The 57,671-nt window shown below is 34.5% G+C and carries 51 protein-coding genes (1 of these 51 running past the window's edge); 16 read left to right on the top strand and 35 right to left on the bottom strand.

Annotation, left to right across the window (positions count from 1 at the left end):
* On the bottom strand, positions 1 to 1,094 hold the 5' portion of the coding sequence (locus tag OMO38_RS05275) for an AAA family ATPase (RefSeq protein ID WP_264749172.1). It extends 1,234 nt beyond the left edge of the window; only the first 1,094 of its 2,328 coding nucleotides appear in the window; its start codon is at positions 1,092 to 1,094; its stop codon lies beyond the left edge, outside the window.
* A gap of 550 nt (positions 1,095 to 1,644) precedes the next feature.
* Here OMO38_RS05275 and OMO38_RS05270 point away from each other — a divergent pair.
* A complete protein-coding gene (locus OMO38_RS05270) occupies positions 1,645 to 2,325 on the top strand; it encodes a hypothetical protein (protein WP_264749171.1) in 681 nt (226 codons plus the stop codon).
* Between the two features lie 39 nt (positions 2,326 to 2,364).
* Positions 2,365 to 2,544, top strand: a complete 180-nt coding sequence (locus OMO38_RS05265; RefSeq protein ID WP_264749170.1) for a hypothetical protein — start codon at positions 2,365 to 2,367, stop codon at positions 2,542 to 2,544.
* A gap of 30 nt (positions 2,545 to 2,574) precedes the next feature.
* Here OMO38_RS05265 and OMO38_RS05260 read toward each other — a convergent pair whose 3' ends face one another.
* From OMO38_RS05260 to OMO38_RS05210, 11 genes are all read right to left on the bottom strand, one after another.
* Positions 2,575 to 3,363: a Cthe_2314 family HEPN domain-containing protein gene (locus tag OMO38_RS05260; RefSeq protein ID WP_264749169.1), complete on the bottom strand. Its 789-nt coding sequence runs from the start codon at positions 3,361 to 3,363 to the stop codon at positions 2,575 to 2,577.
* Between the two features lie 351 nt (positions 3,364 to 3,714).
* Positions 3,715 to 5,625 (bottom strand): ATP-binding protein, encoded by a 1,911-nt coding sequence (locus OMO38_RS05255; protein WP_264749168.1) that lies wholly within the window; start codon positions 5,623 to 5,625, stop codon positions 3,715 to 3,717.
* Between the two features lie 627 nt (positions 5,626 to 6,252).
* A complete protein-coding gene (locus OMO38_RS05250; protein WP_264749167.1) occupies positions 6,253 to 6,834 on the bottom strand; it encodes a hypothetical protein in 582 nt (193 codons plus the stop codon).
* A 99-nt stretch (positions 6,835 to 6,933) separates the two neighbouring features.
* Entirely contained in the window at positions 6,934 to 7,272 is a 339-nt protein-coding gene (locus tag OMO38_RS05245) for a hypothetical protein (protein ID WP_264749166.1), read from the bottom strand.
* Between the two features lie 341 nt (positions 7,273 to 7,613).
* Positions 7,614 to 9,509, bottom strand: a complete 1,896-nt coding sequence (locus OMO38_RS05240) for a DUF4365 domain-containing protein (protein WP_264749165.1) — start codon at positions 9,507 to 9,509, stop codon at positions 7,614 to 7,616.
* 312 nt (positions 9,510 to 9,821) lie between these two features.
* Positions 9,822 to 10,502: a hypothetical protein gene (locus OMO38_RS05235; RefSeq protein ID WP_264749164.1), complete on the bottom strand. Its 681-nt coding sequence runs from the start codon at positions 10,500 to 10,502 to the stop codon at positions 9,822 to 9,824.
* A gap of 2 nt (positions 10,503 to 10,504) precedes the next feature.
* A complete protein-coding gene (locus OMO38_RS05230) occupies positions 10,505 to 10,894 on the bottom strand; it encodes a hypothetical protein (RefSeq protein WP_264749163.1) in 390 nt (129 codons plus the stop codon).
* 182 nt (positions 10,895 to 11,076) lie between these two features.
* Positions 11,077 to 12,264, bottom strand: a complete 1,188-nt coding sequence (locus OMO38_RS05225; RefSeq protein ID WP_264749162.1) for a hypothetical protein — start codon at positions 12,262 to 12,264, stop codon at positions 11,077 to 11,079.
* Between the two features lie 86 nt (positions 12,265 to 12,350).
* Positions 12,351 to 13,502 (bottom strand): hypothetical protein, encoded by a 1,152-nt coding sequence (locus tag OMO38_RS05220; protein ID WP_264749161.1) that lies wholly within the window; start codon positions 13,500 to 13,502, stop codon positions 12,351 to 12,353.
* Entirely contained in the window at positions 13,495 to 13,698 is a 204-nt protein-coding gene (locus OMO38_RS05215) for a hypothetical protein (protein WP_264749160.1), read from the bottom strand. Before OMO38_RS05215 ends, OMO38_RS05220 begins: the two co-directional genes overlap by 8 nt.
* Before the next feature lie 396 nt (positions 13,699 to 14,094).
* A complete protein-coding gene (locus OMO38_RS05210; RefSeq protein WP_191180916.1) occupies positions 14,095 to 14,328 on the bottom strand; it encodes a helix-turn-helix domain-containing protein in 234 nt (77 codons plus the stop codon).
* A gap of 377 nt (positions 14,329 to 14,705) precedes the next feature.
* On the opposite strand from OMO38_RS05210, the gene OMO38_RS05205 reads away from it, so the two are divergent.
* Both OMO38_RS05205 and OMO38_RS05200 read left to right on the top strand, forming a co-directional pair.
* Positions 14,706 to 15,521: an RNA polymerase sigma factor gene (locus OMO38_RS05205; RefSeq protein ID WP_264749159.1), complete on the top strand. Its 816-nt coding sequence runs from the start codon at positions 14,706 to 14,708 to the stop codon at positions 15,519 to 15,521.
* A gap of 1 nt (position 15,522) precedes the next feature.
* Complete coding sequence (locus OMO38_RS05200; RefSeq protein WP_264749158.1) at positions 15,523 to 16,617, top strand: hypothetical protein; 1,095 nt, start codon at positions 15,523 to 15,525, stop codon at positions 16,615 to 16,617.
* Positions 16,618 to 16,683: 66 nt separating this feature from the next.
* Here OMO38_RS05200 and OMO38_RS05195 read toward each other — a convergent pair whose 3' ends face one another.
* The 12 genes from OMO38_RS05195 to dnaK all read right to left on the bottom strand — a co-directional run bounded on the left by OMO38_RS05195 (position 16,684) and on the right by dnaK (position 28,146).
* The gene (locus OMO38_RS05195) at positions 16,684 to 16,836 is read right to left on the bottom strand and encodes a hypothetical protein (protein WP_264749157.1); all 153 of its coding nucleotides are present in this window, start codon (positions 16,834 to 16,836) and stop codon (positions 16,684 to 16,686) included.
* A gap of 124 nt (positions 16,837 to 16,960) precedes the next feature.
* The gene (locus OMO38_RS05190; protein ID WP_264749156.1) at positions 16,961 to 18,064 is read right to left on the bottom strand and encodes a Fic family protein; all 1,104 of its coding nucleotides are present in this window, start codon (positions 18,062 to 18,064) and stop codon (positions 16,961 to 16,963) included.
* A 145-nt stretch (positions 18,065 to 18,209) separates the two neighbouring features.
* Positions 18,210 to 18,842 (bottom strand): hypothetical protein, encoded by a 633-nt coding sequence (locus OMO38_RS05185; protein WP_264749155.1) that lies wholly within the window; start codon positions 18,840 to 18,842, stop codon positions 18,210 to 18,212.
* Between the two features lie 23 nt (positions 18,843 to 18,865).
* Entirely contained in the window at positions 18,866 to 20,014 is a 1,149-nt protein-coding gene (locus tag OMO38_RS05180; RefSeq protein ID WP_406567278.1) for a relaxase/mobilization nuclease domain-containing protein, read from the bottom strand.
* Complete coding sequence (locus OMO38_RS05175) at positions 20,007 to 20,456, bottom strand: plasmid mobilization protein (protein ID WP_264749154.1); 450 nt, start codon at positions 20,454 to 20,456, stop codon at positions 20,007 to 20,009. The genes OMO38_RS05180 and OMO38_RS05175 overlap by 8 nt, the downstream gene beginning before the upstream one ends.
* Before the next feature lie 147 nt (positions 20,457 to 20,603).
* Positions 20,604 to 21,482: a toprim domain-containing protein gene (locus OMO38_RS05170; RefSeq protein WP_264749153.1), complete on the bottom strand. Its 879-nt coding sequence runs from the start codon at positions 21,480 to 21,482 to the stop codon at positions 20,604 to 20,606.
* Positions 21,483 to 21,703: 221 nt separating this feature from the next.
* The gene (locus OMO38_RS05165) at positions 21,704 to 22,933 is read right to left on the bottom strand and encodes a primase-helicase family protein (protein WP_264749152.1); all 1,230 of its coding nucleotides are present in this window, start codon (positions 22,931 to 22,933) and stop codon (positions 21,704 to 21,706) included.
* The gene (locus OMO38_RS05160) at positions 22,930 to 23,307 is read right to left on the bottom strand and encodes a helix-turn-helix domain-containing protein (RefSeq protein WP_264749151.1); all 378 of its coding nucleotides are present in this window, start codon (positions 23,305 to 23,307) and stop codon (positions 22,930 to 22,932) included. The genes OMO38_RS05165 and OMO38_RS05160 overlap by 4 nt, the downstream gene beginning before the upstream one ends.
* Positions 23,308 to 23,419: 112 nt before the next feature.
* The gene (locus OMO38_RS05155; protein ID WP_264749150.1) at positions 23,420 to 24,205 is read right to left on the bottom strand and encodes a DUF2214 family protein; all 786 of its coding nucleotides are present in this window, start codon (positions 24,203 to 24,205) and stop codon (positions 23,420 to 23,422) included.
* Positions 24,206 to 24,212: 7 nt separating this feature from the next.
* A complete protein-coding gene (locus tag OMO38_RS05150; protein WP_264749149.1) occupies positions 24,213 to 25,454 on the bottom strand; it encodes a site-specific integrase in 1,242 nt (413 codons plus the stop codon).
* Positions 25,451 to 25,891: a helix-turn-helix transcriptional regulator gene (locus OMO38_RS05145; protein ID WP_264749148.1), complete on the bottom strand. Its 441-nt coding sequence runs from the start codon at positions 25,889 to 25,891 to the stop codon at positions 25,451 to 25,453. Before OMO38_RS05145 ends, OMO38_RS05150 begins: the two co-directional genes overlap by 4 nt.
* Positions 25,892 to 26,250: 359 nt before the next feature.
* Entirely contained in the window at positions 26,251 to 28,146 is a 1,896-nt protein-coding gene (gene dnaK / locus OMO38_RS05140) for a molecular chaperone DnaK (RefSeq protein WP_264749147.1), read from the bottom strand.
* Positions 28,147 to 28,703: 557 nt separating this feature from the next.
* Here dnaK and ppk1 point away from each other — a divergent pair.
* The 5 genes from ppk1 (at position 28,704) to OMO38_RS05115 (ending at position 36,133) form a co-directional block, all read left to right on the top strand.
* Positions 28,704 to 30,776, top strand: coding sequence for a polyphosphate kinase 1 (gene ppk1 / locus OMO38_RS05135; RefSeq protein WP_264749146.1), 2,073 nt, complete (start codon positions 28,704 to 28,706; stop codon positions 30,774 to 30,776).
* Positions 30,777 to 30,900: 124 nt separating this feature from the next.
* Positions 30,901 to 31,785: a Ppx/GppA phosphatase family protein gene (locus OMO38_RS05130; RefSeq protein WP_264749145.1), complete on the top strand. Its 885-nt coding sequence runs from the start codon at positions 30,901 to 30,903 to the stop codon at positions 31,783 to 31,785.
* 59 nt (positions 31,786 to 31,844) lie between these two features.
* A complete protein-coding gene (locus OMO38_RS05125; protein WP_264749144.1) occupies positions 31,845 to 32,303 on the top strand; it encodes a hypothetical protein in 459 nt (152 codons plus the stop codon).
* 77 nt (positions 32,304 to 32,380) lie between these two features.
* Positions 32,381 to 32,860: a hypothetical protein gene (locus OMO38_RS05120; protein ID WP_264749143.1), complete on the top strand. Its 480-nt coding sequence runs from the start codon at positions 32,381 to 32,383 to the stop codon at positions 32,858 to 32,860.
* A 219-nt stretch (positions 32,861 to 33,079) separates the two neighbouring features.
* Entirely contained in the window at positions 33,080 to 36,133 is a 3,054-nt protein-coding gene (locus OMO38_RS05115; protein WP_264749142.1) for a choice-of-anchor I family protein, read from the top strand.
* Between the two features lie 116 nt (positions 36,134 to 36,249).
* On the opposite strand, the gene OMO38_RS05110 is transcribed toward OMO38_RS05115, so the two are convergent.
* The gene (locus tag OMO38_RS05110; RefSeq protein ID WP_264749141.1) at positions 36,250 to 37,557 is read right to left on the bottom strand and encodes a hypothetical protein; all 1,308 of its coding nucleotides are present in this window, start codon (positions 37,555 to 37,557) and stop codon (positions 36,250 to 36,252) included.
* Between the two features lie 170 nt (positions 37,558 to 37,727).
* Here OMO38_RS05110 and OMO38_RS05105 point away from each other — a divergent pair, with 170 nt between their 5' ends.
* On the top strand, positions 37,728 to 38,261 hold the full coding sequence (locus OMO38_RS05105) for an alpha/beta fold hydrolase (protein ID WP_264749140.1): 534 nt from the start codon (positions 37,728 to 37,730) through the stop codon (positions 38,259 to 38,261).
* A gap of 208 nt (positions 38,262 to 38,469) precedes the next feature.
* Here OMO38_RS05105 and OMO38_RS05100 read toward each other — a convergent pair whose 3' ends face one another.
* Together OMO38_RS05100 and OMO38_RS05095 are read right to left on the bottom strand one after the other, a co-directional pair.
* Positions 38,470 to 38,718, bottom strand: a complete 249-nt coding sequence (locus OMO38_RS05100) for a NifU family protein (RefSeq protein ID WP_052188000.1) — start codon at positions 38,716 to 38,718, stop codon at positions 38,470 to 38,472.
* 41 nt (positions 38,719 to 38,759) lie between these two features.
* Positions 38,760 to 39,863 carry an Mrp/NBP35 family ATP-binding protein gene (locus tag OMO38_RS05095; protein WP_047445419.1) on the bottom strand — a complete coding sequence of 368 codons (1,104 nt, stop codon included), beginning with the start codon at positions 39,861 to 39,863 and terminating at the stop codon, positions 38,760 to 38,762.
* 126 nt (positions 39,864 to 39,989) lie between these two features.
* On the opposite strand from OMO38_RS05095, the gene OMO38_RS05090 reads away from it, so the two are divergent.
* A complete protein-coding gene (locus OMO38_RS05090; protein WP_264749139.1) occupies positions 39,990 to 42,791 on the top strand; it encodes a GH92 family glycosyl hydrolase in 2,802 nt (933 codons plus the stop codon).
* Between the two features lie 186 nt (positions 42,792 to 42,977).
* On the opposite strand, the gene OMO38_RS05085 is transcribed toward OMO38_RS05090, so the two are convergent.
* Together OMO38_RS05085 and OMO38_RS05080 are read right to left on the bottom strand one after the other, a co-directional pair.
* Positions 42,978 to 43,691 carry a phytanoyl-CoA dioxygenase family protein gene (locus tag OMO38_RS05085; protein WP_264749138.1) on the bottom strand — a complete coding sequence of 238 codons (714 nt, stop codon included), beginning with the start codon at positions 43,689 to 43,691 and terminating at the stop codon, positions 42,978 to 42,980.
* Between the two features lie 328 nt (positions 43,692 to 44,019).
* Positions 44,020 to 45,270 (bottom strand): dicarboxylate/amino acid:cation symporter, encoded by a 1,251-nt coding sequence (locus OMO38_RS05080; RefSeq protein ID WP_264749137.1) that lies wholly within the window; start codon positions 45,268 to 45,270, stop codon positions 44,020 to 44,022.
* A 201-nt stretch (positions 45,271 to 45,471) separates the two neighbouring features.
* On the opposite strand from OMO38_RS05080, the gene OMO38_RS05075 reads away from it, so the two are divergent.
* From OMO38_RS05075 to OMO38_RS05060, 4 genes are all read left to right on the top strand, one after another.
* Positions 45,472 to 45,963: a BON domain-containing protein gene (locus OMO38_RS05075; protein ID WP_264749136.1), complete on the top strand. Its 492-nt coding sequence runs from the start codon at positions 45,472 to 45,474 to the stop codon at positions 45,961 to 45,963.
* Between the two features lie 6 nt (positions 45,964 to 45,969).
* Positions 45,970 to 46,389, top strand: coding sequence for an SH3 domain-containing protein (locus OMO38_RS05070; protein ID WP_264749135.1), 420 nt, complete (start codon positions 45,970 to 45,972; stop codon positions 46,387 to 46,389).
* 96 nt (positions 46,390 to 46,485) lie between these two features.
* Complete coding sequence (locus OMO38_RS05065) at positions 46,486 to 49,257, top strand: outer membrane beta-barrel family protein (protein ID WP_264749134.1); 2,772 nt, start codon at positions 46,486 to 46,488, stop codon at positions 49,255 to 49,257.
* 116 nt (positions 49,258 to 49,373) lie between these two features.
* Complete coding sequence (locus OMO38_RS05060; RefSeq protein WP_264749133.1) at positions 49,374 to 51,233, top strand: CocE/NonD family hydrolase; 1,860 nt, start codon at positions 49,374 to 49,376, stop codon at positions 51,231 to 51,233.
* Positions 51,234 to 51,439: 206 nt separating this feature from the next.
* On the opposite strand, the gene OMO38_RS05055 is transcribed toward OMO38_RS05060, so the two are convergent.
* Positions 51,440 to 52,048 carry an alpha-ketoglutarate-dependent dioxygenase AlkB family protein gene (locus OMO38_RS05055; RefSeq protein WP_264749132.1) on the bottom strand — a complete coding sequence of 203 codons (609 nt, stop codon included), beginning with the start codon at positions 52,046 to 52,048 and terminating at the stop codon, positions 51,440 to 51,442.
* A 111-nt stretch (positions 52,049 to 52,159) separates the two neighbouring features.
* Positions 52,160 to 53,008 carry a bifunctional helix-turn-helix domain-containing protein/methylated-DNA--[protein]-cysteine S-methyltransferase gene (locus OMO38_RS05050; protein ID WP_264749131.1) on the bottom strand — a complete coding sequence of 283 codons (849 nt, stop codon included), beginning with the start codon at positions 53,006 to 53,008 and terminating at the stop codon, positions 52,160 to 52,162.
* Between the two features lie 261 nt (positions 53,009 to 53,269).
* Here OMO38_RS05050 and OMO38_RS05045 point away from each other — a divergent pair, with 261 nt between their 5' ends.
* The gene (locus tag OMO38_RS05045) at positions 53,270 to 53,929 is read left to right on the top strand and encodes an HAD family hydrolase (RefSeq protein ID WP_264749130.1); all 660 of its coding nucleotides are present in this window, start codon (positions 53,270 to 53,272) and stop codon (positions 53,927 to 53,929) included.
* 145 nt (positions 53,930 to 54,074) lie between these two features.
* On the opposite strand, the gene OMO38_RS05040 is transcribed toward OMO38_RS05045, so the two are convergent.
* The 4 genes from OMO38_RS05040 to OMO38_RS05025 form a co-directional block, all read right to left on the bottom strand.
* Positions 54,075 to 55,466, bottom strand: a complete 1,392-nt coding sequence (locus OMO38_RS05040) for a type III PLP-dependent enzyme domain-containing protein (RefSeq protein ID WP_047442472.1) — start codon at positions 55,464 to 55,466, stop codon at positions 54,075 to 54,077.
* A 119-nt stretch (positions 55,467 to 55,585) separates the two neighbouring features.
* The gene (locus tag OMO38_RS05035; protein ID WP_264749129.1) at positions 55,586 to 56,212 is read right to left on the bottom strand and encodes a thiamine diphosphokinase; all 627 of its coding nucleotides are present in this window, start codon (positions 56,210 to 56,212) and stop codon (positions 55,586 to 55,588) included.
* Positions 56,213 to 56,851, bottom strand: coding sequence for a tetratricopeptide repeat protein (locus OMO38_RS05030; RefSeq protein WP_264749128.1), 639 nt, complete (start codon positions 56,849 to 56,851; stop codon positions 56,213 to 56,215).
* A 1-nt stretch (position 56,852) separates the two neighbouring features.
* Complete coding sequence (locus OMO38_RS05025) at positions 56,853 to 57,422, bottom strand: cob(I)yrinic acid a,c-diamide adenosyltransferase (RefSeq protein ID WP_264749127.1); 570 nt, start codon at positions 57,420 to 57,422, stop codon at positions 56,853 to 56,855.
* Between the last annotated feature and the right edge of the window lie 249 nt (positions 57,423 to 57,671).

The following is a 57,671-nucleotide window of genomic DNA, read 5'->3' as shown; positions in this document are numbered from 1 at the left end:
GGAGAATTACTTGCTGTACTGTAAACTCTAGAATTTTGTTCTTTAACTGTGGATAAATAATTGATTGTTGAAATTCTTTGTACTAAACTTTTCCAAGTATTTTTAAAACAATTTTCTATAACATTATGTTTAATGGTCTCGTTTTCTTCAGTAGTCTCCCATTTGAATTTGCTTCGTAATATATCTAGTGATTTTGAGTAGAGAACTTCAGCAATTTCTGGAGCTGGAGCAAAATCATCTGTTTCAAAATCGATTTCTCTAACATCAGATTTATCACTTATAATTTCATCCGGCAAGGAGTTAGCAAATGTATTCCACTCATTAATTTCAATCTCGCCTTTGATTGATTTTATGAGAATGGACGGAACAAAATTCATATGACCATTGTAAGCGACCTCATCCATTTTCTCCAACCACCTATATTTGTTTTTATTTTCAAGATAAAATTGGTAAAACTCTTCTACTTCATTTAATTTCGCTTTCAGTTTACCAAAATTAATCTGCCATTCTACATAGCCCATTAAAGGATTATAAAATGAGGGGAAAGGGTAATCTTCTTGTGCAAAAATCTGCTCTTGCAAAGTGTAAGACTCCCTGCTTTTTGCTTTACTGGCTGACTCTCTGCTTCTTTTCTCAAATATTTCAATATCTTCATTATTTTCTTCTGTGGTAACATCACGGTAAAAAAATGAGAACAAGACTGCACTGTCTTGACTGTCTATCACTTTAATTCCTCTAAGTTTTGCTTTATAATTGTCGCGAGCATCAGGAATATGAAATGTTAGGGATATATATAAGTTAGATAATCCGAGAAATGCAAATGGAATAGAAGTTTCAACCGATTTATTTTCTTTATCGTGTAGTACATTATCAAAATCTCCCAGTAGGTGCTCTTGCAGACTTAAGTCTAAATCAAATACATTTTGATTTTCTTTAATGCTATTTTTCAACATCTGTAAAGATTTTATTACAGAACTTTTTCCCGAATTGTTTGCACCAGTGAATAAATTAATAGCAGATAATTCTTCCTTAAATCCCGTAATGTTGTCGAAAATTCTAAAATTTTTCAGTCCGAGAATGTCAATTAGTTTCATAGTTTTATTTTTTTGTTAATTATTAAGAATAGCTAAAAAACTTAAGCTATTACTAATGAGTTTAAATTTTGAAGCAAAATTACAAGCAAAGTGCGCAATAATTTTACGCACTTATGGTAAATTTGAATTTTTACAAAAATATTTTTAGAATCAACTTTGATGATAAAAAATATCTGTTAGTAAATACAGCTTCTTTTCAGAATAATATAGATATTGCTATCAATAATAAATATTTCAAAGAATATTTTCAATTAACCAACTTCAATTAGGTGAGTTATTAAGATTATATTATAAAATTGTGCTGGCGATCATATTGTCAATTAATTTCCAGAAGTGGTGGCAGAATACGAGTATTGATGAAAAACCAAATATGAGGTTGACTTCAGCTACAAACTCTCTTTCCAATAAAAAATGCTGCCCAGTACCGGAAATAATTTTTAAGAAAATAAAAAGATTTTTTTGAGCTGAAACAGGATTTCTAATTTTGAAAACAGAAAACGAAACGATTTTGAAATAATAGAATTAGAAAACTAAAAAACAATAAAACAAAATGGATCAAAAGGATTTATGGGCAATTGAACTGCTTTCGTTGTATGAAAAAAGGAATACAGTGGCGATAAAGAAAAAGTTGTTTGAGAATACAGATTTACTAATTTACCTCCACGAAATATTAGCTGAAAAAAATGTACAACTTCAGGAGAAAGATGTGTATTCTGAACAATTGATCATAAAATTTCATCTACAAAATCTTAGTGTTTTAAAGCTGTCTGAAGGCCATCCGATAGAATCAAGATTTTTTAACAATAAAGCTTCTCATATAAAATTTTTAGATATCTCATCTATAATCACCATAATGAGGTCTCAGTATGAGTCGTTGCTGATGTATCAGCACCTATATGTCAATACACAATTAGAGGACGAACAAAAATTAAGGTTTCAGTCTTGGATAATGTCTTCTATGATGTTAAGAAGGACGGTTTTTGCCGAGTCAAAAACCTATAATCAAGAACAAACTGATAACGAAGTGGCAGAAATTAATATGTTAAGAGAAAGTATTAAAAACAATGAGAATTTCAAATTCTTGTCGGAAAAACAGCAGAAGAGTCTTTTGGAAACTGGGAGCGGAAAGCTGTTCAAAACTTGGGATACCCTTTTTAAAGAATCTAAGTTTGCCAAAGGTGGAGTCTTTTCAAAAATTTATTACACTGCATCAATTTACGCTCATTCTTAAGGAATTCTCGCTCTCCAATTAAAAGAGACAAAGCATCTTATGGATAATCAATATATGCAGGAAAATCTTTACCTGATGCTTTTTTATTCTTATCTAATGACCAATATAATGATAAAAAACATTGTTAACAAATTTCCTGAGGTTGCGCAAAGATTTGAAAGTATTGATGAAAAAACCAGATACGAAGTTGATTTCAATTATGAACTTTCATTTAAATAAAAAATGTTGCCATCGGGCAACATTTTTTCTCTACTGCGGGCATTGATAACCTTTATCCTTATTTACAGACTCAAGAAAGTTTAGTGTTCTAATTAAACCTTCTATACTTAAGTCTGCCATTTTTTTAAACTCTTCAGGATAACTTAGAATCTTCTCCGACAGCTCTCTGGTTTTAGCTTCATCAGCCACTTGACCTAACTGCTTCCATTTATTTTCTGTACTATGTGAAATGGTATGTACGGTTTTAATTCTATTGGCGTTGTAATCTTTGAATATAGTTGATGCAAAATCAGATAGCCAATCGAAATCATCATTTCCATCGTAGGCTCCACGTAAATCTCTTATCACATTTGAAAAATAAATATTCCCAGTAAAATCATCGGGAAAAAAAGAAGCAATTAAATCTCCAATCCTGTCCCAATAATTATAAACTTTTTCATAGCAAACATTAAGATACATAGCATATCGCTTACCTGGAAAATTAGTGAAGACAGGATAATAAGTCTGACCACCATCAGTCTTCTGTGCATCTTTTAGGGGATCATTAATATATTCACGGTATAAAAATAGATGTGCCGTAAAATAGACTAGTTCATCTGATATAAACATCAAATCATCGATTAGCTGATGATAATTAATTCTGGCGGTTTCAAAAGCACAGTTTCTGTGCCTAGTTATACTATTGCTCCAAGAAAGCAATGGTTTGCCATTAGGTAAATTTAAACTACCGTCTTTTCCTGAGATTGATACCAAATTATTTTCTTTATAAATTTCAATAATTCTATCATTGAAAACTTTTAAAAGTTCAATTTCTTCCATAAAATATTAGTTTTTATTGTTCACTAAAATAATACTTTTTCAAGGAAAAATTGAAAAAACGCAACCTTTTTTTAAACATTAGGAATAGAATATGGGAGGATTGTTTTAAAATGGTGTTGCTCTATATATGCAAAAATGCGTTTTCGACCACAGGAAGAAATTGCATTTTTGCCACCCGATTTTCATCAGACAACTTTTATGGGCTGTGAGTTAAAGTTTTGAAGATTAGCTACCCGAATGTGGATGTTTGAACAGCTTTAATGTCGGCAAAAATTAAAAAATAATAGAAGTATTTATTTAGTTAACAAAATAATCAGCGATTTTGAACAGGGTCTGTTAGGCATCGGTATTCTAGAATAACTCACCTTGTTCCTTTTCACGCAAGTACTCTTTTATTCTACTGTCTTCCAAGTATGGAGCGTTTTTCACTTTGTCAAATAGGTTCAGAAGTCTGCTTTTTGCTCTTTTCATCACTGTGTCATATGACAATGGTTGAATAATTACTTGACCATCCATTTTAGTAGTTTTCTCGGCTTCAAATGGAACTAATTCTGAACCTAGGACAAAACAAATAACTTTTGATTTTTTCAGAAGCAATCCCCTGTCAAGTAACTCTTTTACGTATTTCCAAGACTGATTAACTTCTTCATTTCCCAATGGTACTCCGGGCTTTTTCAATTCCACTATTGTCATTCTGTCAACACCAACTTCACCACCATCCTCATCATAAAATGGAAAACTATAGAGACCAACTGAACTATCTCTTAAAATTGCGAAATCTGGTCTAATTCTGGTTCCTTTAAAATCTTTTCCGAAAAGGTCTTGAATTACTTTTGTCATTCCAACATTCGAAGTGTACTCAATCGTTTCATATTCGGGACCAAATATCCAAAGCCCACGCTGAAATAATGGTTGTAGATCGTGTACTTCGTCTGTTAAACTATTAATCACACGACTTTGTAATTTCTCTACTAATCTCATTCTATACTCTACTTCGTCAAGAACAACTTTAGCAAGATTAATATTCCATTTTTTCAGCACATTATTTAAATTCTCTAGTTCTTCCGGAGTAGAACTAGCCAATATTCCTATCAAATTATATTTAGAATCAGTCTGTTCTAAATTAGCTAGTAATTTTCCCACCTTTTCTAAATCATTCTGAGAAATAGATGGGCATTCTTCTTGAACGGTAGTAATAAATATTTCCCATCTTTCCCTTCCTACTAAGCCGATATTTTTCAAAATTGGTTTGGTAACATTCTCGATTTCTTTGAATGTTTCTGCTCTATTTTCTTTATATAAGTCAAGAATATAATCCTTAATCTTTTCTTGAACTATGGGAAAGACCTTTTTATAGTTACTATCATTTTGAAAAAAAGCTGTCCAATCGGGAGTAACTGCTTTTTCGAGGCAATCAGCTTTTACAATAAAAATATATCTTTTAGCGACAATCCTTCTACCATCAAGCAAATGCTCATTTCCGCTACCTTTCCAAGTGCATTCGCCTACTAAGCGGTTTTTCACATGCCAAGCTATACCGTGTTGTTGCGTTGATTTGTCGGTATCTTTTACATCAATTACTGTTATGGGTATATTACCAAGACCATCTATTTCAACTGCTATTTCATCAATATTTTCTTCAGGGACATCAAGGAAAGAAATTTTCTCGCCATTTATAATAACTTCAAAATGAGGATCAGTCATAAAACGCATTCCAATTTCAATTTTGATTTGTTCAAAACTAATTTGCGGTTTGATCGCATTATTTACAAAAATTTGAGTTCCATGACCTTCTTTAATTACTTCACCTATTTTTTGAAATGCTAAAATATTAGTGTTGTCAGAAAACACTTTGTAATGAACTTCTTTATTTTCTTTCCACGTTTTTACTTGGAAAAATTCACCAAATGCAAAGCCTGAAAGGCGACCTTTACCATTTCTTCCAAAAGTTGGTCTTTTACCTATTGATGACTTATGGTCAGTCGGAACTTCAGCATAACTTCCTTGTTCCTTATTTCTATCATAGGCCAATGTCCTAAATCGTTTGTTAAACTGCGATTCAGTCATACCGTGTCCGTTATCATAAATAGAAAAATTGTCACCATCTTGAACGGGCCACGTGATTTCAACCCGTGTAGAAGCAGCATCCCACGCATTTGCAATTAGTTCGATAATTGCAATTTTTGGGTCAGAAATTATACCCTTACCCACAAAAGATTCCAAAAATCTGTCTTCAAAAAGTGCTGTTTGTTTATTACTCATACTGTCTTTTTATGCTTTTGCCTAGCTTGCTAATTTACACATTGTATTAATCTGATTTACATAACTTTCGTAAATCTATTTATATTCATATTTCATTATATAGTGAATTAATTACAAGCTATTTTCGTCCTATGTTTTCTTATTATTCATAAATAATAGAATTCAAAGATAATTATTCTAAACATCAACGAATTGAGTGATACCGTAAATTGCAAAAAAAAATTAAATTTTTTATCTCCCCATTTGTATTTTCTGCAATATTCAAAATGCTTCCTTTTAAAGAATGATAATTTAGCTATTACTTTATTTTTAAGGAAAAATAAAAATAAAGTAAATGGAAAAATAATAACTCAGTGTTTTTACCTAATATTAAATAGTTATGTCGCAACTTTCAAGAAACAAAAAATACCTACTCTCGTCGGTATTTTCTATTTATTTTTTTAATCACGTATTTCTTATTTCGAATAGGTTCGTCGTTTGGGGACTTTCCGATGATTGGGCAATCGAAGCAAAAATCCTCAATTTTGTACAAAAGTTCAATTAAAGAACTGCTGTTGAACTTTGCAGCTTAGCCTTACTATCAGTTAACTAATTTATAACGTCCATATCATATCGTGCAAAGACATTTTAAAATTTCACGATTCGACTTATCATGTTCGCTTCAATATTTTTTGTCACTAAACAATATACTGAAATCGCTCCCCAAATTCCTCCCCCAGAATTTTTATAGCATTCAATTAATGATCTTAAGCCTGATTCTGATAAAACCTTGAATTTCGTCTCAAGGGAATACTTCTTCGCTGAAATACTTTCAACAACTTCCAAAAGATTTAAATTATTCTTATAGAAAACCTCATCTGACTTAAGCTGATCAAATTTCGCTGCAAATTGTTTCGATATATCACTTCCCACATCAATATTAATTTCGATTGGCCAAAATTCAGGACTAAGATTAAAAACAAGACCAATTACTTTTTCATTTGCTTGCCTGATGTGTGATGCACCAATTGCTTCCCATGATTCTTCTATCGATAACTTGTAATTAATTTCATATTCTTCTTCAACAAACTCTGGGTTAGGTGCTTTAAAATCAATTTTAATCAATGGGTATATAAAAATTCCAAAACCCTGGGAATGATTTTCTGCTCTAATATCTTTATCTTCCAAGCTATCAAAGGTCGCTTTAGTTACGAAATGAATAAACTCCATAGTTTTGGTTTTCTAATCGTTTTTGAGATTCCTAAAAATTGAGTTTATACTCGCAATTTTAAAAAATGAAAGTATAATTAATTTTAGAATCTCATTAATTTATTTTAATTCATCCATCCCCACAGCAAAACCCTCAACAAAATAGATACGAACACCTTCTATAAGGTATACAAAACATTTTGCAGGCTTTCCATCGAATAGTGAATCTTTTATTTCTACAGGACTACCTAATGCGGATAATAAAAAAGATTCATCTAATATTTTTTCTTTAATGAATGTCTGTATATTCGCTTTAACTCCCCAATGATGACCATACTTGTGTGTTCCGAAATAGTAATTATAACTGCTATTATCTTCATCTATACTTTTTACAAATTCTTTGATTTTTTCTGAGGAGTAAGGTTTTTTATTAACAGCTAAGATGAAAAGCGCCTCCATTGTAAAAGATTTAAAAACTATATGTATTCGTCCAAATCTGTGGAAGCTGTCCATGTTCTCGCCTTCGGCTCAAAATGAAATCCTACTTTTTCAATTGTATTATCTGTAGGTAATATATTTGAACACTTTAATCCATTTGGTAAATAACAAGTAAACCAAGGAGTACTTGTTTTAGTTTGTCCAAAACAGCTAATAGCAAAAAATGTATATGTAATTATTGAAAATGTTTTTATCATAATAACGAATTTTTACCTGATGAAAAATCACTATGTGAATTTATCAATATTTTCAGACTTTGAAACAGCCTTAGCTTTTCCTGGGATAATAGTCAAAGCAATCAATTATATTAAATCTATTTTTAAATAATTAACTTCATCTCCAAATATTCTTACTGCAAATTCTTTCTTGGGTTCAGGTAAATCCAAACTGTCAATTATATTTAGTAAAGGTTCTATCAAATTGGAATTATTAATATAAAATTCCTCGTTTAAATAATTGATTAGATCCTGCCCATTATAATAATAAGCAACTTTAATGACTTGATAAACAATATTAGAATCCTCATCGGTGGAGAAGCCAGAAACTATTGCATTCACCCAAGCAATAATATCGCCTGTATTAAGAATAGAGTTCATACAAAAAGAAATAAAGGTCTCAAGCTTTTTTGTTGGATCTTTTGATGCTAACACCCCGTTTTTTCTCCAAGCATTTTCGTACAACATATCATAATCTAATGCTTCTTGAATTTTATCTATTTCTAATGATTTTTGCGCTGCAAAAGAATTTCTTTTTTGCTCAGTTGGATAACCACTTAACAGCAGTGATTTTAAACAGAAATATTTTAAAAACCATTCATTTTTTTCTATTTCCGTTTGACTTTGCTCAGTTAAGAAATCATCTATAGACTCAACAGCTTTTTCAAATTTCCCATCATACATAAGGGCATCACCTAAATGAGCTTTCACATATTTATTATCTGAATTTAATTCTATCGATTTTGAATAACATTTTATCGCAAGAGAATATTTTTGTAGTGAAAAGAAAATGCCTCCTAACTCGAAATAATAATAGTTTTGCAGTAAATAAGAAGGATTGAATCTTTTAGCTTTTAAATAGTAGAATAAAGCTTCAGAGTGTTTGCCTTGTGATTTATAATGATTTCCTAAATTATACGCTGCTGCGGATAAAGATAAATCCTCCCCTCTCAGCATTGAATATTGAAACTGTTTATGAAGAAAGTCCTCAAAAACTTTTCTTCGTACTGCATCTCCATTAGTTGCAGACATCTGTACTACCAATGAAATAATTTGAATCATATTATCCGAGTTCTCATCAAACATATTATCTAATTTATTAAGAACTTCTTGATAGAAATTTCCAGAAAGTAGATAAGGAAGAAAATGAATCAGGTAATCATTGTTGTCTTTAATTGTTTGCAATAAATTATTTTCAAAAAAAATTTCGTTGCCCAAATTCTCATTTTCACACGTATAAAGAAGTATGGAAATACTACTCAATATAACTTCATTAAAAAAATTGAAACTTTCATTAGTAAGACTTTTAGATTCATATGAAGAGGAAGAAAAATTCTTATCTGTTAATGTGTAATAAATTATGTCCTCTTTCACTTTTATCTGAAGTAAAGATTGATCTTCTTTTCTTACGAGTTTAAAGTATTTGGGGTTTTTATAAATTATTTTATTTATATACTCAATAGTTACTGCTGGTATTTTGTAATTACCATTATGTCTTAAGACTACAGTATTAATTGGAAAAGTAATATTGCTATTGGATACAGTTCTATATCTCTGCAAATAGCTTATGATTTTTTGCTCAAAATCGTTTTCCAAAACTTGACTATCATCGAAACCTACCTTTATTTTATTTAGAGTTTTTTTCTGGTTGGTATAATCAATTGCCCATCTGAAATATAATTTATCTTGAAATTTAGAATATCGAACAATCATTACAGGTATGGAGTAACTATGATATTGATAAACTTTTTCAGGCTTGAACAGCATATTTTCGATGATCTTGAGACTTTGGCTTTCTGTTGCTTTTAACTGAACCCAAAATATCAACCCGGATGCGTTACCAAGTTCATCAAAAATTTCTACTTCACAATCGACTCCATAATCTTTATCTTTATCTCTATAAACCCAATGCTTTGGAAGCGAATTATAAAATGCTAATCGCGACTCATCTTCTATTATATGATTTTTAGTTCTCTGAGGCATTTTTACAAAATTTAATTTTGATTTAATTTTTACAACCCACCAAAAGATTGTCACTGCAAATATCTATCAAAAGTGATTTTTAAATATTTCGAATGTAATTAATTTAGCGTTTGTAACTACTTTTTTTCTTTTTCAAACTTACAAATTAAAATAAAGGAACATTTAACAAACTACCGACTATAAAGATGTGAGCTGATACATTTCGCCTAACAATGCAAATTCATAAAATTCTTTTAATTTAAATTAATCTATATCGCTTTCTAGCTGAGTTGCCGTTTGTCTCGTAGAATATAACTGTCGAAAATCATCATTTTAAATTCTGTGGTGTTGTAAAAGTATTCCAAATTGTAAGCAATTTTCAGTATACCTGCTTATTCTACTGTCTGAACAATAAAGCATATGCACAGAATTTGGATAAGACATAGTCTGATTTGTAGGATAAACATTGAAAGGTGTCGGTTGCATTTCACCGGTATAAAAAGCTAATTCTCGCCTGAAACCTAGTAATTCTCTTATGATACTTTTTTTTATGGAAGTATTTTTACATTCGACGGCTAGTATTACGTCTGTATGTTGAGGATATCCTATTAGATTTGGTCGAAGTAAAGCAATGTCAAGTTCGTGATAATCTCCGTTTGTTTTTCTAATTGGAGCACCACGCATTTGAAAGCTAATAGTTGCAAAGTATGTATCCATAAACAATTCACCTAAAAGCACTCCACCATTCCTTACTTCAAAATATGGGTAAGCACGATTAATTTGTCCGCCCTTTTGACGAAGTGTTAATACACTACCGCCGATAAGAGTGATTTGAAGCCCTTCTTGAGATACTAAATTTTCAATTATAGTTGCGAGAACATGAGCTTCATAAAGTTTGCCTTGTAAACTTCTTGTAGGCAAAAGATTTACTGTCCGTGCAGGTGAAATACCTGCATTCGCTTGAAGAATTTTTGTAATCTGTCCTTTTATTCTAGCTACGTCTGCTACTGTCATAGTTAATTTTCTTTGCGAATTTCTTGTAAAATTTCTCGGAAGGTGGAAATAATTTTTTCGTAGTTTGGTAATTCACTCAAGCTATAATAGACTTGTTCCCCAGAATTTAAAAGTTCAACATTAATTGTTTTAATTTTTTCTTTACCATTTGTGAATTCATTCAAACGATTTATCAATCCTTGAAAATTTTTATTTGATAAATTCTCTAAAATTTCAATGCTTTCAGTTAGATAAAAATCTAAAAGATGACGGGATTGCCCTTCAAATTTTTCTTCTTCATATTCTTCTTCAAGTCTCGTATTAACTTGTGTCACGACGTCGCTAAAACCATTATTGTTTAGCTCCTTAATTAGAAAGGCTCGAATGTCGTTTGCTTGTTCGGGTGTTATCATCGTTTAAATTTTTAGATTTTCATTTTATATCTAAAAGTTATGTCTTTGTTGAACTTGCCGCTAATTTACTTGCGCTAGGAGACGACTTGGATCTATAAGCTAAGAGGAGAGTTTCAGAAGTAAAAACCTTGGTTAGTTAAGCCACTAGCAATGGTAGTTTAGCGTATGTTTGCGGTTGTGCTCTATTTCTTCCAATCAAAATTTAAAGCTCCACAATTACACCTTATTTTTTCATTGACCAGATCAAAATTTTTCATCGATACAAATGAATTGCAGCCGTCTTGAGAGCAATATAAAGTTTGAACAAAATATTCTACATCATCGTAAAAAACTTTTAAGTCATTAATATCCTCTGTAAAATCATTATCATGTGAAGTTTTGTTTCCAATAAGCATTGGCGAGGCCATTATGCGATCGACAATGTTTTTTGGTTTTAAGTCTCGAGGAGATTGTTTGTTTGTTTTTCCCTGTATTCCAGATAACAGTTCGTTCATCATTCTTTCTTCATTTCGATCATTGAAGCGAAATGCCAAGTTGGCCTCAATATTAAAAGCAATTGCTTTTGCTTGGCGTTCCCCATATTTTCGAATATCGTTTCCTAAACCATCAATTTTTCGAGATTTGAATTTTTCTTCAATCCTATTTTTAAGATTAATTATCGTTTCTTCAAAATATGTACCTTCCTCTGCGGTCCAAAAAAGAGATTTGATTAACCAGTTTTTTTTCTTTGCTTCACTTGCAGCGATCTCAAAAAAATCTTTTTCGTGGGTTAATAAAATAATTTGATATTCGCTAAAATTATTCAAAAGCAATCTGATGAATCTTGTACGATGTGCTCGATCAAAACTTGAAATCACATCGTCGAGCAGAAAGAATTTATTTTCTTTATTAAAAGCTTTAATCGATGCAAGAAAAAACGCCAAACCGAGACAATTCAAATGACTTTCGCTAAGTAGTGCTACTGGTGGACTCTGTTTCGTTGAATAAAAATAATACTCAATCGTGATTCCTGATAAATCGTCAAACTTATCTTTTAGCGGGACAAGTTGGATGTTATCAACATATTCATCAGGGTTCATTTCTACATAATAGCGATTTATATCCGCTGAAAAATTCGTTAAAAATCCCTGCAAAGCTTCTTCCTGTTTTTTTACAAATTCAGAGTATAAAGCATTTAGTGTATTTTGTTGCTTGATTAATACTTCTTCTTCTTTCTCAACTTTTTTGTATGCCAAATAGGCATCGTAGGCGCGTGTTAGATTTGTATGGATTTGCAGTTTATTATTTCCTTTAATTACTTCAGACAAAAGCTCTGCTTGTGATTTCGCATTTTTACTCGCCGTTTTAATAATCTCCAGATCAATAATCAAGGCATGATAATCTTCAAGCGTTTGATTTGATAGTAGATTTTTAGCTAAGTCCTTTCCAATATCGGCGACTTTATCTTTGACTAGATTTATATTGTTTTATAATCGATATTTTTATCTAGGGTAAAATTCTTTTCCCTTAATAATGCCAATAACGAAGAATAAACGTTTCGCAAGTTTGTTTTTAGCCTTTCAGAATCTTGACTCAATTTGTCGTACTCAGATTTAGTTTCTTGTAACAGTTCAATCCTTTCATTCAAACTTTTTAAAAGTTCTACTTTATCTAAACTTTGTTCGCACAATGGACAGGCATCTTCTTTATAAATTTCGCTTTCGATGACTTTAACACCTTCTTGAAGTAATGCTAAAAGCTGAAGATTACTGACTTTCGATGAATCTTTTCCTAATGTACAATATGCATCGTAATATGCTTTATAGTCTTTTTGTAAAGATTCTAATTCAATTAATGTTGTATTGAGATTGTCAGAGATTTTATTGTAAAATGCAATTTCTTCGACTGTTTTTGTTTCTTCATTAGTTTCGATAGACTTCAAGGCTATCTTAACATTATTAAATGTTTTGATATCTGCTGTTATTCCAAGTGAAGAAACTAATTCTGATGCTTTTGCAAAGAATTGTTGAGAAGACGTGATGTTTTGGCTGATGCTTTCAAGTAGAATAGCTTGCTGTGAAGACTTTTTGTCGCGGTAAGAATTTCCTTTAATTTGTCTGGCGATTCTACCTGTCATCAATTTTAGTAAAGCTCGCATTTCTTGTACATCACTAAATCCAATTATTTCTTGAAGCGATTTTAGCTTATCTGCTTTTGTTGCGATAATAAATTTCACCAAGTCTTTATATCGAAGAATCAAGTTTTCTGAGGTAGATTTTTCAAAGTACTGGGAAAAATCTGTTGAGCTATTTGAGTTTACTACTTTTAATGAGCTGTCAATTGATTTCTTATTATCCAAAACGGATTTCGAATATCCAATTTTAATATTTGCCTCTTGATCGGGTTTAAGAAATATATTCCTAAGAGCATTTTTGCCATCTCTTCCGACTTCTTCATTAGATAAATGCCCGACCCCATCTTTGTAGTGCCACTCGACGGAATCGGTTACAGAACTTTTACCAGTTCCATTATCACCGTATATCAGCATTGATTTACCGTCTAACATAAGATTGAGCGTTTTTTTAACACCGCGTAATCCTGTTATTGAAATGGTTTTGATTTTATTCATTTTCAGATTGAGTTTTCTTTAGTTCTTCAAGTAATAAATTATCCAGGGCATTTTGCAAGTTCTTTTCGGTAAGCTTATTCTGTTCGTGCAAAGACGAAATAACTTCTGCTGTTTTCTTATCAACATTCGGAATGTCGTCCATCTGTGAAATGAAATTTTTAACAACTTCTTTTCCGCTATTAAGTTCTTTTTCCATATGGTTTCTTTAGTTTCAAATATGTCCAGTCAATTAAAAATTGACTTTGTGGCTTTTTTTTGGTTTGATTGTCGTGTCTTATCTTAATAAATGGCCGCTTATATTTTGGTGATCATTCACGAATACATAGAATTCAAAGATAATTATTCCAATCATTAACAAATTGCGTGATACCGTAAATTGTAAAAAAAATTTAAATAATTTTATCCCAATTTATATTTATAGCAGTAATCAAAATGCTTCCTTTTATAGAATGACGATTTAGCTATTTCTTTATTTTTAAGGAAGAATAAAAATAAAGAAAATTGAAAATTAAAAACTCAGTGTTTTTACCTAATTTTAGATAGTCATGTTGCACCTTTCTAAAAACAAAAAATACCAACTCTCGTCGGTATTTTATTCATTTATTAGTTGGAAAAATTGTTCTAAAGTTATTTTTCTCGCTTTGCAAATTTTGTAAAGTGTCTCAACAGGAATTCTATAAGTATTATCACTTTTAATTTTTCGTATAGTACTTTCTTCCACATCGTGATTTTTAGCGAACGAGTTTTGTGACTTATTTTCTTTAAGCCATGGCAGTAACCAATTCTTGGTTATAAAAGAGCAAATTTTCTCGTTTATGTCAATCATATGACAAAAGAAATATTTTGTTAATGAAATTTTACGGTCGTTCGACCGTAATTAAACTTTTTTTATTACATTTGTGGTATAAGTTACAAGGTTGTAACTTTGCGATAGTTCAAAGAAATAAAGAAGCTATTGCTTAGATTCTCGATTGGAAAACTGGCACTTTTCAAAAAGCAACGAGTTGATAAGTAAATGTGCCCACGACTTCGGCGTGGGCTCTCTTATCGTTGCTCGGTATGCCAGTACCTCCAATCGGTAAGTTGAGTTCCACGCTTTTTCTTTTTTGCTAAACTAAAAGAATGAGGGTTAAGATGTAATTAGAATTCTTCTTTAGATATAAGCAGTTCCTTCCAGCAATAATTTAGCTAGATACGCTGCTTATGAAAAGAACAAACACTTTGCCTCGAAAGTTAACCGATTTTCAGCTGTATAAAATGTTGAAAGAAGGAAATCCCATTGCTCTCGAACATCTTCATTTACGCCACAAGAGACTTCTTTTCTGGCTTGGATGGCAGGTTTTGAAGGATGATTTTGTAGTGGACACTATTGTTCAGGATACCTTTCTCAAATTGTGGCTGCACCGCGAGACCATTGAGACACCTGATCATATTACAGGCTTTTTACGGTTTGTAATGAAAAGGGATTGTATAGCATATGTCAGTGCTCCCCGGAATAAATTCAGCCGCTTAATGGCTTCTCTTGATAGTTTCGAGAATTATCAGGATTATTTTGCAGGTTATGATCCTCTGAAAGATAAAGAGTATCTACATAGTCAGGAATCCGACCAGAAAAGATTTGATGAAATCACAAAGGTTTTACCCGTACTGAACCCCAAAAGGAAACACTTGATAGAACTCTGCCTTGAATATGGCTTTCAATATAAACCCATTGCAGTAGCTATGGGAAGCAGCGTGACAGGCATCAGCACAGAGGTGAGCAAAGCAATAGAGGAGCTTCGGAAAATTCTTAAAGTCACTTCTTTTGAGCAGCCAGAGGAAAAACCTGCACTTAAAAAAGAGCAGTCAGAACAACTCAGCAGTCAGCAGCTCGAGATTATCAAAAGACGATTTGAACAGAAATCTTCTTTTGCAGTGATTGCACAAGAACTCCAACTACCGGAAAAAGAAGTTCATCGGGAATTTCTGTACGCCTATCAGCATCTGCAAAATCAAAACACTTCTGAAATACCACTTTGATATGGAAAAATCCACGATAACCCTGACCCGGAAAATTCAACTGTTAATTGATGTTCCATCCGATGATAAAAGCCAGATGTGGGAAAAACTCTACCGGTATCAGAACCGTTGCTTCCGGGCGGCTAATCTGATTGTTTCCCATCTGTATGTACAGGAAATGATCAAGGATTTCTTTTACCTGACAGAAGAAATCCAATATAAGTTAGCTGATGAAAAAAAAAACGAAATGGGAATCTTCGACCGTTCGAAAACAAATACCACGGCACGCTTAGTCTTTGACAGATTCAAGGGAGAAATCCCCACCGACATTCTGGGATGCCTGAACAATACAATCCAGTCCACCTTTTCTAAAAATAAAGCTGACTACTGGCAGGGATCACAATCACTGAGAAACTTTAAAAAAGACATTCCAATTCCGCTTCCTGTCAAGTGCATCAGCAAAATGAAATATAATTCTGAGAAGAAAGCATTCACTTTCAATATGTTTGCCATTCCGATTAAAACGTATTTAGGAAGAGATTTCAGTGATAAACATATGATACTGGAACGCCTTTTAAGAGAAGAGATCAAGCTGTGCAACTCACAGGTACAACTGAAAGACGGTAAAATCTTTTGGCTGGCCGTCTTCGAATTTGAAAAGGAAGACCACGGTTTAAAACCCGAAATTATTGCTGAAGCTACCTTATCATTAGAACATCCAATTGTGGTAAAAGCCAACAATGTGCGAATGAATATTGGCTCGAAAGAGGAATTCCTCTACCGCAGGTTGGCGATCCAGGCCAGTAATAAAAGGATTCGAGCCGGAGTCGCTTACTCTCGTTCAGGACACGGAACCAAACGGAAACAGAAGGCACTGCACAAAACAGAGAATCTCGAAAATCGTTTTGTCAGTCATCATCTTCATATGTATAGCCGTATGCTCATTGATTTCTGCATCCGGCAACAGGCGGGCACACTGATTCTAAAAGATCAGGAAGACAAAATTGGGATTGCAAAAGAACAGGAGTTTGTACTTCGCAATTGGAGCTACTATGAATTGCAGACCAAAATAAAATACAAAGCAGAAAAGGCCGGTATCGAATTGATCATCGGATAGCTAAAAAATTGAGGGTGCTTGTAAACCCGTAGGGTGAGGTTTTGAACACTCACTAAATGCTGGAAACTAACTACTTTTTCTGGTGTATACAACGGCGTGGGTTTCTTTTTTCACCAAAACTTTAGCACTGAAATGTTGAACATCTAATGTCTGTTCTTCAAAAACCTGTAAGTTTGTGAGTCTTACTCGCTCTCTTGCGAGCTTATTATTTTTTCCCATTTGCTGTAACAGTTGTTTGAACTTCAGAAGGTTTACATAGTTAATAATACGAATGATTGCTATTTCATACGAAAACATCTATTTTGATTGAAATAACGAACATCCCAAAATAACATTTGATTATTTACAAATTCAACTGATAAGAAATGGAACGGCCACCACCCGATTTTAGAAAAACTCCAATTTCGGAAAGATGTTGTAAATCTCTGGTTGCAGTAGCTTTAGAAATTTTGTTGATAGACATATACTTTTTCGCATTCATTCCGCCAAAAAAAGAATTTTCTCCCATTTCTGTCATTTTCTGAATAGCCTTCAATTCTCTTTCATTAAGTTGGTTTTTAAATTGATCGAAAAACAAAGTTTTCTTCAAAGTAAAAAGTGCTTGATTTTTAGAATCGAGTAAAGCATCCTGCAATATTGAGCAAAAATAAAGCATCCAGCTGTTTACCTCAAGATTTCGCTGAGCCAGCTTTAATTCTTCGTAGTAACGGTTTTTATCCTTTTCGATAGATTTTGAAATGCTAATAAAAACAGGGGTTTCAAGTTTCTCGGACAAAGCTTTTTCCGCTAAAGCACGTCCGATTCTCCCATTTCCATCTTCAAAAGGATGCAGCGTCTCAAAATATAGATGCGCTAATGCCGAAAGCACGACACCTTCTCCGATTTTTCCAATATCGTTCATTTCAAAGTCATTATACCATTTCAAAAATTGCGGTATCATCAGTGGCAAATCCTCAGAAGGTGGCGCTTCATAATGGATGACGAAATCACCAAATTTACCAGAGACCACTTGCATAGGTTCTATTCCTGTTCGAAATTGTCCGGCATTTATTCCTTTTTCATTTTCCATCAAGATATGATACCAATCCAAAAGTATTTTTTCAGAAATTGGCTTGTGATAGCTGTTTTGGACTTCTATCATCAAATGTGCAATGGCATTTGCCTTTTTGTTCCGATTGTTTTGATGGTAATCTTTGATACCTAAATTGGCTTTCAGTGAGGACATCACATCTTCCCGACTAAAATATTCTCCTTCAATTTCTGATGTTTTTAGTGCTTCAGAAAGCATAATTTCAGCAAATAAATCTTGTTTATTTTCTTCAGAAAAGCCCATTATAATTCCAGATATTTCACCCAAATCGTGCGCAAACTGTTGAATCATCGGAACGATTTCTGACTTATTAAATACGAATGTCGGGAAATCTTCTGATTGCCAAATATATTCCATGAACTGATTAAATAATTTATTTGGCTCAAATATACTTAAATATATGAGCCGATTAATGTTTTTAATCGGCTCACTATTTGTTTTTTGATAGAATCAGCATTTTTAGAACTACATTTCTTGAGATTTGATTGGATCCATTATCCATTTATTTTGATTGCATACTAGCTTCATATCCATCTGTAAACCGCAGAAAATCTTCTGCTTTTTTTGGATTATTCTTAATCCACAATTGCATCACTTGAGTATTTTCACTCAATATTTTAATCTCATCTTCATCGTAGATCTTTTTTCCTTCATCAGCAATTTCTTTTAATATATCTTGGCGTAATTCGCTTTTGGCTTTGATACTTTCTTTGTACCATTTGGTTGCGAAAGCGACGGACGCACCAAATACTAAAACCGCAAAGACAAAGACTCCAATTCCGCTCCAAAAAAATTTCTTCCTCCATTTTACATCCTTTCCAAAATTTTGTAAACCTTCGCTAGTTTCTTTAGCTAGCACTGTCTCTATCTGGGTAGGAATACTGGCAAGAAATTCAGCTCTTTTGATTTGCTCTAAATCATAAAATCCCAATGTTTCACTGTGAATTTCTTTTACGACTCCAAAGTCTAATTGCAGTTGACCAATTGCTAATAAGAAATCTTCGATATTGGATTTCAATTCGGCATTAGATTCCCTATTCTCCAAATTTGAGGCAATGTTATTCTCATTTGATTTTATTACGTTTTCCAAAATTTCCATTCCGCTACTTTTGGATTCTTGATTTTCATTTTCCATATTGATTCTTTTAAAATTTTTGATTATCGTCTTAATTTTCGCTTCTTTTTCCAGAGTTCATCTTCGTCCTGTGAAACATAGGTTGGATTAAGGAAGTCACCCAATAATCCACCTGCAATTTCTATTAGGCTTTCATTTTTTTCTGATTTCAGATGATTACTTGTATCATTTATAACACTATTTTGATTCAATGATTTTACCGCATCACCAAGATCAAAATCTATTGCAGAAAGAGAGAACCCGACATTTTTCAGAAAAAAGAATCCGTTTTTCTCTTGACTACTCCCAATTTTTTTTATCCAAAAGTCTTGGATTTCATTTTTTTGACCGGCTATAAATTCTCCTTTGTATTTAATCTTTACAGAGAATCCTTTTCCTTGCATATTTTCCCGAAATTCCTTTAAATTGTCAGTGTGTTTTTGTGCTTCCCTGACCACTTTTTTCATTTCAAATACAGATTTTATCTCTGAAATTTTCAGCTGATTTGAGATTTCAGATAATTTGTAACCAGCTTTATAAATCCTATCAGTTTGATGATTTTTGTCCTTTTCCATCACAATGCGCATTCCCGAAATTCCATCTTTAACATTTGAAGACAATTGAACTTCAAAACCTTTTTTCTTCATTTCTGAGATGAGATTATCAAAATTATCTTCTGACCTAATGGCTTCGGTCAAGCTTTTAAGCATCTCCGCTTTTTTCTGAATTCCAATTTCGACATCGGTTAACAATCCTTTCTCTTTACAGACTTCCCGAACAGCTTCTCCGAATCTTCTTCCAACATCGTGTGATTTTACTGTACATTTTCCCGAAATATCAATCCTGTTCACGATAAAATGAATATGTTTTTGTTTCGTACTGTTATGAATATCCAATCGAAATTGATTCTTATCGCTCACTCCAATTTTTTCTAAAGCTTTAGTAGCGATTTCTGTAAACTCTTGATCCGTTAACTTTCTTCCAATTTCTTCGGGTTGAGAAATATAGCCTGTTAAAGCCCATTTCTTCACTTTTGGATTACGTTCTGCAACAATTTTCATTTCGTGAAACTGACCTTCTGAAGTTGAACTCAAAAGATTATTTGATGAAACCATTTCGGCTGTTCCCTTGTCATTGCCATTATATTCCAAAGCAATTTTTGTAATGGTTCTTGTGGTTGCAGAATTATTCATTTTCCTGAATTTTTGAATATAAATATTGATGAATCAATTCGATTAGATTTTCAATTTTCATTAATATTTCCTTCTTGTTCTCAAAAACATTCCATTCTCGATTTCGTAAAAGATTGGTGATTTTTTTGAAATGAGTACCATATTGAAGCAAGATTTCATCGGTTTGAAATTCATTGATTTTAAGTTCTTTTTCGAACAAAACGTATCGGATATACGTTGATAGTTTTAGCGGATATTTTTCTTGTTTCTCAAGCAGAATTTTATATTCAGGATTGGTCATTCTTATTGAAATAACCTTATCGAGCTTTTTATTTTCTTTGGTTTTTAAGCCACCTTTTCTACCCAATTCTTGAAAATGCTTTTTTCTTTTTTCCTGAGCAATTTTGGTTTCATTTTCTTTGGTGGCTTGTCTAATAAAATCTTGTAAAAATTCATTTTTCATTTCATTAATTTTAGTGTATTTCAAAACATTTCTGACGACAGGAAGAAATCAAAAATCCCAATTTTGCAATCAGCGGTTACGCTTATTGTAAACTTTGGGTACTTTTTGCACTAACATACCACCATATTTTACCTGTATTTATTTTACTCACCTTCGCCTTTGTCTTACATGTCTTTCAGGTGATGGATTTCTGTGAATTATCCAGTCATTTAAGTCTTTAAAATCTGAATATAAAACCCGACAATCATCTGCGTTTTGATTTTCATTTCTAATAATTTCAACGGCACGATTTCCGGCTTCATCATTGTCAAAATAAAGCTCGATATTTTCATAATTTCCTAGTGAACTTTTAATATTGTGAATCATCGAAACCGAATTCAAAATGATATAATCAGAAGGTTCTTTTTCTAAAAAATTCTCAACATTTTTAAAGGAAAGAAAATCGAAAAAGCCCTCGAAAACCCGAAGCGATTCTGATCCATTTTTTATAGTAGAAATATCTTTTTTACCCAAACAAATTTTGGAGTATTTATTACGAATTTCGTAACCGCCAGAATCATTTTTTAAACCAATTCCGAAATAGTTTTTATCATTCATTCGGTAATGAATTTCGTTTAAGAACTGAGTTTGATTTCCAACTTTTCTTTCTCTTAAATATTCCAAAAGTGCAGGATGCTGGATTCCATTTACGTCAAGTATCTCATAATTTTTAGTTGGGTTTTCTGACTTCCGATTAGAAATTTCTTGATTTTGAAAAGAAGAAAAGTTCTGATTTTCTGCCCAAATTAAAACTCCATTTACTGAAGTAACGAGATACTTCTTCATAAAGTCAGTATTGTTTCCACCGATTCCTTCTGAAAATAAGTACCACCTATTTAAACTTTTATTGATTTTAAAAGATGCTTGGGATTCGCTGGCAAAAGGGTTGAGATACCAAGCTTCTTTTTCATTTTGTTTCGTTGGAAGGTGTCCGAGAGAAAGGAGGACTTCTTCCAACGATATGCTGTTGAATTGTTTGCAGTTCATAGCTGTAAATTTTCCGTGTTTTGAGTAAAATATTTTTTGTTGAATTGTTGAGTAAATCTTTTAACTTGTTGATTAAATACAATTTACACACTCAACAAAGTCTCAACAATTCAACAAACTAGAGTTTTTGCGCTCAACAAACATTCAACAAAAAGTTGGGTTTAAAAGTTTGTTGAGGATTTTGTTGAGTTTAAAGTGTTTGATTTTCTATTCATTATCAATCAATTCAACATTTCAACACGTTTATTAAGAATAAAATCCTTTTTTATGGTGAAATAGCGACCAACTGAATTGTTTTGATAGAAAATTCCTGCAAAATCAAGGTCGTATCTGATGTAAGTCAAACCATTATTTTGTGGATTCAATTTCCAAGTTTCCTTTAAAAGATTTCGGATATCATTTCTTGTCCAGTAAGTTGGGCGAAACATCCTATTCATCATATTCAGCAAGTCTTGCGGAACGACATTAATTTCTTCATCATTGTTGCTTTCAAAAAACTCATAAAGCAATTCAATGATCTTAGATTCGAGTTTATTGTTGTTTTTAAAAACTAATTTTTGAAGTGCTTTTGTTCTGATCTCATCGGCAGAAAACCACATTCGTGTTTTCTTTTCCGTTGAAAATGGTCTTTCGATTAAATAGCGGAGAAAATAGGGGATTTCGGAAATGAGGTTATTCAAAAACTCAGTGTTTTCGGTTTTGATAGGATTGATTTTCAAAATCCAAAATCGGATTTCGTTTTCGTCGATCTGAATAAAATTCTCTTCGTTATTGGAACACAAAATAAACTTGGCAAAAAAATCTATTTCTTCTCTGTCTTTTCCTTTGGCTTCCAACTTATCTTTATTAGTTGTCGATAGATATTTCAGTCTTTCTGTAATTTCTTTTTTATCAAAGAAAACTTCATCGATTGCTACCAACAACATTGCTGCCCAATCGGAATTGAATTGACTTCCGAATGAATCTCCTTTGATGTAAGTCATATTCAAGCCGAAAATCTCTCTCAGCCACTTGATAAAAGTTGATTTCCCGGTCGCTCTTTCCTTACTAACCAAACATAAAATTGGTAGAATTTGTGTTGGAAATTGCAGGAGAATTTTCAAATAATCCAAACCCATTTCCAGTTGTTCACCGAAAATGTGCGCTACAAAATTCATTGAAAATTGAATTTTAGATTTTAAATCTTCCGTTTCCGATGAAGGAGCAAATGGAATTTCATTGTAAATATTATAAAAACCTTGAACGATTTGTTGATAATTTAAATGCTCCGGAATGCAACAAAAACCATCAAATTTTGGCACATTTGAAACATATGTTTTGCCGTGATCGCTCACAATTGTTTCTCGATTCCAACGAACCAAAACTGAAGTTTTATCGCCAGAAATTAGTGGCTTTTCAATTACTTTATAGTAAGTTGTACCAACTCTTATATAAGGAATTTTTTGGCTCATCTTTGTAGATTTTGGTTAGAATCTACATTTGCCTTTCTTGAATTTTTTCTGAAACTGGCTTCCGCTTCAGATTGGATTTCCTGTAAGGTTTTTTTCTTTCCTTTTGAAATCCAATCCAGTAGTTCATCTTCAAAAAAGTAGAGTTTCTTGCCATTTTTATAACAAGGAATCAGTCTTTTCCGCACTAGAGTATAAACAGTAGGTTTCGCCTTACCTATAATTTGGCAAGCTTCTGCAATATCAATCGGAATTCTTTTTACGGGAATTATCGGAGGTTCTTTCCTTTCTACCAGAAATTTAATTTCGGCTATTTCGCTAACCAGATGCGCTACTGCTCGTGGCAGATTTTCAAATGAAATGTCATTGCTATCCATAACTATTGTTTTTAATTGTTATGGTGCAAAGAAAAAAAGTGATTCCTCAGTGATCGTTATAAACACGCGATCACTGAGGAATCACTACACATACACTTCATTTTGTGATTTTTTATGTTTTTTGGTAGTCTGTCAAATCTTCCTGAATTTTGATATTACCTTTTTGAGATTCATCTTTCAAATGTGACTTGATACTGTCTAAATCAATATCATCAAGCGAAACAAATACAGTTTTTAATAATTTTGAAATTTCTTCCTGTTTTATTGGTCTAAAATAATTCCAAATATTCCAACCGAAATGATAAAGATCTAAATTAGTTAATCCTTTGGTGTGGACAGAAATATCGTTAGGAATCCCTTCTTTTTTCGAATATAAACTTACTGCATTACAAACTGCATCAAGATCTTCATCTGTTAGATATAATGCAAATTGATTCCGAGTATAATCCAGAGCGATTTGTAGTTTTACACTTTCATTCTGTTGCTTTTGCAGGAGTTGAGTTTTTCTTATAGATTCCAGATTTACGGATTCAGTAGTTTGATTCACAATGTTTTCCTCCGAATTTTCGACTAAATAGATTGGTGCATTTTCATCAATTATTTGCTTTTGCTTGTCCCCTACATGCTCAAGATTTTCAGATGGGATCAAATCTTCAGTAGAATTTTCGGAACTGCCTTTTTTAGGGAAAATCTTTCTGAATAAGACAATTATACCATCGAGAAATAAAATGATAAATGCATAAAATAATATACTTAATGCTGTGATTGACCAAAATACAATATTTGCGGTATATTCGTCACCACCTTTTCCAAGAAAAGAAACTCTTGCTAGCGCTCCCCCTACTATACATGCTAATAGAACGGAAAGGTAGATGACAATATACTCGAAAAATTTCAAGTGCATTTTATAAGTTTTTTAGATGAATAGCAGTTGAAGCTTTATTTTTCTTTTCATCAACAACCTTTGCATAAACCTGCGTAGTTTTTACGTTCGTATGACCAAGCATTTTACTCACTGTGTAAATATCAGTCCCACTCGAAAGTTGAAGTGTTGCAAAAGTGTGTCTAAAATTATGGAAAGTTATTTTTTTGTTAATTCCTGCACTTTCAATCCATTTCTTAAGTGGTCGGGAAATCCAAGCCGGATTGGTCAGATTATTAAAAATCAAATCATTTGGAAGACCTACTTCACCACAAAGTTGTAATGCTTGTTTAGACATCGGCATGTATTCTACACCCTTTGTCTTTTTTTGTGTAAAATTTATTTTTGCCTGATCGTTTTCAAGACTTATGTCTTTCCACGTTAGTTTCTGAATATCGGAATGTCGTAGACCTGTTAAAGCTGAAAAAAGTGCTGCTCGTTTAAGAACTTCAAGTTCGCACGGCGTTGCAACTAAAGTATTAAGTTCATCAAGTGTCAAATATTCTCGTCTTGATTCCTCGTGCGGAATGGCTTTAATTTTAGCAGAAATGTCAGTCGTAAAATATCCATCAATAAAAGCTTGTTTTAATGCAGCTTTGAATACAGAAAAATAAGTTGAAGCCGTATTTTGAGAAATAATCTCTTCCTTATTGCTACCACTTTTTGCAGTCAACAAATATGATTTAAAGTGTTCACAGAATTTTGTGTTGATCTGAGAAAACATAATTTTTTCGCCTCCGAAATCTTTTAGAAATTCTATCGAACGATACCAATTTATCTGAATAGATTCGGAATTGTTTTTATGTCTTTTATTAACCAACCGATCAAAATACCTCACAAAATTCTCCTGCGATTTTTCTTTTTGTTCTAATTGAATTTTGTCGAGTTCGCTGTAAAGTTCAATATTGTCATATTCTCTCTGACGTAATTTACGCATAGAATCTGCATAGAACATTGTCTCGCGGTCATTTTCGCTTTTGCAAACAATAATACCATTGTCATCTCTTTTAGGTTTAAATGAGACGGATTCTTGAGTTGTTCTTGCAGGTCTTTTTTTATCAAAATCTACGGTTGTGACGCTTCGATTCAAATATTCCCGGATTCTTTGAACTTTATCTTTACCAGGAATCATCACAGGATAACTTTCCAAGTAAATAAACCATTCTTTTCGGAATTCGGATTTTCGCAATCGTACGGTAACTTTGGTTTTTAATAACTCTTTCATTTTCCGTCAAAAATTTTATCAATTAAATTTTTAGGAACATACACGAAACTTCCAACTTTCTTTGTCGGAATTTTGTTTCTTTTAATTAAGTTTGTTACAGTTCCTGGATCAGCGTAGAATTTTGAACTAATTTCGGAAATTGTATAACAATTACCAACTTCAAAATTGGGTTTTTCAGGAATTTCCTTGGATTGATCTGGCATTTCAACTGCCGTAAACATTTGTTCTATATCGATTTTGCTTACACGAGTAAGTCGCTCTCCCAAATTGATGGCAGGTATTTTTTTACTTTTAATTAATCTGTGAATGGTGTTTTTTGAAATTCCAAAAAGCATTTCTGCTTCACTCACAGATATATAAGGTCGTGTTTGCAATTCAGCAATTTTAGAAACTGAGTTTTCTAACAGTGTTTTTTTTGCTTGAATTTCTTTTGCCAATTGTTTTTGCCTTCTTCCCAACTTTTCCGAGCAGTACTTACTGCAAAATCTGGTGGCAACTGTTTTTGCTTCAAATGGCTTCTGACAAAATTCACAAAGTTTCGGTATTTTAAGATTGCTGAAACCCATAATTCAATTTTTTTAAATTCAAAAATATGCATTAGTACATTTAAGACACAATAAGAACCACATTGTCCGTTATTAAGAGGCGGTACAAATGAGATACAAAATTACAACAAAAATCGATCAAAATCAACTATTAAGAAAAAGTGCAAAAACAAAAAAAATCGCTGTAAACATTACATTTACAGCGATTTGCTAATTTATTTCGATCGATATTAATCGATGATAATTGCTACTTACTTCACTTCTTCAAAGTCTGCATCCTGAACATCTTCTGCTCCGTTTGCATTTCCTTGATTCTGAGCTCCTGCATCAGCACCTTGCCCTTGCTGTCCTGCTGCATACATTTCTTCTGTAGCTGCCATCCAAGCTGCATCAAGCACTTCAGTTTTAGCTTTTACTTCTTCTCCGTTTTTAGCTTCGTAAGCTGTTTTCAATTCTGCATGAGCCGATTCGATGGCTGTTTTTTTGTCAGCAGACAATTTATCTCCGAACTCTTTCAATTGTTTTTCAGTCTGGAAGATCAATCCGTCAGCTTTATTGAAGATTTCAACTTCTTCTTTTCTTTTTGCATCATCTGCAGAGTTTTCCTGAGCTTCTCTCTTCATTCTTTCAATTTCTTCGTCAGAAAGTCCTGAAGAAGCCTGAATTTTGATAGACTGCTCTTTACCGGTTCCTTTATCTTTAGCAGAAACGCTCAGGATACCGTTCGCATCGATATCGAAAGTAACTTCGATCTGAGGAACACCTCTCTGTGCTGGTGGAATATCTGTCAAATCAAATCTACCGATCTCTTTGTTATCGTTGAACATTGGTCTCTCACCCTGTCCTACTCTAATGCTTACAGCCGGCTGGTTGTCAGACGCTGTAGAGAATACTTCAGATTTCTTGGTAGGGATTGTAGTGTTAGATTCAATTAATTTTGTGAAAACAGAACCCATTGTTTCGATACCTAAAGAAAGTGGCGTAACGTCTAATAAAAGTACGTCTGTCACATCTCCTGTAAGAACTCCACCCTGAATAGCTGCACCAATGGCTACAACCTCATCCGGGTTAACACCTTTTGAAGGTTTTTTACCGAAGAATTTCTCAACTTCCTCCTGGATGATTGGGATTCTTGTAGAACCACCTACCAAGATTACTTCGTCGATATCTGAGATAGAAAGACCTGCATCAGAAAGCGCTTTTTTACAAGGCTCCATAGATCTTCTTACCAAGTCAGCAGATAACTGCTCAAATTTAGCTTTAGTTAAAGTCTTCACTAAGTGTTTAGGACCTGTAGCTGTAGCTGTAATATAAGGAAGGTTGATTTCAGTTTGAGGAGAAGAAGACAATTCAATTTTTGCTTTTTCAGCTGCTTCTTTCAATCTTTGTAATGCGATTGCATCAGATTTCAAGTCAACACCTTCTTCAGACTTAAATTCGTCTGCCATCCAGTTGATAATTACATCATCAAAGTCATCACCTCCTAAGTGAGTATCTCCGTTTGTAGACAATACTTCGAAAACTCCGTCACCTAAATCAAGAATAGAAACGTCAAAAGTACCACCACCTAAATCGTATACTGCAATCTTCTGATCTTTGTGAGCTTTATCCATACCATAAGCCAAAGCTGCTGCTGTAGGCTCATTGATAATTCTTTCTACTGTAAGACCGGCGATTTCACCAGCTTCTTTAGTAGCCTGTCTCTGAGCATCGTTAAAGTAAGCCGGAACAGTGATTACCGCTCTTGTTACTTCCTGTCCAAGATAATCTTCAGCAGTTTTCTTCATTTTCTGAAGAATCATTGCAGAAATTTCCTGTGGAGTATATTCTCTATCGTCGATTTTTACTTTTACAGTATCATTTGGTCCGCTTACAACACCGTAAGGAACTCTAGAAACTTCAGAAGCGTCATCTTTAAAATGAGTTCCGATGAATCTTTTAATTGAATATACAGTTTTCGTAGGGTTTGTTACAGCCTGTCTTTTTGCAGGATCACCTACTTTTCTTTCACCATCTTCTGTAAATGCTACAATAGAAGGAGTTGTTCTTTTACCTTCTGCATTAGGGATCACTACAGCATCTTTACCTTCCATTACAGCAACGCAAGAGTTGGTAGTACCTAAGTCAATTCCAATTATTTTACTCATAATATTTATATATTTTTTAATTTTTAAATTTAATTACACTCTCACTTTCTCAATATCTGTACCATTGGAATTTTTCTGACAAATTGACAGTTTCAAATATTTTCAGATAAAATTGAGACAAATTTTAAACATAATATGTTCTAAGATGACAGTAATAAACTTGTTCTGCTTACCGCAAAAGAGACATAGATTTTGATATGTTTACTAATATATTTAAATCCTTAGGATGACATTATTTAGATCATTCAATAAATAATGACGTTAGTCTGAACCCTCGAAGCCTTTTAAAACTTATGTGTTCCATTATTTTCAAATATTTTAACGTTAAAACTAATGTGACTGATGTGTTTAAAAGATTCTTGTATTATTTAAATGTGCAGATTCTTTCATAAACCGAAGATTTGACGTAGTCAATGACAAAATGTTTTTAAAATTAATTAAAAGATTCCTATTTAAAAAAACATTTTTCTTCAACTAAAAATTTAATTAAGAATTAACTTTGGAATGAAATAAATGAGCAGTTTTATTATTATTTTTGAGAAATTTTATACACAAATATGTCCGTACATTTTAATCCCAGAGATATTACATGGTTAGCGTTTAACGAACGAGTTTTGCAGGAGGCAATGGACGAAAACGTTCCTCTTCACCTGAGAATTCGTTTCCTGGGGATTTTCTCAAACAATCTGGACGAGTTTTTCAGAGTGCGCGTTGCCGGACTAAAACGTGCGATGGATTTTAAAGAAAAAGTAATTGCTGAATCTTTCTATCAGCCGCCATCAAAAATTCTTCAGAGGATAAATGAGATCGTAATCACCCAACAGGCTGATTTCGATAAAACCTGGAAGAAAATTCAGGTTGAAATGGCTGAGCAGAAAGTCTTCATAAAAACTTCAAAAAACCTTACTGCCAGACAGAAAGAATTTGTACGTCAATATTTTGATGAGGTGGTAGAATCTAATGTTATCCCAATTCTTCTCCACGAAAATACGCCAATGCCCTACTACAGAGACAAAAGCCTGTATCTGGGTGTAGCGATGAGAAAAAAAGACTGGCAGTATCACAGTAATTACGCTATTATTGAAATTCCTTCAAGATTTGTCGGAAGATTTGTGCTTCTGCCAACGGAAGATCTAGAAGAAAAAAATGTCATGCTTTTAGAAGATGTCATCACTTTCAATCTTCCACATATATTCTCTTATTTTGGGTATGATGAATTTTCTGCCAATTCTTTTAAAGTAACCAAAGATGCAGAAATGGATATTGATAACGACATCAAAACAAATTTTGCCGAAAAAATAGAAAAAGGCCTGAAAAACAGACGGAAAGGAAAGCCTACACGATTTGTTTTCGATAAAGATATGGATAAAGCTCTGCTCGAATTGCTTATCCGAAAATTAAATTTAAGCAAAAAAGACAGCATCATTCCGGGTGGAAAGATTCATAATTTCAAACATTTCATGGATTTCCCTGATGTTTTTGAATATTACAAAAAACCTGTTGAACGAACATCATTTACGCATCAGGCTTTTGAGCATGGGGAAAGAGTCACCGATGTTATTATGAAGCATGATGTTTTATTGAGTTTTCCATATCACACCTACACACCAGTCATTGACCTCCTGCGTGAAGCGGCGATGGATCCTGATGTAAAATCTATTCAGATTACCGCGTACCGTTTGGCAAGCAACTCAAAGATAAGCAATGCCTTAATTTATGCTGCCCGAAACGGCAAGGAAGTGACCGTAATGCTCGAACTTCAGGCAAGATTTGATGAAGAATCAAATTTAATGTGGAAAGAAATGTTTGAGCCGGAAGGAATCACTGTTTTAATAGGAATTCCTGATAAAAAAGTTCATGCTAAACTGTGTATTATTAAAAAACGCGTTCACAATAAAACGTTACAATACGGATTTGTCAGCACCGGAAATTTCAATGAAAAAACAGCCAGAATCTATGGTGACCATTTGATTATGACTTCTGACAGAGGCATTATGGCAGATATCAATAAAGTCTTCACAGTATTGAAGAAACCTAAAGACGATTATCTTTCTGTATTGAAAACCTGCAAGAATCTGATGGTTTGTCCGCAGTTCATGCGTGAAAAAATTGTACATCATATCGATAAAGAAATTGAAGAAGCAAAAGCAGGAAGAAAAGCGCAGATGATCATTAAAGCCAACTCGGTAAGTGACCGTGCTCTGATCACTAAACTGTACGAGGCCGCCGCCGCCGGAGTGGTTATTAAAATCATTGTACGTGGAATTTACTGTGCCATTAATCAGAAGGATTTTAAAGAAAAAATAAAAGCCATCAGCATTGTAGACGAGTATCTGGAACACGCCAGAGTGATGTATTTCTACAACAAAGGCGCTGAAGACATTTACATTTCTTCTGCCGACTGGATGAACAGAAATTTGGATTACCGAATAGAAGCTGCCGCAAAAATCACAGACAAAAACCTCAAGAAAGAACTGAAAGATATACTTGACATTCAGCTGAGCGATAATGTAAAAGCAAGAATTTTAGATAAAAAATTAAGCAACGAATACATCAGTAACGGTGAAAAAGAATGCCGTTCACAGATTGAAACCTATAAATATCTGAAAGCAAAAACGGGTGGAAAATAGCTTCTGCAAAGGTTTTTTAACCTTATAAATCACAACAGACGAAATATTTTTGTACATTCGGTTTTTATAAATATTTTATTTTTAATTAATTGACTGAAATTCAATAAAATACACAATCAAGAACATGATCATTGCAGCGATAGACATAGGAAGTAATGCAGCCCGACTTTTAATCAACGAGGTGAAAATTCAAAACGGAAAACCTGAATTTATTAAATTAAATCTCCTGCGAATTCCTCTGCGATTGGGAATGGATGTTTTCACCCTTGGAAAAATTGGTGAAGAGCGTGAAAAAATGGTCCTGGATTCAATGAAAATTTTCAGTGATCTGATGAAAGTCTATAAAGTTGAACATTACAGAGCCTGTGCCACCAGTGCGATGCGTGATGCTGAAAACGGCAAGGAAATTATTGAAAAAGTAAAAAATTACGCTGATCTTTCCATTGAAATTATTTCCGGTGACGAAGAAGCAACTTTGGTGTACGAAAATCACGTCGCAGAAGGTCTCGACAAAGATTTTGCCTATCTTTATGTAGACGTTGGCGGTGGTTCTACCGAATTAACGTTCTACGAAAATGACAAAATGGTCTACGAAAAATCTTTTAACATCGGAACCATCCGACTTCTCAACAACCTCGTAACAGACGACAACTGGAAGGAAATGAAAGAGGAAATCAAGGCCAACATCAGCAGCAAAAAACAGATTGTAGCTATCGGTTCCGGCGGAAACATCAACAAAGTGTTCTCCATGAGCAAAACCAAAGACGGAAAACCCATGTCTATTGCTTACCTGAAGAAGGCTTATAAGGAATTTAACGACCTAACGGTTGAGGAAAGAATGACCAAATACGGCTTCAGACAGGACAGAGCGGATGTTTTGGTGCACGCCCTGAAAATCTACAATTTTGTAATGCACTGGGCGGACATCAACAAGATTTTTGTTCCGAAAATTTCTGTAGCGGATGGGTTGATTCACAATATTTATGAGAGGGTTTCGGGGGAGGAATAAAAAGATATTTCTACAATACTATAAATATCTAAAGACTATTTAGAACTAAATTACACTCTATGAAAATCGAATTTCTCGCTTCTATTTTATCATTGCTATTTGTTGCACTTTCTTGTGACAGACCTAAGGAAAAGGTGAATTCATCAGAAGATAAAATCGAAACTAAAAAATCTACTACGATTTCAAAAGAAGAAAATAAAATTTCCATTTTAAAAAATTCGATGCTGGAATATATGGAAAACGCAAATCCTTCTTACACCAAAATTGATGTTGAAGAATGTGCAAAGATTCTAAATAATTATGTTTCAGAAATATCAAATTCCGGATCGAAAGATGAAGGATTGGAAATCGTAAAAATTACCGTTGAAAAGCTCAATAAACTTAATGAAAAATGCGATTTTGAGCTTATCGAAACATCCGAACGTGAACAAATTGCTGAAATCATTATAGTAGAAAGCAGCAAAAAAGGTTATAATAAACCTGAAGAGGATATAACTGAAGCTTGGAGGGAATGGTAATTAAATCAATATTTAAAAGTCTACTATATTTAAGTCTGAATTTTCTCTGAGAATAGATTAATTCGTGATATCTACGAATGGATAACAAAGAAAAAAATTCTGAGGATATGCTTAAAAATAATAAAATTCCTAAAACACAAAAAGAGCTTCGATTATGGATGGAAGAAAATTGTTACAACTTTCGTGGTTACTCAATATCTCAAAATGCAATTTCTGAAGGTTTCGGAATTGAAAAATCAGGTGAAAAATTCATTTGGTATTATACCGACTATAACAAAAAAGAGTATTTAAAATATTTCAAGTCCGAGAGTGATATTGTAGAATATGCTTTCAATCAAATAAAATCAGACAAGTGGGCAAAGGCTAATTGTATTGGTTTTGGAAACAGCGAAATTGACAGTAATCAACTCGCAGAAATTTTAGATAATTTAAAAATTGAGTATTTTCAAGATACAATTCCATTCTCTGACAAACCTGTTTTCAGAATATTTGTTTTTGGTTGTGATATAAAAAAGGTAGAATTTTTAAAATCAAAATTTTACGATCATACATTATAGATAATCTTGACCTAATATATTTCGTAATTTTAAATAAATTTCCGAGAAAATCGCAAATTAGAAAAGCTAAAGTTTAGCTGAAATTTTTAACATGCAATAGTTAACAAATATTTAAATTCACATCTGATTTCTACCAAAACATTTAACCATTTCATAACCTTCCCGTAAAACCCTCACAACCTGTAACGTTCATTTTTGCACAAATAATAAATTGTAAAAATGAAGAACAAATACCTTTTGAGAGGTTTACTGCCTATTGCCGCATTATTTCACGGTGCGCTGACTGCACAGACCACATTAGTTCACTACTGGAACTTTAATAACAGTACATCGGAAGCAGCCATGCTGGCTCCCACTTCAACCCTTTTAGCAGGATCAATTACTGCGTCGACAAGTTTACCCAACACCTTTGTAGATTTTGCAAACGGAACTGGGCAGAACTTCACTGCAGAAAACGCAAGAAACAGCGATCCAATTGGTACGCACTTGAGATACAACTATCCAACTTTTGGAAATTTACAATTTAATATTCCTACAACGGGTTATATTAATGTAATTGTAAAATTCATCACCAGAAGATCAGGATCCGGAGCAGGAACTCAGACATGGTCATATTCTACCAACGGAACGACTTATCAGACTTTCCAGACAGTTTCTCCGCCGGATGGTGCTCCTACGTTAACGACTTTAGATTTTTCTGCAATTGCCGGAGCTTCAAATAACCCTAATTTTAAACTGAAAGTTGAATTTGCAGCTGGCTCAGGAGGCGCCGTTGGAAACAACAGATTTGACAATTTCACGGTAGATGCCACACCAGCAGGCGGTGTTGATACAACTCCTCCTTCTGTTGCGTATTTGCCGGCAAATAACGTAAGTAATGCGTCGACAACATTAAATCCTACGATTACATTTAACGAAAACGTAAGATTGACCGACAATTCTGCAATCACTTCTGCCAATGCTCAGAGCTTGGTTGAATTAAAATTAAACAATGCTACCGGAGCAGTGGTGCCTTTCACAACAACTTTTGCTAATAATGCAATCACAGTAATTCCAACCGCAGGTTTGGTTCCAAATCAGGCTTATTATTTAGCTTTAAAACCAAACTTAGTTGAAGATACGAGCGACAATGCAGTAACAGCAGCAACTTCAAGTACTTTTACTACGGCAGGAACGAGCATTGCATTGGAGAAAAACTTAATTAAAGTCAATGAAAATGCGGGAACGTTAGCTTTTAAAATCAACGTTAACAATCCTTCAAACGCAACCGTCAATTTAGTGGTAAAACCTTCCTCTTTCAACACTGCAAGCAGCAGTGATTATACATTGGCTAATCAGACCATCAATATTACACCTTCCACAACAAGCGTTACCGTTAATATTCCGATTACCGACGATACTTTGGAAGAACAGCAGGCTGAATATGTTGTAGTTGGACTTGAAAATCCGGTTGGTACAACAATTACTGGCGATGCCAATGCTACCATTTATATTATTGATAACGATAAAGCGGCTCCGGTTCCTTCCAATCAAATTTCATTAAATTACATCGGAAGTTTTGATCCTTCAGGAAACAGCACAAGCTCAACAGAAATTGTAGTTCATGATGCTGCCACACAAAGACTTTTTACCATCAGTTCTTTAACAGATGTTTTTGACATCATTAATTTCTCAAATCCTACTACCCCAACGGTTATCCAGACTGTAAACATGTTGCCGTACGGTGGAATCACAAGCATTGCTGTAAAGAACGGAATCATTGCAGTCGCTTCTCCTAATGGCACAAATCCTCAGGGGAACGGTAAGGTTGTGTTTTTCGATATAAACGGCGTTTTCCTGAAACAACTTGAAGTGGGCGTTCTTCCGGATATGATTACTTTCACCCCAGACGGAACGAAGGTAATGACCGCAAACGAAGGCGAACCAAACGATGCCTACACGGTAGATCCGGAAGGTTCAATAAGTATTATTGATGTGCCTACTTTAACGGTTGCTGGAATCCAGGCTTTGACGCAGACGAATGTAACAACACTTGGATTCACTCAGTTTAACGGACAGGAAGCTACTTTAGCTGCGACCGGAGGAAGAAAAGTAAAATCGACCAGCACTTTGGCTCAGGATCTTGAACCTGAATATATCGCGATCAGTCCGGACAGCCAGAAAGCATGGGTTTCATGTCAGGAAAATAATGCAGTTATTGAAGTTAATTTAACAACAAAAGCATTAACCGGAATTTGGGGATTAGGAAAAAAAGATATGAGTCTTCCAGGAAACGGTTTCGATGCTTCAGACAATAACGGCGAAGTTTTAATCGCCAACTGGCCTGTGAAAGCGTATTACAATCCGGATGCAATGGCTTCATACAAAATTGGAAACACCAATTATCTGGTGACCGCCAACGAAGGTGACGAAAAAGATTTAGGAGGATTCAGCGAAAGAACAACCGTTGGAGCAAATGGATATACCTTAGATTCAACAATATTTCCGAATGCTTCGATTCTAAAAGCTTCACATAATTTAGGAAGATTCAGAGTAACGAATGTGAATGGAAACACTGATGGAGACGCAGATTTCGAAGAAATCCATGCTTTGGGAGCCAGATCATTCTCGATTTTCAATGCAGATACGAAACAGATTGTTTTCGACAGCGGTGATCAGTTTGAAAGACACACTGCAGCCTACCATCCACTGATTTTCAATGCCGATAACGAAGCCAACGGAGCCAAAACCCGAAGCCGTGCAAAAGGTCCTGAACCGGAAGGCGTAACGTTGGGAACCATCACCGGACAGACTTTCGCATTCATCACTCTGGAAAGAACCGGAGGTGTCATGGTCTACAACGTGACAGATCCCAACAATGTGACATTTGTTGATTACAAACATTCAAGATCCACGTCTGCATTTGGTGGCGACAACGGTCCGGAAGGAATCACTTTCATTCCTGCCGCAAATATGACCAACGGAAAAGCCTACGTCATCGTTGCCAACGAGATCAGTGGGACATTATCAATGTACGAAGTTGCCCTTTCACCAACATTATCTACAGGTGAAGTAAAAACTGAAAAAGCAACTTTCAATATCTTCCCAAATCCTGTGAACAAAGGAAATACTCTGTATTTCAACAGAGCTCAGGGTTATGAACTCTACGATATGAGCGGCAAACTTCTTGGCAAAGAAAAATCTGCCTTAACCATCGACACCTCAAAACTCAACACCGGAGTTTATTTAATTAAAACTTCAGAAGGCGAAGTAAAAAGAGTAATTGTGAAATAAAATTTTCATATTTGATTTTGTTGAAGCCTTGGAATTTTCCGGGGCTTTTTTGTTTGATTAAAATTTGTTGCGGATCAAGGTTGATCTTTATGCAGTTGATAACCTTGACAAGGTTTTTAGCTCTGCAACAATTCTTTAAGTGAAGAAACTAGCTTTGAAAAACTCTCATTAAAATTTTGATTGTAATTAATTTCAAAAATTTTCACTCCATTTTTCAAAGCTTTCTCGCGTTTTTGAGTATCCAAGAATTGTGTTCTGGCTAAACCTTCGATTCCTCCAAAAAAATCTACTGGCTCGAAATGTTGAATTCCGTTGTATTCGACTGCAAAATTCAATTCTTTAATAAAAATATCAAATCGCTGTCCGTTCAGCCATTTTGGGGAATGCTGGCTAATAATTGTGTATAGAGGAAATTCAATTGTAAGAAGATTCAGCAAATGCTTCTCCATAACATAGCTTCCAACTTCGTCAAAACCTTTTTCTTGACGAATATGATTCTCCAAACTTCTATAATTGTTCTTCAAACGAGAATAAAAAATATTTTTAATTTCGTCAGAACTGTAAATTTTCTTGTCCCAATCGGAATATTTTCTTGTATACCCGGAATTTATGACTAACATGTCACCCAACAAAGTGTATGAAATCTTGTCAATCTTAGCATGAATACGCAAATAATCTAAGCAGAAAAATTCTTCGATTTCTTCGAAATTTAACCGACCTAAAAAAGATATAAATTCTTCATTACTAATTACTGCTTTTGTACTATATGACAAACTACGCAAAAGTGAATGAATAATTTTTTCGGTTTTTAAATTCTCTTTTTTAAAAAGAACATACGTCAAATATTTTCTCGGTGAGACTAATCCTTCACCAAAAATCTTATCGATCTTTTCTCTTTTATTCCAAAATTTCACATTTCGGTAATGATTTAAAATAAAGTTATTTTTATTAAACCACAAATTTTCAGAAAATGAGAATTCAACAGCCTGCAAAAATCTCCTAAAGTCTTCCTCTGTCTTAAACTTAGAGACAATTTCTGAAAAGTAATGAAGAATGATTCCAGACTTCCTGATATCAGTCTCTCCTATTATTTTATTATTATTTGGCAAAGCGTAACACATTAACCAATTTAATCCATTCCCGATTCTAATAATATCTGAGCATGGATAAGCAGTTTGATCTCCGACTAAATAATTAAGTCCTTTATAATTTAACAATTCGAATTCTTTGCTAATTCCATCTTGGAAAATAATCCGTCCGTTTTCGTTAATTTCATTAATAAGCTTCTTCTCATTAGCATACCGAGGCTTTTGCGAAAAGTGAAATTTCTTTAAATCTATTCCAAAACTATTGTTATATGATTTCTCAATTAGATCAGCAATAACTTCCTCATTAATAATGCTTTTGCGTTTATTGGCCATCATGTAACATTTAATCTGTTAGTTAGCTATATTTTTTACGAGATGAAAATAATGAAATTTTACGGTTTTTATTTATTAAGTGAGGAAAAAGCCTAAGATTCTGTTTCAATTTTCAGTTATTTGAATTGGCTTCCTTTATAAATCACTATATTTAAATTTAATTTGACTCATTAATGAAACCCACTCTCCTCTACATCCACGGCCTCGGCTCAGACCAGCATTCCAGAAAATTTATCAATCTAAAGGACTATTTTAAAGACCAAATCAATTACGATTTTGTTGAATGGAAAAACGACAGCAACATTTCCGAACTTCTCGATGAAGCCGAATTGAAATTAGAAAATATTGATAATCCAATCTTAGTAGGAGATTCTACCGGAGCAAATTTCGCTTATCAACTTCGTGAAAGAAGATCACAGAAGGACAAAAATTCAATTTTGATTTTAAGCAGTCCGCTACTGAATATTGACGAACGAGTTGCAGATTTTGAATTTCCTGGGACATTGATTCCTCAACTACAGAAATTTGATAATCCTGAAAATGCATTAATTATTGCTACTAAAAAAGATTCAGTTTTAAGTCAGAACTGGCTGTTTGAGAAAGCTTTAAACAATGTAAAATTATTTGAAGTGGATGATAATCACCGTTTGGAAAAATTCCATGAAAGCCTTGTTGAGATTGAGTCATACATTAGTTCTAAAAAATAAATTTTGGCTAAAGCCATTTAAATGTGCAATTGGAAAGCGGGCTAAAGGCCGTTCCTATTGAAATTTACAGCTATTATTCAATATAAACCTTGTCAAGATTACCATCACCTTGCAGATTAACCTTGACAAGGTTGCGCATCATACATTTTAAAACAAAAAAAGACAGACCCAAAAAGTCTGTCTTTAAAAAATATATCGTCGTATTTTTTTACTCTACATTCACTACCTTTTCAATTTCGGGAGCGTGTTGCTTGATGGTATTTTCTACCCCTAATTTCAAAGTTGAGAAATTAAGAGAGCAACCTGAACAGTTTCCCAGAAGTTTTACAAAAACGGTATTATCTTTCACATCCAAAAGCTCGATATCACCACCGTCTTTGTTCAAAAACGGACGAATGCTTTCAAGAGCTTCCATTACCTTGGTTACAGTTTGTTCGTGTGCTATATTTGTCTCCATATTTGAATTTGGTTTTTCAAAATTTAATTTGAAATCATTATTTATTTTTTTGGTGAGCAACCTGCCATTGTCGTGATTTTCACGGCTTCTGTAGGCGGTAGAAATTTGTTTCTTTCTACTAAGCTCTCTACCATTTTTCTTGCAGTTTCTGTATAAATTTCTGCAATTTTTGAATTTTCCTGAAGTGCTGCAGGTCTTCCCACATCTCCAGCCTCTCTGATGCTCTGGATCAGCGGAATTTCTCCCAACACAGGAATATTTAAATCATCTGCCAGATATTGCGCTCCCTGATTTCCAAAGATATAATATTTATTGTCAGGTAATTCTTCCGGCGTAAAATAAGCCATATTTTCTATCAGTCCAAGAACCGGAATGTTAATACTTTCCATATTGAACATCGCAATTCCTTTTCTCACATCCGCCAAAGCAACGTGTTGAGGCGTACTTACGATTACTGCTCCCGTTACCGGAACTTCCTGAATGATGGATAAATGAATATCACCAGTTCCAGGAGGAAGGTCGATTAGTAAGAAATCAAGTTCTCCCCAAGCTGCATCTCTGATCATTTGGTTCAACGCTTTTGAAGCCATTGGACCTCTCCAGACTACTGCCTGGTTGGCTCCTGAAAAATATCCGATGGAAAGCATTTTCACACCGTAATTTTCGATTGGTTTCATTAAGCTTTTTCCATTCACGTCAACAGAAATCGGCTTCTGCCCTTCTGTATCAAACATTGTAGGAACAGACGGTCCGTAAATATCGGCATCTAAAATCCCAACTTTAAAACCCATTTTTGCTAAAGTTACCGCAAGGTTCGCAGCAACTGTAGACTTACCAACACCTCCTTTTCCAGATGCGATGGCAATAATATTTTGAATTCCAGGGATTTGTTTTCCTTTGATCTGACTTAGCTGAACTTCACTTGGCTCAGGAGAAACTATTTTAAGTTTTAAATTAATTTCTTCTCCAAATTCACTTGCGAAAGCCTGTTTCATCGCTGCCTCAAGCTTCTTTTTTTCGTGCATTGCCGGTGAATGAGCGGTCATGTCGATGTACACATCGCTGCCCATAACCTGAAAGTTTGTTACCAAGTCATCTACTTCTATTTCTTTAAGGAAATCCTGAACTTTTTCTTTAGTCAACATAAAAATATAAATTGAGCACAAATTTACGGAAATTTTAGCTATTTAGAATCAATAAACGTGGTGATAGATAAATTCTTTTGTGAAGCCAAAATTTGTGTATTTTAGGGCGATTTAAATTTAATATCAATGAAGAAAATATTATTCGTTCTTTTAGGATTAATTGCTCATAATTCATTTTCACAAAATTATTCGCAATACGTTAATCCTTTTATCGGAACGGGCGGTCATGGCCATACTTTTCCAGGCGCGATCGTACCTTTTGGGATGGTTCAGCTTTCTCCCGACACCCGAATTGACGGAAGTTGGGACGGCTGCAGCGGCTATCACTATTCAGATTCGGTTATTTACGGTTTCTCGCATACGCATCTGAACGGAACAGGAGTTTCAGATTATGGTGATATTATGCTGATGCCGACAATGGGAACTCCGGGACTGACTCCGAAAGAATATTCATCCAAATTTTCTCATAAAAATGAAAAAGCAACAGCCGGATTTTATTCTGTTAAATTAGACAAACACAACATTGATGTCCGTTTAACCACGACAAAAAGAGTCGGATATCACGAATATAAATTCAATAAAGCAGGAAACGCCAACATTGTTTTAGATTTAAATCACAGAGATAAATTACTGGAAGGTGAAGTAAGAATTATCGACAGCAAAACGATTGAAGTTTTCAGGAGAAGTGAAGCTTGGGCAACCAATCAATATATTTATTCAAGAATTGAGTTTTCAAAACCGATGAAAATTTCAAAAAAGGAATTTAATGGTAAAAATGAAAACAATACATTCTCAGGAACCAAATTGGCTTTAGCTTTTACAACTGCGGTCAAGGGTGGTGAAAAGATCAGTATAAAAGTTTCAATTTCTCCAACAGGCTACGAAGGTGCGGGAAAAAATATGCTTGCTGAAGGAAAATCAAATGATTTTAATGAAATTCAAACTCAGGCGGTTGCAGACTGGAATAAAGAACTTTCAAAAATTGAAGTGAAGTCTGATGATAAAGATAAACTCACCGTTTTTTACACGGCAATATATCACGTTTTCACGCAGCCAAACATCAACATGGATGCTGACGGAAAATACCGTGGCAGAGACAATAAGTTCTATATGGCGAAAGACTTCGGGTACCATTCTGTTTTTTCACTTTGGGATACGTTCAGAGGCGCACATCCTCTGATGACTCTGATCGACAGAAAAAGAACGGCAGATTTCGTGAATACTTTCATCAAACAGCGTGAACAGGGCGGAAGAATTCCCGTTTGGGAACTCGCTTCGAATGAAACGGAATGTATGATCGGTTATCACGGTGTTTCTGTAATTGCAGACGCGATGGCAAAAGGAATTACAGGTTTTGATTATGAAAAAGCATTTGAAGCATCCAAAAATTCGGCAATGCAGGATATTTTTGGTTTAAGTGCTTACAAACAGAATAATTACATCAGCATTGATGATGAGCACGAAAGTGTTTCTAAAACTTTGGAATACGCCTACGACGACTGGTGTATCGCTCAGATGGCGAAAATTTTAAATAAAAAAGACGATTACGAATACTTCATGAAACGTTCTCAGAACTGGAAAAACCTTTACAATCCAAATAACGGTTTTATGCAAGCGAGAAAGAACGGAAACTGGTACGAACCGTTTGACCCAAGAGAAGTGAATAACAATTACACGGAAGGAAATTCGTGGCATTATTCTTACTTCGTTCCGCAGGATATTCCCGGATTGATTCAGGCGCATGGCGGAAAGGAGAAATTTGAACAGTTTATTGATGCCATTTTTGCTGCTCCGGACAAGACGACTGGAAGAGAACAGGTGGATATCACTGGTTTGATGGGACAATACGCTCAGGGAAATGAACCGAGCCATCACATCGCTTACCTTTATAATTTCGTCGACAAACCACAGAAAACGGAAGCGAAAATCAAATACATTCTTGATAATTTTTACAAAAATGCTCCTGATGGTCTGATTGGAAATGAAGATTGCGGACAGATGAGTGCGTGGTATATCCTGAGCACCATGGGAATCTATTCGGTAACTCCCGGAAAACCTGAATGGGAAACCGTAACGCCTTATTTTGATGAAATTAAACTTCACCTGGAAGACGGAACAACAAGAATTATTACGAAAAACACTCCTAAAAGTGAACTTAAAAAATTAGGTTTTGAAAATGTAAAAGTAACCAAAGACTTAAAATACACCGAACAAACTGCTTCGCCTGTTATCGCTGCAGACAGACTTTTTGATTTCACTACTCAGGTAAAAATCACACCTTTGAATGCGAAAGATAAAGTCTACTACATGACGATGGATGAAAATGATGCCAACGTAAGAAAGACTTTTAGAGTGTACAAAGAACCCTTCACCATTAACAAGACGACGCAGGTCTCTACTTATGCGGAAAGAAATGGCGAAAAAAGCGCAATCACGACAGCTCACTTCAACAAACGCCCGAATCATTGGGATGTGACAATTAATGCAACAGCAAACCCTCAGTACACAGCAGGTGGAAAACTCGCAATCATCGACGGAATCAACGGTGATGTAAACTGGCGCAAAGGCGAATGGCAGGGTTATCAGGGACAAACTGTGGAAGCAATTATTGATTTTAAATCTCCTCAGCAGATGAATCATATTTCCTCAACCTACTTACAGGACAGCCGTGCATGGATTTTAATGCCGAAAAAAGTAGAATATTACGCATCAATGGATGGAAAAACTTTTATTCTTCTGAAAACTCTCGAAAATAACATTGACGCGAAGGATGAAACCGTTCAGGTGAAAGATTTTGCGACAGACATTCTTCCAACTGAAGCACGTTATCTGAAAGTGAAAGCGTATCACTTCGGGAAACTTCCGGCATGGCATCAGGGTGCAGGTGGAGAAGCGTATGTTTTTGTGGATGAGATTTCTGTGAAATAGAAATTACGATTTAAATTTAAAATAATGAAACCTCTTTCGATTTGGAAGAGGTTTCTTGTTTTTTTTAAATCATGAGAATTGAATTCGAAAAAAAAGCCGAGTTTTTCATTCCGTAAGAATCTAAGCCGCATTATGACCTCATTCTGTTGAGATTCCTTCGGAATGACAAATAAATTGTAAATGATATTAATTCATCCTCTCCGACCAATTCAACTCATCCGGCAATTCCCGGTCAGAAAATTCAATATGAATCACTCTCCTTTTTTTGCCATTCGTCGTACGGTTAGATCCGTGAAGAAGCAGAGGTTTCATAATCATCACACCACCTTTTTCAACGTTACAGATATTTTCAGTTTCCACTTTCCAGTCGATGGTTTCGGGTCTGTAGATTCCTTTTGCATGGGAATTTGGAACTACTTTTAAAGCACCATTATTTTCGTCAGTGTCGTCTAAATGAATTCTTATGGTGAAAATATTTTCAAGAATATCTAACGGTGGCTGTACTGCAAACTGATTCTGTTTCGTTGTCCACGGTCCGAATTTTTCCATTTCGACCTTTTTATCAACAGAGATGGTTAAATCCTGATGATAGGCAACGTACCAGTTTGATTTTTCGGGTTTATCAAAGTAAATACTTTTGACTACAAAATAGTTTTCGCCAAAAATTTCTTTAATGATTATTTTTAAATTTTCATTAAAAATCAAATCTCTTACTTCAGGAATTTCCTTTAAAAACTGTCTGATTGCAAAAAGATCTTCTGATTTTCTGAAGGTTTCTTTTGAGGTGTCAATATTTTGAATAACTTCACTTATTTTTTCAATTTCTTCTGTAGAAAAAACATCGCTGATGACGGAAAATCCTTTATCACCAATTTGATTTTTATGATTTTGTAAGTTCATTTAATTATAGGTTTTTAATCTACTTTTAACGCAAAGTTCGCAAAGTTTTTTTGGTATTCTCAAAAATCCCCTTCATTTTCAAATCAAAATTTCCTCCTATTCAAAACACTAATTCTTAAATTGACAGGAATTTTACTCCGAAATATAATAAAATTTGATAATTAAGTTTTAATGACTACAACCCTAGCCCCGATTGTAATGGAAATCCTTTTTTGAAAAAAAAGATTGTAGCGGAAAGCGGGATTAAGCTCCTAAAATAAAATGGACAACAGTGACCTGTTTTAAAATTCACTGTTGACCCATTCACTAACTTTTATTAATTCACATTTTACATATCTCCCCCATGATTGTCCAGCTGTCCTTCCCATTTTGAAACGGCAGACGTCGCCAGAGCATTTCCTAAAACATTTGTCATACTTCTCGCCATATCACAGAAGTGGTCGATCGGTAAAATTAATGCAATTCCTTCCGGCGGAATTCCGAACATCGAACAGGTTGCGACGATGATCACCAATGACGCTCTCGGTACACCCGCAATTCCTTTTGACGTTAGCATCAGGACCAAAAGCATGGTGATCTGTTGCCCCACAGACATCTCAATTCCGTAAATCTGCGCAATAAAAATCGATGCAAACGTCATGTACATCATACTTCCATCCAAATTGAATGAATAACCTAACGGTAAAATAAATGATACGACTCTGTTGTTACATCCGAATCTCTCTAATTCTTCCACTAGTTTTGGGAAAACAGCTTCTGAACTTGTTGTAGAAAACGCGATTAATAATGGGGATTTTATTCTTCTTAATAATTCAAAAAGACGGTTTCCTAAAATGAAATAGCCTACCAATAAAAGTACCAGCCAAAGAACTGCTATGGCAAAGAAAAAGTCTCGGAGATAAATCGCATAGACCTTAAAAATCTCAAAACCATTGGTGGCAACGACGGCGGCAATCGCTCCCAAAACTCCAAGAGGTGCAAACCACATAATGTAACCGACCATTTTCAGGATTGCATGGGCAATGACGTCAAATAATTTGATGACAGGCTGTGCATATTCGTCGCCTAGATTGGCTAAAGCAACACCAAACATAATCGAGAAAACAACGATCTGAAGCACTTCATTTGTGGCGAAAGCTTCAAAAATACTTTTAGGAATAATATGTTTTACAAAGTCTTCCATCCAAAAACCTTTGCTGGATTTCAAAAGTTCATCAGCCGAAGCTGCGTCCTGAATAGGAAGTTTCGTTACATGACCAGGCTCTAACCAGTTCACTAAAACCAATCCGATAAAAAGAGAAACCAGAGAAGCGGAAATAAACCAAAGCATGGCTTTCGATCCTACTCTACCAATCATTTTAATGTCGCTCATTTTGGCAATTCCCACCACCAAAGTTGTGAAAACCAATGGCGCAATAATCATCTGAACCAAACGGATGAAAACTGTTCCGAGCAGTTTAATGTTATCAGAGAATGGTTTCGCACTTTCAGGATACTGTAGATGTACGAATCCGCCGATTACTACACCAACTATCAGTGCGACGATAATGGCTATAAATAATTTATTCTGTCCTTTCATATGTAGAGTTCAATGGTCACAAATATAACGGTTTTTCAATTGAACCTTAAATTTTTGTTAAAACTTGCATTTCGTAAAATTAAAATACAGATTGCGAAAGGATTAAGCCCAAATTGCCACATATTTATTAATTTTTTAGATAATTGGTATAGATTTTATTATTACATTTGAGTCTAATTAAAACATTAAATTAAATCAATTATGAAAAAAACAATCGCAATGTCTGCCTTAGCTTTGGCAGTATCGTTTGGATCCATTTCGTGTAAAAAGAAAGTTTCTGATGCTGAACTTCAGACATCAGCAACTACTATCGTTGCAGCTAATCCTGCGGCAACTGTAGAAATTAAAGAAGGTGTTGCGCACTTAGGCGGAACATTTGCTACACAGGCTGAAAAAGACGCAGCTATCAAATCTCTAAAAGAAATTAAAGGTGTAAAAGACGTACACGATATGGCAACTATTGCTCCTGCCGTAACTCAATCTGAGCCTGTAACAACTACTACAGCTGCAGATCCTATGGTTCAGCAAAAAGTAAAAGATGCGTTGAAAGACTTCCCATCTGTAAAAGTTGAAACAGTAAATGGTGAGTTAACACTTACAGGAACTGCATCTCCTGCACAGGCAAGAAAAATCAAAGAGTCTGTTGACGCTTTGAAAGTTGGAAAAGTAAACTTTAACTATACCGTAAAATAATTAGACATGAGCACTTTACAAGACAAATATTCTAGTGTTGTTTCTGCAGCTCAGTCTGCAGGAGTTTCAAATCTTCAGGTTCAGGAGCAGGACGGAATTCTTTATGTTTCTGGAAATGCCTCTAATACTGCAGCGAAAGATGCGGTTTGGAATGCTTTAGGAGCTATCGATTCTACCTATTCTGCTTCAGACATTAATATTGATGTACAGGTTGCAGGTTTAGCTGCGGGAGCGACTTTAACTATTGCTACTGAAGATTCTAATCTAAACATCAGACAGGAGCCTTCTACAGAAGCTGCTGTTGTAGGAAAAGCTTCAAAAGGTTCTTCTGTAACTTTAGTAGAGCAGACTTCTGACGATTGGTGGAAAGTAAAAACTGCTGACGGACAGGAAGGTTACGCATACTCAAGATATTTAAAAGCTTAAGTTAATATAAAACTCACGCTTTTTAGAAATATTTAACGTTTAACATCCCCTTTTGGGGATGTTTTTTTTATACTTTTGCGCATCAAAAATATTAAGATGAAAAAATTTCTACTGTTGCTGTTCATTGCATTCAACACATTATTATTCAATGCACAAAAGTTCAGCATCGATGGTAAAGTTTCTAATTTCGAAAAAAAGCCTGTAGAAAATGCCACTGTCTATCTTCTTAAACAAAAAGATTCGTCCATCATAAACTACACTGCTACCAATCGTGAAGGGAAATTTTCTTTAAAAACCAATGACATTCAGGAACCTGCAGTACTGAAAATTGATGCGGATAAACTGATTTCTTTTTCAAAAAACTATGAAACAATCAATACATCTTTTTCTTTGGGAGAAATTGAACTAGAGAAGAATACAGTTTTCAACATCGAAGAGGTTACACTTTCCGCTTCTCCTGTGAAAATCAAAAAAGATACGATCGAATTTAACGCCTCTGCCATAAAGGTTCGCCCCGACAGTAAAATTGAGGAACTTTTAAAAGAAATTCCCGGTGTGGAAATCAATAACGACGGAAAAATTACCGTTAACGGAAAAGAAGTTGACCAGATTATGATCAATGGAAAACCATTTTTCGATAAAGACGGAAAAATCGCCCTTCAAAATCTTCCGGCAGATATCATTAAAAACATTCAGTTTACAACTACTAAGACAAAAGAAGAAGAACTCAGCGGGAAAGCTGCCAAATCAAACAATACCACGATCAATTTTAATATCGATGAAAAGAAGAATAAAGGTCTGATCTCAAGACTGACCTTAGGATATGGTTCAGATAAAAGATACGAAGGGAGTGCACTTTTAAGTTATTTTAAAAATGACACTAAAATCAGCTTACTTGCATCATCAAATAACATCAACTCTCAAGGTTTTTCAAATGATGAAGTTTTCGACAGTATGGGACACGGCAGGAATTCCTGGATGATGCAGGGTGGAAGCGTTGTGACCGTAGGAAATAACATCTACTATACTCAGGGCGGTAACAACACCAAAGGAATTTTGAGATCTACTACTGTAGGCTTTAACTACAGCGACAAACTTGCTAAAGATGTAGATCTTAATACCTTCAGTCTAATGCATTCTGACAGCAATCTGGAAACGAGATCGAAGGTTTCGCGGACGACATTACTTCCGGACTATACGCTAAAAACCAATGCTGAAAGCAATGGTGAAAATGAAAACAGACAGTACAGTTTTGATACTTCAGCACAGATAAAAATTGACTCGATGACGAGCATTTATTTTTCACCCTCATTTTCCAGAACAGAAAGTTTTAATTTTAACAATTCAAAATCAAATACACTGCGAAATAATCTTTTGTTGAATGAGAGCGATTCTTACATAAGCACAGATTCCGAGAACAATTCTTTCACTCCCAATATTTATTTAAATAAAAAATTCAGAAAAAAAGGAAGATCCGTATATGCCAATTTAAATTCTAACATCTCCGAAGCAAAACAGGATCAAACTAATAAATCTGAGACTATATTTTATCAAACTTCGGAACCGAACGATATACGAAACCAGCTCGCAAAAAATAAAAATCAGACCAACAGTTATAGGTTCAGTGCAGGATATACAGAACCCATTTCAGATTCTGCCAATGTAAGTCTGAATTTAAATTATGAAAACAAATCCGACAGAAACCTTCGTGAAGTGAATGATTTTGATCAGAATACCGGACAGTACTCCAGCTATAACAATGATTTATCTAACCTGATGAACCAGAAAATCAACGAAATTTCACCTGAACTGGGATTCGAACTCAACAAAGACAAAATCAGTATTTGGGCCAATGCAGAACTTGAAATTACTGATATGAAGGTGAATTCGATTTATAACGGTCAGCGTTTTGATCTGCAGAAAAATTTCGTACTTCCCAATTATAGTATGAATCTTCAGTATCATTTTTCGAAAAATAAAAGACTGAGTTTCTTTCACAGTGCACAATATACAGTTCCAACAGCCAACCAGCTGACGCCGTATGTTGATTTTGTAAATCCTCTGATTGCCTACCAGGGAAATCCCAATCTTCAAAATTCGTGGAGTAACCGTTCTTACGTGTACTATAACAATTTTAATATGATCAAAAACATCAGTTACTACATTAATCTAAATTTTATTTATGGAAATAATGATGTCGTCAACTACTCGTATTTCGATGATTCAGGAAAACAGTTTGTAACCTATACCAATGTGAGCGGTAACAAAAACATCAATCTGGGCGGTGGTTTTTCTAAAACGTTTAAATGGAAAGAAAACAAACTTACACTCAACCCTAGATTTAATATGAGCTACAATTACAGCCGCGGATTTATTAATGCAGTGCAATATACCAGTGACTCGTACTCTTTCAATCCCGGATTTAATTTAACTTACGAAATCAAAGATAAAATTACCGTAAAACCCTCTTATACATTAGGATATAATTTTTCCGATTACACCAATTACGATATAGGAAGAGTTCAGACTGCTAACCAGATATTAAAACTTGAACTCACCAACTATATTTTCAAAACAAAACTGGTATTTGGCAATGATTTTGAATACAACACGACATCGAACATTGCACCTGGTTTCAAAAGAGATTTCTACTTCTGGAACACGAGTTTGGGATATTCATTTTTCAACAAACAGCTTACGGCAAAAGTAAAAGTGTATGATGTACTCAACCAAAACCAAAGTGTGAGAAGAACAATTACGCCAACCAATTTTGAAGACCGTGAAGATCTGATTTTAAGACGTTACGTAATGTTTTCACTCACAATGAAACTGAACAAGTTCGCGGGTAAAAAAACTGAAGCCAAATAACGACCAAACCAACCATTATATATGTGAAAATGATCAGAAGCAATTCTGGTCATTTTCTTTTTAAATAAATCGGAAGCATTTGTTTTTTATTAATAAATTAGCGACAAATTTAAAAAATGAAGATTCCTTTTTCTCTCATTCTGCTTTTTGTTTTCTGCTTTGGAAACTCACAGAATGTCACTCAACCTGATACTTTCGTCAAAGATAATTTCACCAAAAAAGAATTTTACATCACGATGCGTGACGGTATTAAACTTTTTACGATTGCTTACATTCCAAAAGATATTTCAAAAAAGCAAAAATACCCATTTCTGATGCAGAGAACCTGCTACAGTATTGCGCCTTACGGTGAAAATGAATACAGAACCAAGTTGGGCCCGAATCAGTATTTAATGAAAGACAAATACATTTTTGTGTTTCAAGACGTGCGTGGCAGATACATGAGTGAAGGAACTTTTACCAATATGACACCTCAGGTGGAGCGTAAAACCAAAAAAGATGTGGATGAAAGCACCGATACCTACGACACCATCGATTGGCTCGTTAAAAACATCAAGGACAATAACGGAAAAGTTGGGCAATACGGAACTTCATATCCGGGGTTTTACACTGCTGTAGGAACTTTAGCGCAGCATCCTGCATTGGTGGCCTCTTCTCCGCAAGCTCCAATTTCTGATTTCTGGAATGACGATTTTCTTCACAACGGGAAATTTATGTTGGGGTATTTCAGAACGTTTCCTGTTTTCGGAGTTCAGAAAACCAAGCCCGAACAGAAAGCATGGTATTCTGATTCTATGATTAAATCTACGTCTGAGGACGGTTTGAAATTCTACAGAGAAATGGGAACTTTGAAAGACGGTTATGAAAAATATTACAGAAACAACTTCTTCATGACCGAAATTATGAATCATCCGAACTACGATGAGTTTTGGCAGAAAAGAAGTCTTTTACCTCATCTGAAGAACGTAAATCATGCGGTAATGACTGTAGGTGGCTGGTTTGATGCTGAGGATCTTTCAGGACCTTTAAATATTTATAAAACAATTGAAAAGACAAGTCCGAAAGCTAAAAACACCATCGTCATGGGACCTTTCTCTCATGGAGCGTGGGCTTACGAGCAGGGAAAACATTTTCATAATCAGATTTATTTTGGAGACAGCATTGCAACATACTATCAGAAAAATATCGAGACTAAATTTTTTAACCATTATTTAAAAGGAAATACGAAAGAAGACGCCGGTTTGCCGGAAGCTCTGATGTACGATACCGGAGTGAAAGAATGGAAAGAATTTGCCCAATACCCTCCGAAAAATGCTCAGAAAGTTAATTTTTACTTAGCAAATAACACCTTAAAAAATACTTCCGGACAAGGTGCTTCGGAATATTACAGTGACCCCAGTAATCCTGTATTAAGTTCAGACAATCTGAAAGATTTTAATGGATTTACCCCACGAAATTATATGTCGGAAGACCAGAGATTCGCTGTCGGAAGACCAGATGTGCTGACTTTCACTACAGATGTTCTGACAGAAGATATGACGTTTGCCGGAGAAATTTCAGCAAAATTAAATATTGCTACAACGTCCTCCGATGCAGACTTTGCGGTCAAATTAATTGACGTTTATCCCGAAGATTTCAAACCTACGGAAAAGAAAGAAGGTGTGGTTTACGGAAATTACCATCAAATGGTCAGAAGTGAAATTATGCCTGCAAGATTCAGAAATTCTAGAGAAAAACCGGAAGCTTTGGTTGCCATTCAAAAGACGGCCGTGAATTTCAGATTGCAGGATGTGGTGCATACATTCAAGAAAGGGCACAAAATTCAGATTCAGATTTCTTCAACATGGTTTCCGCTTTTCTCGGTAAATCCGCAGAAGTTTTTAGACAATCCGAACATGGCAACGAAAGAAGATTACACGAAAGCTTTCATTAAAGTGTTTGAAGATTCTTCGATTGAAGTTAATGTTTTGAAATAAAAATTATAGCTGTTCGTTTTGAACAGCTTTTTTTATAGCTCTCACGGATTTAGCTGATGAAGCTGATTCTTCCTCTTAACTATCTGCTAAATTTGCTCAATCTGCGAGATAAAAATATACAGTTAGTTGTCTTAAAGGATCTAAGCGAAGTTAGAAACGTATGTTGAGATGCTTTCAGCATGACAAGAATACTGTACAGTTATGACTTATTCCTCAATCGTTCTGAAAGTCAGATTCACACGCGGAGTCTTCACTTTGGTAGTAGGCGGAAGTCTGTGAAGCCAGTTTTCCTGCGTGGCGCCTTTCATTACGAGTAAACTTCCGTCTTCGAGCATCAAATCGATCCTTTCCTTGGAGAATTTATGTTTGAATGAAAATTTACGCTCTGCTCCGAAAGTTAAAGAAGCAATGGCGCCGTGCTTTTTTAAATCCTTTTCGCCGTCGCTGTGATAGGCCATTCCTTCACTTCCGTCGTGATATAGATTCAGCAGACATGAATTATAGTTTTCGCCCGAAACTTCTTCACATCGCTGTTTTAAAGCTATTAATTCCGGAGTCCAAAGTTTTGCATATTTTGTTCTTTTGGAATAGGTGTATTCAAATTGTTTTTCGCCAAACCATGCGACTTTTCTTTTGGTATAAATCAGTTTTCCGAAAATCACTGCTTCGTCATTTTCCCAAGGGATTTGACTGAATAAATACTGATAATATTTTTCACATTCTTCACTGGAAAATACTCTGCCGTAATACTCCGTGATTCCGTCAATAGGAAGAATACTGATGGGGAAATTTGGTAAGTCGTCGAATAAATTCATCTTTAAATTTACTTTTAATATTAAACATAAAAAGCACAAATATTTTCTCAGACAGACACAAAAATCTATAAAAATCTGTGTGATCTGTGAGACAAAATTTCACTTTACAATCTATTTACCATCATAAACCATCGAACTTTCCCAACCAATCATCAGCTGCTTCCTGTCGCTTCCCCACATATAACCGCCAATCTTACCTGAAGACTGTATCACTCGGTGACACGGAATTAAAAATGCTACCGGATTACTTCCAATCGCAGTTCCGACAGCTCTTGAAGCTTTTGGATTACCAATTTCATTGGCTAAATTTCCATACGTCGATAATTTTCCCATTGGAATTTTAAGTAAACTTTCCCAGACTTTAAGCTGAAAATCGGTTCCTTTTAAATGTAATTTTATAGTACTAAGTTTCGTCCAGTCTTTATTAAAAATTGATAAAGCATTTCGCTGAAACTCATCCTGTTTTTCGTAAAAAGAGGCATTGGGAAATCTATTGACCAAATCCCTAAATGCCTTTTCACTGTTTTCTTCAAAGGCCATATAGCAGATTCCTTTTTCGGTAGAAGCGGTAATGATTTTTCCAAACGGACTTTCAGAAAAATTATAATTAATCTTCAGATTTTTGCCACCATTTTTGTATTCTGCGGGAGACATTCCTTCGATCTTCACAAACAAATCATGCAATCTGCTCGTGCTTGAAAGTCCGGTTTCCAGTGCAGCATCAAACAGCGTGGCTTTTTCTTCTTTCAGTAAACTTTTTGCATGTTCAAGACTGATAAACTGTAAAAACTTTTTCGGACTCGTGCCTGCCCAATCTGTAAATATTTTCTGAAAATGTGCCGGACTTAAATTTACTTTCTCAGCAACCTCATCCAGATTGGGCTGAAGCTTGAAATTGCTTTGAATAAAATCTATTGCTTTGGCAATTCTCTGATAATCTATTTCGTCTTGTGTCGACATTTTCATTCCGTTTTGTTTTACAAATGTCCAAAGAAAAACTGAAAGAAAAAATCCATTTCATGTGGAATTCAAAATCTATTTTGAAACAGTTTTATAATTAAAATATTGATTTAAGTTATGAATAATTTTGGAGACGGCTTAAAGTCGGAAGATGGATGCTTAAAGTTTTGCAGTAACAATTTAAATAACCTAAGTTTAAACTTGCCCGCCCATCATAATGCTTCCATGCAAATTTCCCTACCTTTGTACAAAATTCAAAACATGTCCTTAAAAGCTGTGCTGTTCGATATGGATGGCGTTATTGTAGATACAGAACCTTTGCACAGAAAAGCGTATTTCAAAACATTTAATCAACTGGGAATTGACGTTTCCGAAGAATTGTACACCTCTCTCACAGGCGCCTCTACGAAAAAAGTTTGCGATACTTTAATTGAGAAATTTGGTCTTTCTGAAACCTATGAAGAAATTGCTGCAATCAAAAGAGCGCACTTTAAAGATTACTTTTATAACGACTCAGAATTTGATTTAATTTCGGGAGTCCGAGAATTAATCCAACATTATTACGAAAACGGAATTACTTTAATTTTGGCTTCATCAGCTACGATGACCACGATCAATATGGTTTTCGATAAATTCGGACTGGAAAAATATTTCAGCGGAAAAATTAGCGGTGCTGATTTAAAAGAATCAAAACCTCATCCTGAAATTTTCATTAAAGCAGCAGAAATGGCGGGTGAAAATATAAAAAACTGTATGGTAATTGAAGATTCTACTAATGGAATTTTAGCGGCTCACCGAGCTGGCATTTTCTGCTCAGCTTATAAGAGTTATCATACCCATAATCAGAATTACAGTCTGGCAAATATGATTGTTTCGGATTATACTGAATTGGAAGTTGATAGGATGTCAAAATTCTTTTAAATACAAATGGCTCTCAGAAATCTGAGAGCCATTTGTTACAGGTTTTGGCTAAAGCCAATTGAATTTTTATTTGATGAAACGGGCTTCCTTTGACAAACTCATTTCTATTGATTAGAATGCCTCGTCCTTCGCTTCTCGCAATGACTTAGTAACCCAATATTTTTAAAATATCCTCAGGTTCCTGTCTTTCTCTAAAGATTTCATATTGGAATTCTCCATTTTCATCTTTCTGAATCAGAATATGTCTTGGTTGTGGCATTAGACAGTGATGTACACCACCGTAACCGCCAATTGTTTCCTGATATGCTCCTGTGTGAAAAAAACCAATGTACAAAGGTTTTGTATCGCTGAAAACAGGTAAGTAAATGGCGTTGGTGTGCTGTTCTGAATTGTAATAATCATCAGAATCACAAGTTAATCCGCCCAAGAAAACTCTTTCATAAGAATCTTCCCAACGGTTTAACGGAAGCATGATAAAGTGTCTTGAAATCGCCCAGGTATCGGGAAGTGTGGTCATGAAAGACGAATCGATCATATTCCACTTTTCTCTGTCGTTCTGACGTTTCTGAGAGATGATTTTATATAAATTCGCGCCGCTTTCCCCTACCGTGAAACTTCCGAATTCTGTATAAATATTGGGTTCTTCCACTCCTTCTTCCTCGCAGAATTTTTTAATCTGAGAAACGATTTCTTCCACCATATACTGGTAATCGTAGTCGAAATTTAAAGAAGTTTTAATTGGGAAACCACCACCAATATTCAATGAATTAACTTCGGGAGCAATTTTCTTTAAACGTGCATACACACGGAGACATTTGTACAATTCATTCCAGTAATACGCCGTGTCTTTGATTCCGGTGTTAATGAAAAAGTGAAGCATTTTCAGTCTTGCATTCGGGTGTTCTGCAATTTTCTGACTGTAATATGGGATAATGTCTTTGTACCCAATTCCTAATCTTGAGGTATAAAATTCAAATTTCGGTTCTTCCTCAGAAGCAATTCTGATTCCGATGTCGAAAGTGGTATCAATGCTTTCCGTTAACTTATCAAGCTCACGGTAATTATCTAAGATTGGCGTGATGTTCTCAAAACCACTGTTGATCATATCTGAAATTTTCGCCAGATAATCATCGGTTTTAAAACCGTTGCAGATCACTTCAATATCTTTGGTCACTTTACCTTCGTTGTAAAGCGATTTTACAATATCCATATCGTAAGCTGACGACGTTTCGATCGAAATATCATTCTTCAGAGCTTCTTCAATCACAAATTTGAAATGGCTGGATTTTGTACAGTAACAGTATCTGTAGTTTTTTTTGTAATCGATTTTCTCAAAAGCTTCCTTAAACCAGCCTTTTGCTTTCTGAATATTTTGAGAAATCTTCGGGAGGTAACTTACCTTAAGAGGCGTTCCAAACTTCTCAACAACTTCCATTAAAGGAATATCGTGAAAAGACAAATTGTTCTCAGAAACATTGAATTCTTCCGTTGGAAAATACAATGTCTGATCAATAAGTTCCGAGTATTTTATTTTCATTTTTTGACAAGTGAATTAAGAATGCAAAATTGCTAAAAAAGTTTGATTTTTTAGTTTTAAATTTTCTTAAAGTTTTCACAGATTTGAAATTACTGAAATCGTTATTTTCTATGTAAAAATCAGAGATAATTCCGACCCACAAACACGAGTACATCTCCTTTTTGATATTCAATTGAAACATGATCTTCAACGGCAAAATTTCTCGTCCCGATTCTTGTGGTAATATTCAGATTTTCATGGGTTAATGGCCAGTTCAGACCCGTAGTCGTAACACCTTCTGTGGTGGGAAATGGATACAATGAAATGAGTTTATTTTTCACATCTTCCAAAACAAAAGTTTTAGGAATAAAAAAATACTCTGAAAATTCATCATAGAATTTGATGTTTAAATTTTCTTTGAAGCTGTAAGCAACCGTCAGATTTCCCAGAAAATGATCCTGCTCTCCTCCACTTCCGCCAAAAACGTCGATATTTTTAAAACCTTTTTCCTCAATAATCTCTAGCGCTTTATGGAAATCGGTTTTTTCCTGATCCGGAGTGTAAATAAACTTATCTTCATAAACATTCTCATCTGCACCGGAATGAGAATCAAAATCACCTGAAATGAAATCTAACTTTTCCAAAGGAAAACCCGACTGTTTCAGATAGTGAAATGCGCCGTCTGTACACGCAATCAGATCATATTTTTCAGGATCGGGGAATGATTTCGGGGCATCACCATTGATGAACAACAAAACTTTCTTCATTTACTCTAATGTCTTTTTTATTAATTCTTCAACATTCTGCTCCGTCGTAATGATCCATTTCCCTACGTTTTTGCCAGGTCTTTTTTCTTCCACTTTTTTCACAAAACTCTTCGCGTCAATGAGGTCATCGGCATTGGGCTGTAATTCGATATATTTCCTGTACGTTTCAAGCATTCTGTCGACTTCATTATACGTTAAACCCTCCCTGTACAGCAGTTTTCTGTAAGATCTGCCGATGTAATAATTCACAGCAAAATATTGTGGAGAATTGGCATCAATCAAAGGATACGCTTTCTCAAAATATGAAATTGCTTTTCTGAAATCCGGAACTTTTTTACTGAAATAATTAATACCGCCATACCAAAGTGCCGCGGTAAATTCCGGTTGTTGAGCCAGGATTTCTTCAATTATTTTTCCAGCTTCATCATTTTTATCCTGATTAATGAGCGTCAAAGCCAGTTGCGATTTTAAGATCGGATTTTGGGGATTTTCTTTCAAACCTTTTCTGAAAATATTTTCGGCATCAGCAAATTTATTTTTCGAAATCAATTCATCACCCTCATCCAAATAAACCGTAATGTCCTGAGAAAAAACAGAGTAAGAAATCAGAAAAAAGAATAACAGAAATATTTTCTTCATCTTATCTTTCATTCGGATTCCAGTATTCTTCCGGCTCACTGTTGATTTTTGAAATGTATCTTGCCAAGACGAAAAGATAATCTGAAAGTCTGTTTAAATATTTAATCAGCTCAGGACGTACTTCCTCAGATTCATTTAAGAAAACCAATGAACGTTCTGCTCTCCTGCAAATCGTTCTTGCAGCATGTAAAAAAGTCGCTGATTTACCACCACCCGGAAGGATGAAAAATTGAAGCGGCTCTAATTTTTCTTCAAAAGCATCCATCCAGTTTTCGAGTTCTTCAATTTCGGTATCAGAAATAATTAATGGGAGTCGTGATTTTCCGTTCGCCAGCATCAGTTTGTCTACCGGAGTTGCGGCCTCAGAACCAACAGTAAATAAATCAAACTGAATTTTCTTCAACTGTTTTAAAACCTCTTCATCCGTAATATGACTTTTCGAAATCCCGATAAATGAATTGAGTTCATCAATATTTCCATAGCTGTCAACTCTTGCGCTGGCTTTCGAAACTCTAGTTCCGCCATACAAAGCGGTCTGGCCTTTATCTCCTGTCTTGGTGTATATTTTCATAGGTAAATTATCATTTTTTCTGAATGCCCAATTAATACGGCTTTTTTCACCTTACTAAAATAGTTTTTTTTACAAAAAGTAAAAAATGAAAACCCAAATGTTCTGAAAAAAACTGAATTCCTAGCCCTGATGTTCTATGTTAATCTGCAAATTCTTTAAGTTAAAATTTTAAGGTTTTCTGATAATCTGCCTGATAAGCTATTTTGTTTTTCACTACACCGAAACAGATCCTTAAAAGCTTGTTGCAAA

Origin of the sequence: Chryseobacterium kimseyorum (assembly GCF_025971945.1) — a bacterium.
GTDB lineage: Bacteria > Bacteroidota > Bacteroidia > Flavobacteriales > Weeksellaceae > Chryseobacterium > Chryseobacterium kimseyorum.
Note: the sequence above shows the minus strand (reverse complement) of the source record. Positions and strands in the feature narration are given on the sequence as shown.

What these genes read in the sequence shown, in the direction of transcription:
- OMO38_RS05270 (WP_264749171.1), top strand. Translation starts at nt 1,645, where the DNA reads ATGGATCAAAAGGATTTATGGGCAATTGAACTGCTTTCGTTGTATGAA.
- OMO38_RS05265 (WP_264749170.1), top strand. Translation starts at nt 2,365, where the DNA reads ATGGATAATCAATATATGCAGGAAAATCTTTACCTGATGCTTTTTTAT.
- OMO38_RS05260 (WP_264749169.1), bottom strand. Translation starts at nt 3,363, where the DNA reads ATGGAAGAAATTGAACTTTTAAAAGTTTTCAATGATAGAATTATTGAA.
- OMO38_RS05255 (WP_264749168.1), bottom strand. Translation starts at nt 5,625, where the DNA reads ATGAGTAATAAACAAACAGCACTTTTTGAAGACAGATTTTTGGAATCT.
- OMO38_RS05250 (WP_264749167.1), bottom strand. Translation starts at nt 6,834, where the DNA reads ATGGAGTTTATTCATTTCGTAACTAAAGCGACCTTTGATAGCTTGGAA.
- OMO38_RS05245 (WP_264749166.1), bottom strand. Translation starts at nt 7,272, where the DNA reads ATGGAGGCGCTTTTCATCTTAGCTGTTAATAAAAAACCTTACTCCTCA.
- OMO38_RS05240 (WP_264749165.1), bottom strand. Translation starts at nt 9,509, where the DNA reads ATGCCTCAGAGAACTAAAAATCATATAATAGAAGATGAGTCGCGATTA.
- OMO38_RS05235 (WP_264749164.1), bottom strand. Translation starts at nt 10,502, where the DNA reads ATGACAGTAGCAGACGTAGCTAGAATAAAAGGACAGATTACAAAAATT.
- OMO38_RS05230 (WP_264749163.1), bottom strand. Translation starts at nt 10,894, where the DNA reads ATGATAACACCCGAACAAGCAAACGACATTCGAGCCTTTCTAATTAAG.
- OMO38_RS05220 (WP_264749161.1), bottom strand. Translation starts at nt 13,502, where the DNA reads ATGAATAAAATCAAAACCATTTCAATAACAGGATTACGCGGTGTTAAA.
- OMO38_RS05215 (WP_264749160.1), bottom strand. Translation starts at nt 13,698, where the DNA reads ATGGAAAAAGAACTTAATAGCGGAAAAGAAGTTGTTAAAAATTTCATT.
- OMO38_RS05210 (WP_191180916.1), bottom strand. Translation starts at nt 14,328, where the DNA reads ATGATTGACATAAACGAGAAAATTTGCTCTTTTATAACCAAGAATTGG.
- OMO38_RS05205 (WP_264749159.1), top strand. Translation starts at nt 14,706, where the DNA reads ATGAAAAGAACAAACACTTTGCCTCGAAAGTTAACCGATTTTCAGCTG.
- OMO38_RS05200 (WP_264749158.1), top strand. Translation starts at nt 15,523, where the DNA reads ATGGAAAAATCCACGATAACCCTGACCCGGAAAATTCAACTGTTAATT.
- OMO38_RS05195 (WP_264749157.1), bottom strand. Translation starts at nt 16,836, where the DNA reads ATGGGAAAAAATAATAAGCTCGCAAGAGAGCGAGTAAGACTCACAAAC.
- OMO38_RS05190 (WP_264749156.1), bottom strand. Translation starts at nt 18,064, where the DNA reads ATGGAATATATTTGGCAATCAGAAGATTTCCCGACATTCGTATTTAAT.
- OMO38_RS05185 (WP_264749155.1), bottom strand. Translation starts at nt 18,842, where the DNA reads ATGGAAAATGAAAATCAAGAATCCAAAAGTAGCGGAATGGAAATTTTG.
- OMO38_RS05180 (WP_406567278.1), bottom strand. Translation starts at nt 20,014, where the DNA reads ATGAATAATTCTGCAACCACAAGAACCATTACAAAAATTGCTTTGGAA.
- OMO38_RS05175 (WP_264749154.1), bottom strand. Translation starts at nt 20,456, where the DNA reads ATGAAAAATGAATTTTTACAAGATTTTATTAGACAAGCCACCAAAGAA.
- OMO38_RS05170 (WP_264749153.1), bottom strand. Translation starts at nt 21,482, where the DNA reads ATGAACTGCAAACAATTCAACAGCATATCGTTGGAAGAAGTCCTCCTT.
- OMO38_RS05165 (WP_264749152.1), bottom strand. Translation starts at nt 22,933, where the DNA reads ATGAGCCAAAAAATTCCTTATATAAGAGTTGGTACAACTTACTATAAA.
- OMO38_RS05160 (WP_264749151.1), bottom strand. Translation starts at nt 23,307, where the DNA reads ATGGATAGCAATGACATTTCATTTGAAAATCTGCCACGAGCAGTAGCG.
- OMO38_RS05150 (WP_264749149.1), bottom strand. Translation starts at nt 25,454, where the DNA reads ATGAAAGAGTTATTAAAAACCAAAGTTACCGTACGATTGCGAAAATCC.
- dnaK (WP_264749147.1), bottom strand. Translation starts at nt 28,146, where the DNA reads ATGAGTAAAATAATTGGAATTGACTTAGGTACTACCAACTCTTGCGTT.
- ppk1 (WP_264749146.1), top strand. Translation starts at nt 28,704, where the DNA reads ATGTCCGTACATTTTAATCCCAGAGATATTACATGGTTAGCGTTTAAC.
- OMO38_RS05130 (WP_264749145.1), top strand. Translation starts at nt 30,901, where the DNA reads ATGATCATTGCAGCGATAGACATAGGAAGTAATGCAGCCCGACTTTTA.
- OMO38_RS05125 (WP_264749144.1), top strand. Translation starts at nt 31,845, where the DNA reads ATGAAAATCGAATTTCTCGCTTCTATTTTATCATTGCTATTTGTTGCA.
- OMO38_RS05120 (WP_264749143.1), top strand. Translation starts at nt 32,381, where the DNA reads ATGGATAACAAAGAAAAAAATTCTGAGGATATGCTTAAAAATAATAAA.
- OMO38_RS05115 (WP_264749142.1), top strand. Translation starts at nt 33,080, where the DNA reads ATGAAGAACAAATACCTTTTGAGAGGTTTACTGCCTATTGCCGCATTA.
- OMO38_RS05110 (WP_264749141.1), bottom strand. Translation starts at nt 37,557, where the DNA reads ATGATGGCCAATAAACGCAAAAGCATTATTAATGAGGAAGTTATTGCT.
- OMO38_RS05105 (WP_264749140.1), top strand. Translation starts at nt 37,728, where the DNA reads ATGAAACCCACTCTCCTCTACATCCACGGCCTCGGCTCAGACCAGCAT.
- OMO38_RS05100 (WP_052188000.1), bottom strand. Translation starts at nt 38,718, where the DNA reads ATGGAGACAAATATAGCACACGAACAAACTGTAACCAAGGTAATGGAA.
- OMO38_RS05095 (WP_047445419.1), bottom strand. Translation starts at nt 39,863, where the DNA reads ATGTTGACTAAAGAAAAAGTTCAGGATTTCCTTAAAGAAATAGAAGTA.
- OMO38_RS05090 (WP_264749139.1), top strand. Translation starts at nt 39,990, where the DNA reads ATGAAGAAAATATTATTCGTTCTTTTAGGATTAATTGCTCATAATTCA.
- OMO38_RS05085 (WP_264749138.1), bottom strand. Translation starts at nt 43,691, where the DNA reads ATGAACTTACAAAATCATAAAAATCAAATTGGTGATAAAGGATTTTCC.
- OMO38_RS05080 (WP_264749137.1), bottom strand. Translation starts at nt 45,270, where the DNA reads ATGAAAGGACAGAATAAATTATTTATAGCCATTATCGTCGCACTGATA.
- OMO38_RS05075 (WP_264749136.1), top strand. Translation starts at nt 45,472, where the DNA reads ATGAAAAAAACAATCGCAATGTCTGCCTTAGCTTTGGCAGTATCGTTT.
- OMO38_RS05070 (WP_264749135.1), top strand. Translation starts at nt 45,970, where the DNA reads ATGAGCACTTTACAAGACAAATATTCTAGTGTTGTTTCTGCAGCTCAG.
- OMO38_RS05065 (WP_264749134.1), top strand. Translation starts at nt 46,486, where the DNA reads ATGAAAAAATTTCTACTGTTGCTGTTCATTGCATTCAACACATTATTA.
- OMO38_RS05060 (WP_264749133.1), top strand. Translation starts at nt 49,374, where the DNA reads ATGAAGATTCCTTTTTCTCTCATTCTGCTTTTTGTTTTCTGCTTTGGA.
- OMO38_RS05055 (WP_264749132.1), bottom strand. Translation starts at nt 52,048, where the DNA reads ATGAATTTATTCGACGACTTACCAAATTTCCCCATCAGTATTCTTCCT.
- OMO38_RS05050 (WP_264749131.1), bottom strand. Translation starts at nt 53,008, where the DNA reads ATGTCGACACAAGACGAAATAGATTATCAGAGAATTGCCAAAGCAATA.
- OMO38_RS05045 (WP_264749130.1), top strand. Translation starts at nt 53,270, where the DNA reads ATGTCCTTAAAAGCTGTGCTGTTCGATATGGATGGCGTTATTGTAGAT.
- OMO38_RS05040 (WP_047442472.1), bottom strand. Translation starts at nt 55,466, where the DNA reads ATGAAAATAAAATACTCGGAACTTATTGATCAGACATTGTATTTTCCA.
- OMO38_RS05035 (WP_264749129.1), bottom strand. Translation starts at nt 56,212, where the DNA reads ATGAAGAAAGTTTTGTTGTTCATCAATGGTGATGCCCCGAAATCATTC.
- OMO38_RS05030 (WP_264749128.1), bottom strand. Translation starts at nt 56,851, where the DNA reads ATGAAGAAAATATTTCTGTTATTCTTTTTTCTGATTTCTTACTCTGTT.
- OMO38_RS05025 (WP_264749127.1), bottom strand. Translation starts at nt 57,422, where the DNA reads ATGAAAATATACACCAAGACAGGAGATAAAGGCCAGACCGCTTTGTAT.